Below are 57,671 nucleotides of genomic sequence, written 5' to 3'. Positions count from 1 at the left end.
CTGAGGGTGAACTTCACTATATAGACCCGAGCCGTTTAGCACAGATCTTGTTTAACTTAATAGGCAATGCCATCAAATTTACGGAACATGGGCACGTTCATGTATCCATAAAATACCAACAGAGCTCATTCTACATAGCAGTCGAAGACACCGGCATTGGAATTAGTTCGCAACAGCTATCGTCATTGTTCAGCCCGTTTGTGCAAGCAGATAGTACAATCACACGAAGGTTTGGTGGCACAGGCTTAGGTTTGGCAATCACCAAAAGATTGGTCGAATTGATGCGTGGACGTATATCAGTGGAAAGTGAGCCTGGGAAAGGTTCTAAGTTTGAAGTCCAATTGCCAGTGCTCACCAGAGTGACTAACAATTGCAATCAACTGGAAGATGATGTCTGTTCAAGAGAACTAAGAAGCCGATATTCAGTGCTGGTTGTTGAAGACAACCCAACAAACCAAATGGTGATTAAGCTCATTCTAACAAGACAGGGTCATGAAGTTTTTATCGCAAGTAATGGCGAAGAAGCGATAGGATTTGTCGAAGACAACAACGACTCGATAGACATTATCCTAATGGATGTATCGATGCCGGTTATGGACGGTTTAACCACAACCAAATACATGAGAGAAGCAAACATACAAACACCAATCGTCGCGCTAACGGCACACACATCGGTTGAAGATAAATGCTCATGTTTAGATGTCGGTATGAATGATTTCGTTACCAAACCAGTAAGAACAAAAGAAATAACAGAAGCTATAGATAGATTAATGCTTGAGATCTAATAAACGTATTCTTAATCGAAGATTAGGAAATATGTTTATTAGGTATTTTATGGTAAATAGCCATTATGGTTAAATACACAGTATCAGTTGGATAGAAACGAAGGCAGGGCATCGTATATCGAACTCTGCCTTATGATTACCAAACCATATTTAACATAATATACATAATACGCAGTGATGCACATTAAAATCTAGGAGACTTATTAGCCTTATTCCTAGCAGATTTTACGTACAGAGCCATTTAAATTAACTCTTTTAAGCATTTTATGGATTGGCTACATGTTTAATCGATATAATTCCCACCACCTTGATTGCATCAGATAAACACTCTTACAGGCTCCAATCAAAGCGTCTGTCAAAATTAACTTTTACCTCATTACATTACAGCGCCTGCTGGAAAAATTTCAGGTCGACTTCTTGCAAAAACTAACTCTATCTTGATGTTATCCACTCGCTGTTGAAAACAGTTTATCTCTGAGACCTGAACAAACTGAAAAGCCTGAATAACCTGGCCAGCTCATACTGCTCGTGCATTCCAAGATCTCCCACACATGACTAATGTCTAATCTGAATTGCTGATTACTTAGTTGGGCTCTTTCAAGTTGAGCTCGCTTTAAGCTCTATCAATTTACATCGTTCTCATTACTCAGGCTTAATTAGCTTGTCTCTGATACTCAAAAGAGATTCTTAGAAAGCTGCATAGCATTGAAAATGTATCCGTAGTTAATTGCACTGCAGTAAATTGTGGATAAGTGACAACGCAACGTATTTACTATTCATATTCATCACTTTGTTGGTGCTCTTCATACCTTGTCTTACATGTGAGATGTTGATACTTCTATTATCTACAAGCTTTTAAAATCAGATATTTAGACAGGTTTCGTATTAACTAATACGTCTTTTGTTTGATAGCATGTCCGGGAAATCAATAACTTACTAAATAAAGGTTTTACATGAAAAGCAGTATGGTCGCCCTATCACTATTATCTATCTTCGCAATGATCTCCCAAGCGGTTGCTAGTGATAAAAAAGCTTCGTCTAAGGAGCTTGGTCAGTTTTATGTTGGTGCTGATATCGGCTTTTACAATGAAACCGAATTTGAATTCCCTAACGACGCCATTGAAGATTCATCAGACCTTTCTGACCTCAGTTATAACCTAGTTGGAGGCTACGAATTCAATACTCATGATGTTGTTAAGTTAGGACTAGAAGCCGAATACCGAAAAATTGGTAAGGTAAGCTTTAGCGATTCGATGGATATCGAAGGTCAGGCTTTCTTCGTCAACGTTAAGCCAAAATTCATTGTTAAAGGAGATGCGTTAGACTTATACGTATCACTATTAGCTGGTGTTGGCTCGATGGATATGGACGTAAAAATGTCCGGAACCTCGGAATCTAAATCAGAAGCAGCTTACCAAGTTGGTGCAGAGCTTGGTGCGATAGTCTCAGACAATATCGACATCCACCTTGGCTACCGAAATGCACGTGTTGAAATCTACGATGTCGATGTTTCTTCACAAACCGCTTATATTGGTGCGCGATACAAGTTTTAACCCCTTCGAATAACCGTTAGCCCACTCTAGCAAAGCCTTCCTCTCTAAAGTGGGCGTTACTCGGTCCTTTATCTTGACTGAATTAGCCTAAAAAAGTTACGTTGTATCTTATTTTATGGAGATATAGGCAGTTTAAGTGACCACATTTTGCAAAATAAACCACCTAAACAGACCACTATTTCGTGTTTAAATTTTGATCTATCAAACAGTTATAATTGAAAATAAGGTGATTAAGCAATCAAATGCTGTGCATTCGGAGTTGCATTACCAATTAAAGTGTTAACATCAGGAAATGTTGTAAACTAGGTGTTTGATATGTTGCCTAAACTTTATAAGTTCAGATCGCTCCACGATAGAAACATACAATCTATATCCGAGTGTTCGTTGTGGTTTGATTACGCTAAATCTTTTAACAACCCTTTTGATTCTAACCACATCTTCAACCAGTGCCTTCAAAATGATTTTAAGGTGATGTGTTTCTCGCAATCCAGCGACCACCCTATACTGTGGTCACAGTATGGTGACAACTTCAAAGGTATGTGTATTGAGTACGACCTTAACTATTATGAGGGGGACGCGAACCTAAATTGCTTTGAGGTTCAATATGAAGACCATCCAAACAATATCAGTTTGCCTTTGTTAGAGAAGTTACCGCCATTAAGCTTAGGTACCGAGCTCTTTAAGGTAAAGCACTCTAATTGGCGCTATGAGCGTGAATATCGCTGGGTACTTCCTAAGGAAGAGCTCGAAGGCAATAAACTGTTTCTTAACAAACAATGCCTTACTTCAGTCATTCTCTCAGAGCATGCTCCAGCGGATAGAAAGCTTAAACTGTTAATGACATGCCAACGCCTAGGTATTCCAGTCAAACAAGCAATGGCCAAACAGGACTCATTCACGTTTGAAGCGGTTTGCTAAACAGCCACTGTTGGTAAGTCAGGCTTTGTCAGCAACCCAAATAAAGTGACAGTGCAACTTAAAAGAAAGAGCCACACAAGTGTGGCTCTCTTCATTACATCTTATCGGTTATTTTACCTGGTACCCTATTCTGCATTTGCTCAATCGTCATCGCTGACATTTGAACATTGGAAAACCAATAGGGTCTGTGCTTAACATTGAACAAATCACTATTATCCAGCGCTTCAAAAATAGAGAACTTTCTCCCTTGGGCTAACGCAGCTCCATAAAGGGTTCTTTCTAGCGCTGGTATGTCATTTACTTCCTCTAACAACGCTCGCTTTATAAACTGGTTGGTTGGGCTCCAGTCAATAAATTCGACAAGCTTCTTAAGTAGCTTGAGTTCGAGTTGCTCTATCATCGACTCTAGAAATTTCGTATTTGGGATGACTTCAGCGCAAGCATAATACTCTTCATGCTTATCACTCGCATCACGATAGCCGATCATGGTTTTAACCAAAGCATCTTCGAATGTCGAAGAGAAATGATTACAAATCAGAAATAAAGGTAAGACTCTCAGTACACCTAAAAGAATTCCAACATTTGGATCTTTAACGGACGTTTCTTGTAACCTCATGCGCGTAGTATTCGAGGTCACCACCAAATGTTGCCAAACCTTCGGTACGATATGTTTAATGTTGTTGTCATTCCACTTAATCAGTTGCTGACTCATTAGTAATGGAAACAACAAACGGCAGTTCTCGATACCGATTTGCCTTGCCGCAACTTTGGGGTCGAGAATGATTTTAGATTTCTTACCGTACTTTTCTGTGAACTCTCGGTTAGACACAAACTCAACAAGGCTAGAGCTAAGCGCCCTGCTTTCTGATGATATTTTGTGTAACTTTGAAAAGTTTAAAGATGGAGAATACCCAACACTCGCGAACTGATTGTAATCGGGTAATTGGGTAAATAAGGAGCTTATGAGTGTGCCTTGAAGCTTCTCTAGCATGAGTACAGAGGCGGCGTCACTCACATCGTCAATGACGTAACGCAGTGTCTGTTGTTTGGCCGCTACCTTCTCGCGTTTGGCATTTACTCTATCTTGTTCACAGCGCAACAGAATGCGCTGGTTATGTGAAATTCGATCCGCTTCATCAAAGATTACGCTCTCGCAATATCTATTCTCTAAACTAAGTAGCGTGTCGACCTTTGATTGGTCGAGTTTATATTTTGTGGATATCAACCATTTAGTAAAACGAGCCTCAACGTTAATTGAAACTTTTCTAGAGATCTCTATGACTTCTGGGGTGTAATTTTTATTTGCTAACAACAACCGAGACTTTCCTTTGCCCTAATCTTCTTTTGGCAGCATATGCTGACTTTATAAGTGAGCTAAATATTAATAGAAATTAGAGATTGGTTCACGAAATTGTTTCATTAAAATTATAGATATTTAATTATAGTGCATTAGAGCGGTTATTCTGATATGTGAAGACGAATGTATTTCTCAGGAAAGCTGTACTTGAACTTTTTACGCTTAGGCAGATGCTTTTTAGCTTCTTTACAGATTTTGCTATCCCCAGAGGTTCTGACCTTTTTGATTCTTGCATAACCTTTGGCGTGCTTCATCTCAATCATAAGATCACAATATCCTTCTACCTCAATATGACTCTTACTGAGCCCTTTAAGGACAGAGGTCTTAATCTTCTTTGCTACTGGGTTAATCAAGGCATCGTCGGAAAGTGTTAGTGGTGACAAAAAGCACAATAAAATTACAAGATATCTCATACTGTTCTCTTTTAGTTAAGATTGAAAACAGTATGCAGATAATGGAGAGATGTTTAGGATTAACTTAGTATGATGTTGTATTGGATAACACGTAATTATCGAAAATTAAGCTTTCTTTGAGCCTTTAGACTTGAATCCGTTATGCGGGAACACATTGCGAATGCGTTGCTGTACGCTTTTAGGTACGTCCTTAGTGAACTTCAAGTTATAGCCAGAACGTTTCGCATACACTTTTAATTCGCCCTTAAACGCATTGTTGTGGCCGATCTCTTGAAGGTTGTGCTTAAAACTCGGCGGAAGATGACCTTTAACCTGCTCAATAGCGCCATCATTGAATTTGATTTTCAGGACGGGTCTATCTACAGCGACCAACCAAAATACCAACACTGCACCGATTAAGATTACATACATCATAACGTCACCACTAATATTGATGGTTACTTATCGTCAGAAAGAAGCTTGCTTAAATCTTCTTTAAGGCTCGTTACCGTTTTACTCGCCTGTTCGCTGCGTGATGCTTCACTCACCAAATATTCGATGGCGTCAGACAAGGTACAACCTAGCTCATTCGCTCTTTGGGATAGCTTTTCCCAGACGCGATAATCGAGGTCGATTGATTTCTTTTTGGTATGAACTTGTTCAGCGTTAAAGTGGCGTTTGCGCTTCGCCCTAATCGCTTGTTTGAGCTTATTGTCGAGCTCTGGAGACATGTTGTCTGATATCCACTCAAGCACACCTGTAGGTTGGTGTTCGAGCTTTAATAACGCCTGAATAGCGACGTCAGCTTCACTTGAATCAATGTGGCAGGTGATCGATTCGCCTTCTTTCCATTTTTTGACCAGATAGTTCCATTTCCAACCACATTCTAAGTTTTCAAGTTGCTGATATTTCATGTCTAATCTCGAGTGTTAATCCTAGTGACAGCGTAACCCAAAATGGGCGATTTAACAATTATTGTCTTGAAAGAATAGACCAAGATCATACTTATATTAGTCCAGTGATCAGTAACGTCCATATAGAGCTACAAGCGAGATCGGTTTTTCTATATACTCCCTACCTCATTATCATAATCAGAAACTTAAATGACTCAAGTAGATTGGCGACATGTTACGCCTCAGTACGACGAATATAGCGCTCAATTAGAGCAATTCCATGACATCTCGCCTCTCCCATTTTCAGATATTCAACACAGATTCAGAGACGCGTTGACTCGCTTTGTCCGCTTATCAAACCTTTCACGTGTTTTGTTGGTCAACTCTCCGGACAACTCGATCTATCGCCAAATGATCGTTGAGTCTTTAGTCGCTGAACTGAATGACGATACACAGCCCGTTATCAAAACCGAATCGTTGAATGCAATTTCTCTGTTTGACCAAGTTCAGTCTAGAGATGGAAAAGTCATCGCGACGAAACCTGGTCTACTCACCAGAGCAAACAACGGCTACTTGATCGTATCTGCAAATTTGATTCTTGCTAACCCGGGTAGCTGGTTATTATTAAAATCTGCGCTTCTTAGCGAAGCTGTGGAGCCAATCAGCAGTAACCCTGAGCACTTGAATCAATCACCAACGCTTCCTCTTACATACAACATCAAATTGATTGTCGTTGGAGACAGAGCGCAACTCGGTGACCTTGATTACTTGGATAGCGATATTCAAACTGGTTTTTGTCTTTTTAGTGAAATTGAACAAGACATTAAACTGTCTGAAGAGACTTTGACTCAATATCTAGGGTATCTGAAGTGGCTTCAGAAGCGTTACGAACTGCCGAATATTACTCAACAAGCGTTGACGGCAATTTTGACCGCAGGCGCTCGAGAAACAGAAGATCAAAGTTACATTCCATTGTGTCCGATTTGGCACAACGCGCTACTGAATGAAGCGCTGATTGAAGCCAATAACGGCGAGATTGATATTCAGCATATCCAACAAGCTCAACAGCATAAATACAATCGAGAATCATACCTACCAGAGCGCGCACTTGATGATATTCGAGATGGCCAAGTCATCATCGAAACTGAAGGTGAACAAGTGGGCCAAGTGAACGGCCTAACCGTTATCGATGTTCCAGGCCACCCAATCTCTTATGGTGAGCCAGCACGTATTTCGTGTGTCATTCACTTTGGCGATGGTGATATTGCCGATGTTGAACGTAAAGCTGAGCTTGGTGGTAACCTGCATGCGAAAGGCATGATGATCATGCAAGCGTTCGTTAGCAGTGCGCTAAACCTTGAAGATCCATTGCCATACGCTGCGTCTGTCGTGTTTGAACAATCGTATTGCGAAGTTGATGGCGACAGTGCTTCGCTTGCTGAGCTGTGTTCTCTAGTGAGCGCACTATCTGAATACCCTATCGACCAACAAATCGCTGTAACGGGTGCTGTCGACCAATTTGGTCGTGTGCAAGCGGTTGGTGGCCTCAATGAGAAGATCGAAGGTTTCTACCATGTTTGTAAGCATCAAGGCCTAACAGGCAAACAAGGCGTGATACTTCCAAGGTCTAATCTGAGACATCTTGCACTGAAACCGGACCTTATCGAAAGCATCAAAAACGAAGAATTTCACATCTGGTCTGTGTCAAATGTAGACGAAGCTATTCCTCTCATTATGAGCAAACCATTTAGGGACGATGAAGAAGAAAGCGTTCTTAGTAAAATCGCGGAACGTATTGAAAACTTTGAAAGACATGAGCACCCAATTGGAATTGTTGGACGCATCAAAAACTGGTTTGTCTAGTACTGATCGGACTTGTTTAGCGTACACCTGTTCACTAATATGCACCTATCAAAAATCGGAGTAATTGATAATGCAAAACAAACGTGATTCTTACACTCGCGAAGAGCTTCTAGCTTCAAGCCAAGGCGAACTATGGCCACAAGGTCCTCAACTACCAGCACCAAACATGTTGATGATGGACCGCATCACCAAAATGTCTGAGACTGAAGGTGATTTCGGTAAAGGTTTAGTGCTTGCTGAGCTCGATATTACTCCTGACCTATGGTTCTTCGATTGTCACTTCCCTGGTGACCCAGTAATGCCTGGTTGTCTAGGCCTTGATGCAATGTGGCAACTGGTTGGTTTCTACCTTGGTTGGGTTGGCGGCGAAGGTAAAGGCCGTGCTCTAGGTGTTGGTGAAGTTAAATTCACTGGTCAAATCCTACCTACAGCGAAAAAAGTAACGTACGAGATCCACATGAAGCGTGTTGTTAACCGTCGCCTAGTTATGGGCCTTGCTGATGGTCGCGTACTTGTTGATGGCAAAGAGATTTATGTTGCTAAAGATTTGAAAGTTGGCCTTTTCCAAGACACGTCAGCATTCTAATTAGATAGTTAAATTTAAATAAAGCAGCCAATGGCTGCTTTATTTTTATCTGCAATATATTTAGTTATAGTGCATTAAGGTTCGGATTAATTGAGATATAACATCCACCAGCTATGAATGCTACCTTCAGAACATACCAACTACTCTCTATGTTATTTTGCAAACTTTACCTCCCCCTAAAAACTAACAAGGCTCCATTGTATTTAAACCAATGAAGCCCTGACCTTGAATTCGTTGCGCTCTATCTACTTGTAGAGACCTGCTTGTTTATCATCTCTGGCATCTCGCCAACCACCTAACCAATAAGACCGAGAATCCATTTGACTATATGGGCAAGCTTCTTGTGACCTACCGTTTAAACCAGCTTTATAGCCTTGAGATTGTGCTCGTTCTAGTCGATCACGCTTTTGTCTCTTCATAGTGCAGTCCTCATACGGGTATTTCGATTTACTAACATACAATGATTACAACTTTGCGGAGTTTTTGTGACTCCAAGTTTAAGAATTGACCAATTTCTCAGTTTTCTCAAGGTGAAAAAAAGCCCGAGTTCAGAATTGTGAACTCGGGCTCAAGAGAAAAAATTATTTAAATTTTCTACGGAACCCTAACAGACCAAGTACAGTCAAAGTTAACCAACCTAGGCTACCACCTTGACGATCGACTTTCTCTGAGTCGGCACTACGAGCTTGAATATCAGCTTGAGTTTTGCCAGCAATAGGAACAAGTTTAACCGCTACAACCTCTTCTACCGCATTAGATGACGCGCCACCACAGTATGAGTTGTGAGACGTTGTATCATACGGCTGAGCTGTTCCACCAACAGTACACTTAATCGCAGTCGCCGAGATTACACCAGCATCGTTAATGTCAGTTGCGTCGATGATTCTAAACTTGTTGTTTTCACCAGAAGCATCACCATCATTGGTTAGATCGTCTAGCCACCAAGCTTTGCTCTGAAACAGCGCAATTCTTGATGCGTCAGTGCCATTTGCTTGATACGGGTAAATAAAGCCTCTGTGTCTTCTTTCACTACCGTCTACTTCACGAGTCGTTTCCGCATCAATCTGGCCTACAAATTCATTGTAGTTATTTACTGCTTTAGCTTCGCCACTTGAGCCACTAAAGAAAATGCCACCGGATAAGAATGTTGCTGTTGGGTTTGTCGCATCCGTTACAACAAAGATCTTATTACCTGCACTACCATTCTCTGGAACATAGCCATTACGTTTGGCATAACCAACAGCGAACAAGTTGTTGTTAATATCAGTCGCAACAGAGTTGCTGTATCTCGCATCGTCATTAGACGAGCCAGACTTAACCTCTGCGCCGCTAATCTGTGTAGTTGTCCATGTCGCACTCGTTAGATCTAACGAATTGCTCACAAAGACACTGGCATTCATGTCTTGTAGGTCGCCGTTACCATTTTCGGTATTATAGCCAACACCATAGAAAACAGAGTTTGATTCAACGATTGAGCGCATGCTGCCTTGAGCAAAATAATCACCTTCTTGAGCATTACCGCTGCGAATCCAATCAATTTCTTTGGTCGTAGTGTCATCCCAGATTGCCGCTTTAGAAGCAAAAGCTTTGTCTGGCTCAGATGTATCTGTAGGTGCAAACTCCTCAGACACACTACCTACATTGTAAACAGTGCCGTTACTTGCTGTGATAGCTTTCCAAGCACGTGTTTCAGAAGTACCAGTAGGTCCATTTGTCGTCGTAAATAGTGCGTTGTTGCGGATACCACCTTCAGATTTAACACCTAATGGTTGAGCTGTATCATCTAGAGAGTTAATCACCGTATTACGGCTCTCATATGTGGCACCACCTTCGACAAAGGCTTTAGCGTTTACATGAGTGAGATCATTTCTTTCCTTGCTCCAAGTATCGTTCCAACGATTTTGAGCCCAGCTCTCACATGTAGAATATCTCAGTTCTCGATAGCAATAGTTTTCGAAATCATCAAACTCTTGGATGTACTGGAATGGAGCATCCATAGCGAAAGGCACTTCTTCGCGATAGCTTACCGCTTCAACCGTATTGCGAGTTTCACCAGCCAGTTTGAATGTAGTGTCAGCACAGTTTGTTGCAGCTGAGTTAAAACACCCTAGTGCAAGGTCATTCGTTCCGTCGGTAGCACTACCAGGCTGGATCGCTACACCAAAAATCTCAGATGCACCGGTAATCGAAGGCGTTACTTCAACGACCTTATACAGCGCAGCGTTGGCATTAGTTGCAGCCAAAACTAGAGCTGCAACTGTTGTTAATTTAAATTTAGTACAAGTCATTATTACTTCTTAACTTTCCTGTTGTAGTGCCTCGAGCTCTTCCCAGCGCTCAAATGCAACTTCAAGCTCCTGCTCTGTCGCAGTTAGCTTATCTAAAACTGGCTGTGTCTGCTCTACAGATTTTGAAAAGAAGCTTGGATCATTAACTTCTTCCTGAAGAGCTTCAATTTGTGTTTCCAATTCTTCTAAACGTTGTGGTAACGCTTCTAGCTCTCGCTGTAGCTTATACGATAACTTCTTAGGTTTAGCTTTAACTGGTGCAGTTTTGGGAGTTTCCTCAACTACTTTCGTTGGCTTTGATGGCTTTTCAACCTGTCGGTATTCAAGCGCCTGCTTTCTTTGCTGTTGCGCATCGTGATAGCCACCAACAAATTCTTCAATCACGCCGTTGCCTTCGAAGATCCAACTTGTCATTACTGTATTATCTACAAACTGACGATCGTGGCTTACTAAAAGAAGCGTACCCTGATAGTTGGCAAGCAAATCTTCTAAAAGTTCCAAAGTTTCGATATCTAGATCGTTGGTTGGCTCATCGAGAATCAGCAAGTTGTTCGATTTGAGGAAAATCCGAGCTAATAACAGACGGTTTTTCTCACCACCAGACAGCGCTTTAACAGGAGTACGAGCACGTTTAGGCGAGAATAAGAAATCTTGTAAGTAGCTTAGTGCATGACGCTCACGGCCGCCTACAGTTACTTCTTGCTTACCGTCCGCTAGGTTATCAATTACAGACTTCTCAGGGTCTAGGATTTCACGGTATTGGTCGAAGTAAGCCACTTCAAGTTTAGTACCACAATGCAGACGACCTGAATCAGGTTTTAGCTGGTCAAGAAGCAGTTTAAGTACCGTACTCTTACCACAGCCATTAGGGCCGATAAGAGCGATACGATCACCACGCATGATATTAAAGCTGAAGTCTTTAACAATCTCTTTGCCTTCGAAACCAAAGTTAATGCTCTCAGCTTCAAATACAATCTTACCTGAACGCTGAGCATCATCGATTTGGATAACCGCTTTGCCCTGCACTTCACGACGATTCAAACGCTCTTCACGTAGCTTCTTAAGCGCACGTACACGACCTTCGTTACGAGTACGACGAGCTTTGATACCCTGTCGAATCCATACCTCTTCCTGAGCGAGCTTTTTATCGAATTCAGCGTTCTGCATTTCTTCAACGCGAAGCGCTTCTTCTTTCTCAACTAGGTAATTTTCGTAATCACCAGGGAAAGAACTCAATTTACCGCGATCAAGGTCGACGATACGCGTAGCCATCGACTTAATGAACGCACGGTCGTGCGAGATAAAGATGATTGAACCACGGAAGTCTTTCAGGAAGCCTTCTAACCATTCAATAGTAGCAACATCCAAGTGGTTCGTCGGTTCGTCGAGTAGAAGCACGTCAGGGTCACACACAAGCGCACGAGCAAGAGCCGCTTTACGTTGCCAACCACCAGATAAGTCCGTCAGCTTAGTTTCGGCTGTCAGCTTTAAAGCACCTAGAACATTCGTTACACGGTCTTCAAAACGCCATGCATTAGCGTGATCCAATTGCTCTTGTACACGAGTAAGACGGTTTAGGTTCTTTTCACTTGGGTCGGTCGCGATCAGATCCAGAAGATCATGATAGATCTTTAGCTGCTCGCCGATTTCAGCAAGACCACCAGCTACATAATCATAAACTGTGCCTTCTTCGTTACGCGGCGGATCTTGTTCCAAGCGAGACACAACCACATCTTGTGTAATTTGCATCTTGCCGTCATCCATGATGATGTTGCCAGAGAGGACTTTCATCAACGTAGACTTACCAGCACCGTTGCGCCCTACTAAACAAACACGCTCGTTTTCTTGCAGCGCGAAGTCTGCACGGTCTAATAGTGGGTGGTCGCCAAATGCTAACTGCCCATTATGAATTGTAAGTAATGCCATTCTTCTTTAACCAATCATTAAGTTCTAACAAGCCAAATGGCCAGTTAAGCTCTGAGTGTTGAGAACCGTCAGAGCTTTCAAATTTGAGCACCGGAATAGTGACCCCGTAACGGGAAAAGAGCTCATCATCGAATGCGATGTCGACAACATTGATATGATGGCTAATGTTTAACTGTTCCGTGAGTTGGAATGCCATCTCACATAGATGGCACCCTTCTGTACTGTAGAGAGTCAGCACTATATATCCTTATACAATCTCTTAACTACTTATGAGTAATCAACCAGCAGTTATGAATATGCTTATTGCGAGAGAAATCTAGTGGAAGTGTCTTCGCTGAGATGTTCTGAGCCTTAAGACCTAGTTCGTCTAGAGCTTCCAAGTCCATTTTGAAGTGACGCTTGTTGTTAGAGAACACAATCGTACCTTCCTCACGAAGCAGGCGTTTTAGGTTCTCCATCAATTGGATATGATCACGTTGAACATCGAAAGATTGATCCATACGCTTCGAGTTAGAGAACGTTGGTGGATCAATAAAGATCAGATCATACGAACCCTGCTCTTTAGCCAGCCATTGTAGACAGTCAGCTTGAACAAATTGATGTTGACGACCGACACGTCCGTTAAGCTCCATGTTCTCTTTCGCCCACTCTAGGTAGGTATTCGACATGTCAACGGTGGTTGTAGAGCGTGCGCCGCCCACAGCAGCGTGTACAGATGCACTACCTGTATAAGCAAACAGGTTAAGGAAATCTTTGCCTGCTGCCATTTCACCGATACGACGACGAGTAATCTTATGATCAAGGAATAAACCTGTATCTAGGTAGTCGTGAAGGTTAACAATCAGCTTAACGCCATACTCATTTACTTCTAGGTTCGATGAATCTTGAGAAAGCTTCTGGTATTGAGAGCGCCCTTTTTGCTTCTGACGAACTTTCAGCACAACGTTGTTGGCTTCAACGCCGGTCACTTGAATAGAAGCACGGATGATATCGGTTAGACGACGTTTTGCTTTCTCTTCCGGTACATCTTTAGGTGCAGCGTATTCTTGAATCACAAGGTGACCTGGGTATACGTCAATCGCTACATTGTATTCTGGTAAGTCTGCATCGTAGATACGGTAACAATCTAGTTGCTCTTTCTTAGCCCACTTGCCAATTTTGCCGATGTTCTTCTTGAGACGGTTCGCGAAATCAGGCGCAATCTGCTGTTCTTGTTGCTCTGCAGGACGCTCTGACATCGGACGATCTGAAATTGAGTAGTTCTTTTGGTGACACGGTAACGCACCATTGTTCAGTTTGAACTGTTTATCAGCACGCATACGTAAGCAGCTTAGTAACTCGTCTGAACTAGAGAAGATAGATGCGTGACAACCACCAAACTCAGCTTTAAGCTGTGCGCCAAATGCCGTGTATAGTGCAATCAAGCCAGGCTCTGTGCCTAGACGCTCACCATAAGGTGGGTTTGATACAACCACGCCGTTATCGAAATCAGCAGGACGCTTAACTAGCGCAGCATCACCTACTTCAAATTGAATTAAGTCTTCAACACCGGCACGACGCGCATTGTCACGTGCAGTCTTGATCATTCGCTCATCGTTATCGTAACCGTAGAACTTACACTCGACTTTCTTAACACCACGGCGACCTTGAACATTCGCTTCTGATTTAACTTCAGCCCATAGCTCTGGTTCAAAATCTTCCAGAGCTTCGAAACACCATTTCTGACGCTTAACACCCGGAGCCATGTTCGCAGCCATCATTGCCGCTTCAATAACAAGCGTACCTGAACCACACATAGGATCTAAGAAAGGTTTGGTTGCATCCCAACCACTACGAAGAAGAATCGCTGCAGCCAGTGTTTCGCGTAATGGTGCACGACCTGATTCAGGACGGTAGCCGCGTTGGTGAAGGCCGCTGCCGACCATATCCAAACCAAGAATCGCTTTGTCACGGTGTAGACGAACGTGAATACGAACATCTGGGTTTTCTTTACTAATAGAAGGACGAGGCAATGACTTCTTCTCGAAGCAATCAACGATAGCGTCTTTCACTTTCATCGCGCCGTATTGGCTGTTGCGGATTTCACGGTTAGTACCGTTGAAGTCAACCACAAAACGCTTAGAGCTATGGAATTGATTCACCCAGTTAACCGCAGTGGTCGATAGGTACAAATCCATGTCGTCCTGACAAGTGAATTCAGAAAGGACACGTACAAATCGAGAAGCCAAACGACTCCACAAACAACAACGATAAATTTGCTCATTGGTCGCTTTGAATTTAACACCTGCTTGAACAGGTTTTGCGTTTGTAATCCCTAGTTGGGTTAGTTCTTCAACTAATAAATTCTCAAGGCCGTTTGAGGTAACCGCTAGATATTGATTCATAGTGTTCTTTTATTGATAAAAATGAGCTCGATTATACCTGATTTTGTTACCAGAGCATCACTCTAAACTCGTCTTTTCATTGAATCTTTCGACTAACTGGCTAGCAAACACACAGTACTGAAGCGATCGCTTACCCAGCCCCCCTTACAGCATAAGACCTAACAAACCCAATTTTTTTACATCCAATTCTCGACCGAATCAACATTGTGAATTAATATTCACCCTAAAATTGGTATATACCAAGAGGAAATAATGGGTGAAATTTAGCTACAAAAGAGCGAAAACAGGGAATAAAGAAGACTAAATTACACTTTTGAGGAATTAAATGAGGTGAAATTAACGTAAAAAAAATTGTCTTAACTTCACTATTTTGATGGTTAGCGAGTGATGCATTTATCAGGATGAGGTTTTTTAGGCACAAAAAAATCGGCTATTAAGCCGATTATTTGGAAGGTTTAGTGAGGTTGTTCTGTGCGACGTATGGCGAAATGATGTATTAAACTTGGGTTAGCCTACCATCGCAATATGATGAGATTGATGCAGAATTGCGTTAGCATCAAGCATTCTATCGTGCATCACCTTGATTGAGTCGCCAAAGCGCAATCCTTTTGAAGGAGTCAGTAGGAACTCTTCTAGGTCTACAAACGCGCACAAGCTCGCACACTCGCCCACTTCTAATACAATGAAGTAACCAAGGCTATGCTCGTTATTCATTTGTACAATATCCCCTTCCTGAGGATACTCATGGCCTGCACCTTGAGGTGCAAAGAACCAACTCTTTGGTTGTACAGGCTTGTGGAAACGCTTCGCAGCCACGCAGTAAAGCGCTAGTTCTGCTTGGCGAGGCTCAGATAGCTCTAAGCCAGAAATTTGTTCTTTGAAGGTTTGGTATGAGGATGCGTCATCAACGGTGAATTCATTATCTCGAAACGCGCAGTCCACCAGCTTATTGCGGACCAGATTCGTTTTGAAAATCATATCCTCTCCGAGGTTTAGCATTAATGAACATTGCTGCTCATCGTAATACCAACTCCATGTATCGCTAGGTTTAAGCATCATTTCGTCTCACACTGTTGAACCATTCCATTAGGTAAAACGCAAAATTACCTTCAATTGCAGTAATTTTACTGAGCAATAGGCAAAAAAAAAGAGGAAATGAATTCCTCTTTCTTATCGCTTTTCTCTACAACTCAGGGAGTTACAGTGTCTCTTTTAGTAAGACGATGTCAGTTTATAGGTACTTCTGATATTGATGTTCTATAACGACCTAGTTTACAAACTACAGGTTTTTGACAATGTCAGCTACAAGGCGTGGACCTTTGTAGATAAAGCCAGAGTAAACCTGAACAAGCTTAGCGCCTGCCATCATTTTCTCTTTTGCAGCAACATAAGAGTCAACGCCACCTACCCCGATGATCGGCAGTTGGTCACCTAGCTCTTGGTGAAGTTTACGAACTACTTCAGTACTACGAGACTGAACTGGACGTCCACTTAGGCCACCGGCTTCGTCACAGTGTTTCATGCCTTCGACAATTGAACGATCCAATGTCGTGTTTGTTGCGATCACACCATCGATCTTATTTTTGATCAATGATTCGCAAATTTGGCTGATTTCGTCGTCACTTAGATCCGGTGCAATCTTAAGAGCTAGAGGAACATACTTACCATGCTTCTCTTCTAGTTCAGCTTGTTTTGCTTTCAGCTCAGACAGCAAATCATCAAGTGCTTCGCCGTATTGTAGAGAACGTAGCCCTGGTGTGTTTGGTGAAGAGATATTTACCGCAATGTAACCCGCGTATTGATATACCTTCTCCATACAGATCAAGTAGTCTTCTGCGCCCTTTTCAATTGGCGTGTCTTTGTTTTTACCGATGTTGATACCTAAGATGCCGTCGTAGTTTGACTTCTTAACATTCTCAATCAAGTTATCTACACCTAGGTTATTGAAACCCATTCGGTTGATGATACCTTCAGCTTCAACAAGGCGGAATAAACGAGGTTTATCGTTACCCGCTTGCGGACGTGGCGTCACAGTCCCTACTTCTACAAAGCCAAAACCCATCGCGCCAAATGCATCAATACACTCGCCGTTTTTATCTAGGCCAGCCGCAAGGCCAACTGGGTTTTTAAAAGTAAGACCCATGCATTCTACAGGTCGATGAGGTAATTGTTGGCGATACAAAAGATCAATGGGAGTGCCGGTAAAGCGTTTGAAATTTTGAATTGCAAGATCATGTGCCTTTTCGGCATCAAGTTGGAAAAAGCCAGTTCTGGCTAGACGGTAAAGCATTGTGCCTCCGATAGAAAAAAGCCCCGTGTAAACGGGGCGATATTATTTACTTATTTACCCAACTATTCAATCTATTACTGTCTGTAAGGGTAAGATAATCGAGTTTGCTAACGAATGAGCTTCTTTATTAAGCAAACGTTACCGTTATCTAGGCAGTTAGCACTCTTTAATTCACTATCCAGTGAATCGGTTTGAGACATTACGAATTTACGGCTACTCACTTTCCAGGGTAAGCAATCATAACCCGAAACGAAAAAGGCAGACCAAATGGCCTGCCCTTAAATCGTTTTACTTGAGTCTAATCGTTAGTCTTTCGACATGCAGTTTAGATTCAGTAGCATCAATTCGCGCAACGCAACTGAGAACTTAGCAAACTCGTGAACAGAACCTACTTTGAATTCGTTCAGGATACTTTCCCAACGATGTAGAGAAACAGAATTGCTTTCCATCCAATCGTCGAGCGCTTTGATCACATCAAGATCCGAACCACAACCGCAGTTAAGTACTTGACCTGTTAATTGACGTTGTTGCCAATCCAGATCTTCTCTGAATGCAGCGCGTGCCAATGCTTGCCAGTTGTTGTCGACGGCTTGGCCATTGATCTGCTTCAAGAACCAGTGCAGAGACAAACGGTCGCCCAGATTGAAGTAAAGTTTAGACGCTTGTTGTACTGTTTTACCCGTTTCACGAGCCACTGTAGATATATCCAGTGCTGAATACAAGCTAGACAGACGAGCTACTGAATTTGCCAATTCTGCTGTAACGCCTTGGTCAATCCATACTTGCGCCATTGCTTGATGCTCTTCTACTTCTGAAGCAACCAGATTTTCATCCAGTTTCTCAGTAATAGCTACTACATCGCCTTGGTAAAGTTCAACCAGTGCTTTCACTGATTGTTTGCCAGTACGGTTTCTTAGTAACCAGCGTGTTAAACGGCGTAGTGTTCGACGTACATGGTACAGCAACTCATATTGAGCTTCTGAGCTAGAGATATTGTCCAGTTCACGGATGCTCTTAAGCACTTGACCCAAACCGTAGATTTCACGTGATGCCGCGTAAGCATTCGCAATATCGACAATGTTTGCGCCCGTCTCTTCTTGTAGACGAGTGATGAAGTTACAGCCCATTTCGTTAACCATTTGGTTAGCAAGAGCCGTCGCAATGATCTCTGCACGCAGTGGATGGTTATCCATGTGTTGAGAATAGTTACGGCGTAACTCTGTTGGGAAGTATTGCATCAATTGTTGCGCATGGAACTCATCATTCGCAATATCATCACTCACAAGATCTTCTTTTAGAACCATCTTACCGTAAGCAATCAATACTGATAGCTCAGGTCGCGTCAGGCCTTGACCTTGCTTCTCACGCTCTAGCAGAGTTTCATCATCTGGGATGTATTCCAAACCACGATCCAGATACCCTGCTTTCTCCATAGTATGAATGAAGCGGATTTGCTCTTTAACTAAACTCACGCCTTGATGTTCAGTTACCGAAATAGACTCAGCTTGGCAGTACGCGTCATCAAGAACGATTTCACCAACTTCATCTTCCATTGACTCAAGCACTTGGTTACGTTGCTTAACAGTCAGATCACCATTAGACACCAAACCGTTCAAGAAGATCTTAATGTTCACTTCGTTATCTGAACAGTCAACACCACCCACGTTATCAACGAAGTCTGTGTTCACTCGGCCGCCGGTAAGCGCATATTCAATACGACCCAATTGAGTCATACCCAAGTTACCGCCTTCACCAACAACTTTTGCTTTCAAATCGCCGCCATTGATACGCAACACGTCATTAGCACGGTCGCCAACATCAGTGTGAGTTTCACTAGAAGACTTAACGTAAGTACCGATGCCACCATTCCAAAGTAGATCAACTTCCATAGACAAGATCGCTTTGATCAGATCATTTGGCGCCATTGATGCTTTCTTGGTACCCAGCATTTTCTGAATTTCAGGTGTTAGAGAGATAGACTTCGCTCGACGAGAGAAGATGCCACCACCCTGAGAAATCAGTTCTTTGTTGTAATCTTCCCAGCTTGAGCGAGGTAGATTGAACAAACGATCACGCTCTACCCAGCTTGATGCTGAATCTGGATTCGGATCAATGAAGATGTGCATGTGGTTAAATGCCGCTTGTAGACGGATGTGCTTAGATAGCAGCATACCGTTACCAAATACGTCACCCGCCATATCACCAACACCGATAGCAGTGAAGTCTGTTGTCTGACAGTTAATGCCCATTTCACGGAAGTGACGCTTAACCGATTCCCAACCACCTTTTGCTGTGATACCCATCGCTTTGTGGTCGTAACCGTTAGAGCCACCCGAAGCGAACGCATCACCTAACCAGAAGTTGTACTCTTCAGATACTGAGTTCGCTAAGTCAGAGAATGTTGCTGTACCTTTATCAGCTGCAACAACCAAGTACGGGTCATCTTCATCATGACGAACCACGCTCTTAGGTGGGATAACCTCACCTTCAATGATGTTGTCTGAAACGTCTAGTAGTGCACGGATGAAGCGCTTGTAACAGCGTTGACCTTCAGCAAAGATTTCATCACGGCCAGACATAGTGTGCTGACGTTTACAAACGAAACCACCTTTTGCACCAACAGGTACAATTACCGTGTTCTTAACTTGTTGTGCTTTAACTAGGCCCAGAATCTCAGTACGGAAATCTTCTTGACGATCTGACCAACGAAGACCACCACGAGCCACTTTACCGCCACGTAGGTGAACACCTTCAATGTCCGGTGCGTAGACGAAGATCTCAAACGCAGGCACTGGTGCCGGAATATCTGGAATCTCGCTTGGTCTCATTTTCAGAGCCAACCAAGGCTTAGCTTGCTTGTTCTCATCCACTTGGTAGTAGTTAGTACGAAGCGTTGCAGTGATCATTTCCATGTAGCGACGAATGATACGATCATCATCCAAGCTCTCTACATGATCCAACTGTTCAGTGATCTTCTTAATAAGATCTTGTTGGCCTTTCACGCTGCCCTTCAATTTCGGGTCAAAACGCTTACCGAATAAGCTCACTAGCCCTTTTGCTAACTCTGGGTAATGAGACAATGTGTCTTCGATGTATTGTTGGCTGAATGGGAAACCTACTTGACGCATGTAACGAGCATAAGCACGTAAGATTGAGATTTCACGGCCAGAAAGACCAGCGCCAAGTACTAAGCGGTTGAAACCATCGCTGTCTAACTCACCCGCCCAAATTGCAGCAAAGGCTTGTTGGAAAAGATCGCGCGCTTCACGAAGATCAATAGTCTTATCGCTCTTGTGCAGCATAGAGAAATCAAGGATCCAATATGTCACACCATTGGTCTTACGCACTTCGTATGGCGACTCACCGATTACGCGTAGGCCAAAGTTTTCAAGCATTGGCATCACATCAGAAAGGTGAATTGGCTCTGCACTGTGGTAGAACAGTTTTAAGCGCACTGCTTTCGAGTCTGCAGCTTCTTCTTGTGGACGGTAGAAAAGCATACCAAGTTTGTTGTCTTCACTCAGTGCTTCTAAACGTTCGATGTCTGCAACGGCAGAACCTGGCATCATGTCTTCTTTGTACGAACGTGGGAATGCACGCATGTACTCTTTCGACAATGGAAGCCCTTTACTCTCACCAAAGTTTGCAATGATTGATTCAGATAGACGGTCATCCCACGTAGACGATACTTCCATTAAATTTTGCTCAATTGTTTTCACGTCCACATCCATGTTGTTGTTATCAACACGAACAATATAGTGCGTTCTTGCCAGAGGGCTCTCAGAGAAGTACGTTGTAAATTCTACTTCTTCTTCACACCCAAAGTACTGCTTCAAGATGCGCTGTGTTTGGCGACGAAGTTCAGTGTTGTAACGATCTTTTGTTACGTAAACCATACAGCTAAAGAAACGGCCAAACGGGTCTTTGCGAACGAACAGACGCAGAAGATCACGATCTTGCATCTGTACGACACCCGTACCCACTTCAAGCAGTTCTTCTTCTCGAGCTTGAAGCAGTTCATCACGTGGGTAGTTTTCAAGAATGTTGTGCAGAGCTTTGTAAGAGTATGAACCCTCACGATAACCACTCGCGTTTAAGATACGCTCTACTTTCTCACGAACTAGAGGAATCGTTTCAACGGTTTGGTTATAAACAGCAGAAGTGTAAAGACCAGTGAAACGGTGCTCACCAATTACCTTGCCGTTCTTATCGAATTTCTTAATGCCGATGTAGTCATTGTAAGCTGGGCGGTGAATGCGTGAAGCCGTGTTGCCCTTTGTTACGATAAGTACATACGGTTTTTTTGCTTCTAAACGCGCCGAGTCAGAAAACTCAGACAACTTAACGTTACGTACACGATCTGAATTCGCAAACAAACCAAGACCTTGCTCCTTGGTCGGTTGCAGCTCAGTATCGCCGTTAACTGAAACTAGGTCATATTCCTTATAACCCATAAAGGTAAAGTTGTGTTCACCTAACCAACGAAGAAACGCCAACGTCTCATCAAAACGTTGACCATCTACTGGAATGCTTTCTTTTTGCTGTTCAACTTGGTCAGTGACTTCTTTCAGCTTTTCAACCATCGTTAACCAGTCGTTAACCACTAGGCTAGTGTCAGTGAAAATGTCTAGAAGCTCTGTCTTAAGTGCCGTCATTTCTGCTTTGCTACTTAGACGGTCAACCTCGATGTGGAACAAAGATTGGAAAACACCTTCACCACTGCTCACACCCACTACACTTCCCGAATCAGAGCGAGAGATTTGCGTTGGGTTATGCAGCATAAGGTGAGAAGAAAGGTCTAGGCGAGTCAGTGCCATTTTTACAGAATCAACAAGGAAAGGACTGTCCGGTACCACTATCTCAACGATAGTGTGAGTGGACTGCCAACCTTGACGACTTACCGTCGGGTTGAAAACGCGTACTGAGATTTCGTCAGCTTTCTTTTCGTTGATGTGGTGCCATAAACTAACTACAGCACCATATAAATCGGATTCATTTCTCTGAGTCAGGTCGTCATGAGAAACGTTACTAAACAAGTGTTGAGCAAGTTGAGTTACGAGAGGTCGATGAGCAAGGTCAAGTTTGTCTTGAATCAGCTTGTAAACTTTTTCAAGTAAAACTGGAACCACAGTTTCACGTGCGGTCATAGTCACACTCCACAATTAGAATTATATTTTATTATTAGGGGTATCACTTAATCTGGCGTTTGAATCGCGCTTTTGAACACTTTTCTACTAACGAGTTAAGCAAAGGTAATGCATTCATTTATTGTAAAAGCATTATTGAAAAATGGTTAATTGTTTTGGAGGTGGTAAGAGGTGAAATGTTTGATTATGTGATTAAGATTCCTTTTAACTCACTAGGCATGCCAAGCTTTACAGAGCTTCTAACTTAATAAACTTATTTTTTTGGTCAGTTGTCAGCCTAAATTGCCCTCTAACCCCTATTTGTGTAAGAAAAGGTCTGAACCGAGTTGCAGGTAACTGAATACGCAATCCTGTTGTTGTCATTACTTGTACTTTACTTGCCGCACCAGAATAACTGGCCAAAAACTGCTGATATGAGATGTTAAGTTGGAAAATATAGTGATTCATACGATACCTGTATAAATATACAGTGCCGGTGTTTTTTGGCACTTAACGATGTCTGACAGTGAGACTGAGCTTGAAACTGTTCTAGCTTATCGAAAATTCGATGAGCCAGAAACAAAAAATCAGTGGCAGATATTCTCTACCACTGATGACTTTTCTTTGTAAGTAAACAGTTTATAAGTAAACCGTTAGCCTTGAGAACGCTTAACTTAAGCTTCTAGTGCTTTCGTTACTTTCTCAAATAAGTCTTTTGCTAAGTTATCCATGTTCTTCAATGTCTCAAGTTCTTGCTTGATAAGAGCTTGGCGATCATCATCATACTTACGGAATTTAAGCAGTGGATCAATCAGACGTGAAGCCACTTGCGGGTTACTGCTGTTTAGCTCACGTAAGATCTCGCCAGCAAATGCGTAGCCCTGACCTGATTTGTCATGGAACTGAACTGGGTTCATGTTTAAGAACGAACCGACCAAGTTACGAGTACGGTTTGGGTTCTTTAAGCTGAACGCTTGATGTGACATAGACTCTTTGATCACTTCAAGGGCATTTGAACTTGGGTTTGTACCTTGCAATGCAAACCACTTATCCATAACAAGACCATCGTGTTTCCACTTGTCACTGTAATCCGCCATCAAGGTTTCACGACATGCTAGTTGTGCACTGTTTGCCGCACCCATTGCTGCCATCGTATCTGTCATGTTATTCGCTTGTTGGTACATCGCAACAACCAAGTCATTACCCTGCTCAGTGTGAGCTAAGTAACTTAGGCAAACTTTACGTAGAGTACGCTTACCAATCGAATCGTGATCGATCGTGTATTCTGTTAGAGCGTGGCTGTGATAAACAGCCGCTAACTCGTCTTCAAGTTCTGCAGCTAGTGTTACTTTCATCGAGTTAAGGATCGATGCGATCGCATCAATATCAACACGCTCGTACCAACCCGATACTTCATTGTGGCTTGGCAGTGAAAGCATTTCTGCAATAAACGCAGGCTCTAGTGAATCGCTCAGCAGTACGCCACGGAATGCGTCAACAACAGAATCAGAAAGCTCAAACGCTTGACCCTGTTGAACCTTCTCCACGTTACTGCGGATGTACTTCGCTAATAGCATTTGACCCGCATCCCAACGAGAGAACTCATTGCGAGCATTCACCATCAAGAAGATCAGCTCATCATCTGAATAGTCGTATTCCAATTTCACTGGCGCAGAAAATTCACGAAGTAATGATGGGATCGGTTGTTCCGCAACGTTTTCAAACACGAAAGTTTGTTCCGCTTCTTTCACGTCTAACACGTTATGAACTGGCTCACCGTTACATTGTAACTCAACAACATCACCCGACGCAGTGTACAACTCGATATCTAGAGGGATATGCAAAGCCTGCTTTTCAGCTTGCTCGTGAGTTGGCGCCGTTACTTGACGAGTTGTTAATGTGTACTGTTTCTTCTCTGCGTCGTAATGGCTTTCAACAGATAGCGTCGGCGTACCAGACTGGCTGTACCATAAACGGAACTGAGACAGATCAACACCCGATGCATCTTCCATTGCGGCAACAAAATCTTCACACGTTGCTGCCGTGCCATCGTGACGTTCGAAGTACAGTTTCATGCCTTTTTGGAAACCGTCTTCACCCAACAATGTGTGGATCATACGGATCACTTCACTGCCCTTTTCGTACACGGTCAATGTATAGAAGTTATTCATTTCTATCACTTTTTCAGGACGAATTGGGTGAGACATTGGGCTTGCATCTTCGGCAAATTGTGGACCGCGAATGATACGCACATTGTTGATACGGTTTACTGCGCGAGAGCCAAGATCCGATGAGAACTCTTGGTCGCGGAATACCGTTAGACCTTCTTTCAAACTCAGCTGGAACCAATCACGACAAGTCACTCGGTTACCTGTCCAGTTATGGAAGTATTCATGGCCAATTACCGCTTCAATACCTAAGTAATCGGTATCCGTTGCGGTTTGGTCGTTCGCCAAAACAAACTTAGAGTTAAATACGTTCAAGCCTTTGTTTTCCATCGCACCCATGTTGAAGAAATCTACCGCGACGATCATGTAGATATCTAGGTCGTACTCTAAGTTGAAACGCTCTTCATCCCACTTCATTGAGTTAATCAAAGACACCATTGCATGGTTTGCACGGTCTAGGTTGCCTTTATCAACAAAGATTTCTAGGTCAACTTTACGACCCGATTGCGTGGTGTATGCGTCACGAAGTACATCGAAGTCACCGGCTACGAGTGCAAACAAGTACGCTGGTTTGGGATGCGGGTCTTGCCATTTCACCCAATGACGACCATTTTCTGCCTCGCCTTCATCAACACGGTTACCGTTACTTAATAAGAACGGGTTCTCTGCTTTGTCGGCGATAACTGTTGTTGTGAATTTCGCCAACACATCTGGACGGTCCATGTAGTAAGTAATACGACGGAAACCTTCGGCTTCACACTGAGTACAGAAAGCGCCACCTGACTTGTATAAACCTTCTAGTGCACTGTTACCTTCTGGGTTCACTTCAGTAACGATGGTTAACGTAAATTCCTTCGGAAGATCAGTTAACGTTAGTTGAGTTTCAGACTGCTCGTATTGCGTCCACTCATTGCCTTCAACCAACACAGAAACCAACTTCAAGCCTTCACCATCCAGTACTAATGTTGAGCTGTCTTTTTCTTGCTTAACACTAGACACCGCAGTAATGATGGATGCTGAATCGTATAAATCGAAAGTAAGATCGATTTCAGAAATAGTGTGAGATGGTGATTGATAATCTTTACGATACTTGGCTTGAGGTGTATGTGCCATGACGAGTTCCTTTTGATCGTTATACGTAATAATTTTTTAACTGTATATATCTAAAGGTTGATCGCCAATAAAACAAGGGGAATATTAAAAAAAGGAGGCATTGTAGGAAAATGCCTCCATATTTTGCTATTTTATCAATCAAATCAGACAGGAACGACTAAGAAATGAACTGTGCACAATATTATCAACGAGTACCACTTTACTGCTAAAACTCACGATTATCGGATGCGATTCAGCACCGCAAACATATCTCCCTCTTCACCTTGTAGCGTTAACACATCGCTGTTCAGTGTATATCGAGTGCCGTGTTCACCGTTTTCATAAAGTAACACTAGTTGGTCGCCTTCGGTGTAATACACCCCGCGACGAATAACTTCGCCACCTTCTTCATCAGACACGCGGAACATGAAGATAAAGTCAGGCTGCAAAACCAAATCCATTTTTTGGATGTTACTCGCTCTTAAATCGCTACCCGATAGCTCAGCGCTAGACCAAATACCCGCCAGTGCGTTGGGTAATGCTTTAGTAAACATCACACCATTAAGATTCAGCATGTTGTGATTGCTGCTGTAAGAATAGACTTGAGGCTCAGACGTGTTCAGACCCAGAATAATTGTGTCTTCATTGGCATTATATAAACCTTCCCAATGGTCGACACTATAGTCTTTTTTCTGGATATCGATAGTAAACGAATAATTTGAATCGAGAGTCAGCTTTATTGCTCTAAAGTTTTCAGTGCCTTGCTCCGGATCTGGATTCATTAAATACCAGTCACCAAGCAACAAAGGAAGGTCAAAATGGGATAAGTTACTATCACTTTTTGATTGCTGACCGTTAGGAGTAACTTCACTCCCAAAAGCAGCAAAACTTAAACAAGATAAAAATAGTAGAATCCATTTCATAAGCGCCCCCTCGTTTTTCTTTAAGCTTAGGCACGTAATGAATAGAAAGCGAAAAAATATGATCCAAGTCACTAAATTTTAAATGCGAAGTAACTTAAATGTCATTATTTACCAAACAGAAATCTAGAAAACTCACAGGGCATTCGCTTACTAACTAGCAATAAAAACCAAAAGAAACATATAGATAGAGATACATCAGACCGAACAGATACAAAAAAAGCGAGCCTAAGCTCGCTTTTTAATTTCAACAGGCGGTAAGCCTATTTCTTTATCATATCTAGCATGATTGCAACCGACTCATCAAGATAAGCGTCAGGGGCTTCATAGTCGTTCGGAACATCGTCCAACGTTTTGAAAGGCTCTAACTTAGCGACTTTTTGACGTTGATTAATACGTTCTAAACGAAGTGCTTCCGCATCATCACTCTCTTGCTGGCGAACCTTTTCATTCAGAGAAAGTTCGTTGTCGTCTTTATCCGCCTTATACTTTTCAATATCTTGCGCAATAAAGCCGAATTCCATGTCTGTCGCGATACGAGCTTGGTGTTTAGCCGTTAACGCCGCGATTTCCTCATCGTTACGCTGTAACACAGAGTACTTCGCTTTGTCGATGCTATCCCAAGGTAGTGCATTATCTTCAACACTTTCACCTGTATCTGCTGGATCAATCGGCGTTGGGTATGCAATATCAGGAACTACCCCTTTGTTTTGCGTACTACCACCATTGATACGGTAGAATTTTTGGATTGTGTATTGAACATAGCCTAACTCTTTATCGAACAAATCATAGATATGATTCAAAGAACGATGCTGTTGTACCGTTCCTTTACCGAAAGAGTTCTCACCCAGGATTATCGCACGACCATAGTCTTGCATTGCAGCGGCAAAGATCTCAGATGCTGATGCACTGTAACGATTCACCAATACCGTTAACGGACCTTGGTAGCTGATCTTACCATCGGTGTCACTGTTCACTTTGACACGACCATAGCTATCACGAACTTGGACAACAGGTCCCTCTTTGATAAATAGACCAGAGAGTTCCGTTGCTTCGGTAAGTGCACCACCACCGTTATTACGAAGATCGACAATGATACCCTCGACACCTTGCTCTTTGAGCTCAGCGATCAGTTTGTCGGTATCTTTAGAAAGGCCAACGTAGAAACTTGGCACTTCTAGTACACCAATCTTCTTACCATCTTTCTCGATAACTTCTGATTTAACAGCACGGTCTTCTAGACGAATCTTATCACGAACAATTGTGACAACGTGACTTTTTGCATCTTTACCATCAGGTAAGATCTGCAGCTTCACTTTAGTCCCTTTCGGGCCTTTAATAAGTTGTACTACATCGTCTAAGCGCCAGCCAATAACATCAACAATCTCTTCTCCATCTTGACCAACGCCGACAATACGATCGCCATCGCTCAATTGTTTACTGTTTGACGCAGGGCCACCAGCAACTAAAGAACGGATAACGGTGTAGTCGTCTGTCATTTGAAGCACAGCACCAATCCCTTCTAGAGAAAGATTCATCTCAGATTGGAATTGCTCTGCATTTCTTGGAGAAAGGTAGCTAGTGTGAGGATCGACCTCTCGTGCAAATGCGTTCATGTAGATCTGGAAAGCATCTTCATTATGCGATTGCGTAATACGCTTCATCGCATTGTTGTAACGCTTTTCCAAAACTTCTTGAATCTCTGGCCACTCTTTACCAGTTAGTTTTAGATTCAACGCATCGTATTTAACGCGTTTTCTCCAAAGCTCATTCACTTCAGCGATATCTTTCGGCCACGCTGCTTCACTACGATTAAGTTCGATAGTTTCATCGGTATCAAACTTGATTTCAGTATCGAGCAAAGACAATGCATACTGGAAACGTTCAAAACGCTTCTGCATAGACAAATTGTAAACATCGAAAGCAATCTGGTTATTGCCTGCTTTTAACTGGTCATCGATTTGCTTCGATGCCGCAGAGAAAGAGTCAATATCAGCTTGGGTGAAGATATTACGATTGTAATCCAGCATCTCTAAGTAACGATTAAAGATAGCTTGAGAGAAATCGTCGTTGAGATTGAAGTGTTTATAGTGGGAACGAGTAAATCGAGAAGTAACACGTTTACTAGCAGTTTCGTGTTGGACCTCAGGAGCGAGTAGAGGTAAATCGTCCTGATCTAATTTGGCTTCAAGAGCCTGAGCTGAAGCTGCTAGCAAAAAGCTAGCAGCAATCAGTGTCAATTTTGAACGGCATTTCATGCGTAGGAGTATCTCCTTTAAGCGCGCAAGTGCTCCGCTTTAACAACCATTTGTAGGCCGTTTGCTAACTGAACACGTACATCTTCCTTATTGATTTCAACAATGGTCGCAGCCATGTTTCCTTTACCCATGTTCACATTTACTTCTTTGCCAGCGATGAATTCGTCAGCGTTCAAAGCGCGTGTTTCTACAGGCTTTTCTACTTTTGGTGCTTTAGGCGCTTGGCGACGAGGCTGTGGAGCTTTCTTCGCCTTAGGTTTCGCTTTGCCTTCTTCGCGAGCTTTTTGTGCTTGCTCTTTACGACGAGCCTGAACTTTAGCTTTGCTTTCTGCAAGTGTAGCTTTAGCGTGCTCAACGTGCTCTTCTTCTAGTGTGCCACACGCGTTGCCGTCTAGGTCAACACGCTCTGCACCAGCTTTTACGCCGTGCAGGTAACGCCATGATGATGTGTACTGTCTTAACGCTGCACGAAGCTGAGTCTTACTTACTTTTTCGTCTTCATTTAGACGTTCAGCAAGATCTTGAAAAATACCAATTTTAAGTGGCTTCGCTTCACCTTCTAAAGTAAAGCATTTAGGGAAACATTCAGCAATATATGCGATAACTTCTTTGCTGTTTTTTAACTTTTCAGTGTTTTCCATGTGGGTTCCTGGTTTTTGCGGTTTTCCGCGAGCATTAAGAAAATATTTTTACGTATTATAGAGAGATGCTTGGGAAAAACCACAGTAAGAGAATAATTTATGCCTTGTTCGCGTGCGAATTAAGCAGCTTTTCCACTTCAGCCATGAAAAACGTCAGTCCTTCCTCGTCAATTTCGCTAAATCGACCAACATTTGGACTATCGATATCCAGTACGCCTGCTATTTTTCCATCAATCGTAAACGGAATCACAATTTCTGAGTTACTTGCCGCGTCACAAGCAATGTGACCTTCGAACTCATGCACGTCGTATATACGTTGAACGGTGTTTGTCGAAACCGCAGTTCCGCATACACCACGACCGACAGGAATACGTACACATGCAGGCTTACCCTGAAATGGACCAAGAACCAATTCATCGCCTTTCATTAAGTAAAAGCCTGCCCAGTTCAGATCGTCAAGTTCCATCGACAGTAATGCACTGATATTTGACAAATTTGCGATCATATCGGTTTCTGATTCGATTAATGCAACAGCTTGTTTGGTTAAGCGATGGTAATGTTCTATTTTCATATTAACTTCCAATTAAATTGAGACTTCCATTATTAAGAGAACACAGTAGAATGCGACCACCCACCTAAATAGGACTTATTCTCATTAAAATGACCAATTCAGATGACACTATTAGCCGTTCTTGGCTGATAACTCAAGTAAAAAAACACAAGTCCAAACTGGTGTTTGCCAACATCATCGCCATACTCGCGACATTAATTAGCGTCCCTATCCCACTACTTATGCCACTGATGGTAGATGAGGTACTTCTCGACAAGCCAGCATCTGGGCTTGAGATGATGAACCATCTGTTGCCAACCTCAATGCAAACTCCTACCGGCTATATTGCATTAACCCTATTACTTGTCATTTTGATGCGTACCGTCAGCCAAGGGCTTAACATCCTTCAAGGACGTCAGTTCACTCTAGTCTCTAAAACCATCACTTATAAGATGCGCAGCAAAATGATCGACAAACTCGGTCGCATCAGCATCAAACAATACGAGACAAAAGGCAGTGGCGGCATTAATGCTCACTTAATCACAGACATAGAGACCATCGATAAGTTTATTGGTTCAACACTGTCTAAATTCATTATCAGCTTTTTAACTGTGTTCGGCACCGCTATCGTTTTGTTGTGGCTTGAGTGGCGCTTAGGACTGTTCATTTTACTGGTCAATCCTGTTGTCATTTACTTCTCACGTAAACTAGGCAGTAAAGTTAAGCACCTGAAGAAACACGAGAACCAATCATTTGAACGTTTTCAAAACCGATTAGTAGAAACACTAGATGGCATCTATCAACTGCGTGCAGCTAACAAAGAACGTATCTTCCTGGATGAACTCAAAGTTCAAGCGAATCAAGTAAGAATCGATGCTGACAAATACGCATGGCAATCAGAAGCTGCCGGGCGCGTTTCATTTCTACTTTTCTTATTAGGCTTTGAGCTGTTCCGAGCGGTCGCGATGCTGATGGTTCTGTTCAGTGACTTAACCATTGGTCAAATCTTTGCGGTATTCGGCTACTTATGGTTTATGTTAGGACCTGTTCAAGAGCTACTCGGCATTCAATTCTCGTGGTATAGCGCTAAGGCAGCACTGCAGCGTATTAACGATCTCCTACAACTGGAAGAAGAGAGACGCCCGGTTAGTAAGGTAAATCCATTCCATGATGATAAGGAAGTGACAGTCGACATTGAAAACGTTACATTCTCTTACACATTAGAAAACACTGTTTTAAATAACCTTTCGCTACACATACCTGCTGGTAAAAAGGTGGCTTTGGTGGGCGCAAGCGGGGGTGGTAAATCCACACTAATCCAGTTACTGATTGGGGTTTATCAAGCTGACTCTGGGTGTATACGTTATAACGGTGAAACCACCGACGACATCAGCTTTGATATTATACGCAATCAAATTGCTGTTGTTTTACAACAACCTATACTCTTCAACGATACATTAAGGCATAATCTGACCCTTGGTGCTGACTACGATGAAATGTCGTTGTGGCGCGCGCTTGAAGTCTCTCAAATGCAAGACGTCATCAAGCAGTTAAGTAACGGCTTAGATACACAAATTGGTAGGAACGGGGTTCGCCTCTCAGGTGGCCAGCGACAACGTCTAGCGATTGCTCGTATGGTGCTGAGTAATCCTAAGTTTGTTATTCTTGATGAAGCGACATCAGCACTAGATACGGCAACAGAGTCCGCTTTACACAAAGCATTGAGCGAGTTTTTGAAAGATCGCACAACTTTGATCGTGGCTCATCGATTATCAGCGGTGAAACAAGCCGATTTAATCTATGTTTTAGAAGATGGGCAAGTCACACAGACGGGAACACATGGTGAACTGGTTGAACAACAAGGACTTTATCAAACACTCTATGGCAGTGTGCAGTCGCACGCCTGATGTTTATTGTTCTACTTACGTACACCACACTTCTAAACTGACGCACAATTCTATTTGGGAGGTCGCATGACCTCCCCATCCGTACCCCAAGACTTATCAACCGAACATCAATGTGACAGCAGCTCTGTGCGATTATGCCAAGGCTGCGAACTGCCCGTTGATAAAATGGATATCCCGTTAGGTAAGTCGGCCTATTGCCCAAGGTGCGGCACTCAACTTTACCGCGGCGGCACCCCTAGCCTATCTGGAAACCTAGCAATTGCAATTACCTGCTTATTGCTGTTTATCCCGTCGCACTTTTTTGAATTCATCAGTATTCGCCTGATTGGCGTCATGATACCCGCGACGTTACCATCCGGCGTCTTTACCTTAATGGGTGAAGGTTTTCCACTACTTGGATTGCTTATCCTGTTCTGCAGTTCCATTGCCCCTTTATTGGTATGTGGCTCTGTGCTCATTAGCCATTTTTCACTTCGTTTCGCACTTTTTACGCCGTTCCGCTACTCGCTGGCAATCATTCAAACCTTAAAACACTGGATGATGCTGGATGTATTCTTAGTCAGCGTTGCTATCTCGTGCTTTAAGCTACAAGACTATTCAGACATCTTTGTTGGCCCCGGCTTAATTGGCCTTATCTTGTTGCAGCTGTTTAGCGTTTTACTGGTGAGCCGAATTAGTGTTCGACGTTACTGGGAAGCATGGGCAAAAGAGTCGGAATACAGCTTTACCGAAAGCAAGAACGTGCACTGCCATAACTGCCATCTTTCTCAGCCCGAAGGTCACGCTTGCGTTCGTTGTCATCATGCTCTGTATCACCGCAAGCCTTACTCGATACAAAAAACATGGGCACTACTGTTTGCCGCCGCCGTTGCGATTGTGCCAGCCAACGTGATTCCTATATCTATTCTTATTACAAACGGGCAAAGGCTGGAAGATACGATCATCTCCGGTGTTGCCTCTCTTATCAATAGTGACATGTACGGCATCGCTGCCATCATTTTTATTGCGAGTATTGTCGTTCCCGTTGCCAAAATCCTTGGGCTTGCTTACATACTGATTTGCATTCAAATGAAGCGAGCGCTTTACCACAGACAACGAATGACCATCTATTTTATCGTGAAGTGGGTGGGGAAATGGTCCGTTATGGATCTGTTCGTTATTTCGATCATGATGACACTGGTCGACCGTGGACAAATTTTAAACTTCACACCAGGTTATGGTGCAGTCGCTTTCGGCGTTGTTGTGGTTCTCACAATGCTGGCAGCGGAAAGCTTAGATCCTAGGCTAATTTGGGATAACTATACCTCTAAAGATGAGTCAGTGAATGAACGACAATAACCAATCACAAACATCATATTCACCGGAAGTCAGAAAAAACAAAGGCATTTCCCCTTTGTGGATTCTCCCGATCCTCACCGTCGCGCTTGCGGGCTGGCTAGTAATGAAGTCAGTCCATGATGCAGGCCAACGTGTACAGATCTACTTCTCAGATGCGGCAGGCTTAGTCGCAGGACGCACCACAATTCGCTACCAAGGCTTAGAAGTGGGTATGGTTCGCGATATTACCCTCTCGAAAGACTTATCTAATATCTATGTTGATGCTGATATTTATCCGGAAGCGAAAAAGCTGCTGTCTAAAGGCACTCGATTTTGGTTAGTGAAGCCGACCGCAAGCTTATCTGGTATTTCTGGGCTAGATGCGCTTGTATCTGGTAACTACATTGCAATTCACCCAAGTGAGACCAAACAAGAGCCAGAAACTGTTTTCCAAGCTTTAGAGTCTGCACCTTCTGACTTGTTAGCTGCCGATGGCTTGAACATATCACTGACAACAAAAGATTTGGGTGGCGTCTCTGTTGGCTCTCAGATTGTTTATCGTAAAATCCCAATCGGTGAGGTCTACAACTACCAGCTTAACGAAAGCGGCAAGTCAGTCACGATTCAAGCGGCTATTAAAGATGAATACAGCCATATCATTACCGACCAAAGCCGTTTCTGGAACGTCAGTGGCTTAGGTGCAAGCATTGGGTTTTCAGGCGTTGATGTTCGTTTAGAGAGCCTAAGCGCTCTATTAGGTGGTTCTATCGCCGTAGACTCACCTGGAGATGGTCAGCCAGTTGAGATGAACACCAAATTCAAACTCTACCCAGATCTAAAAACTGCTGGTCGTGGTATTTCTATTAAGATTGCTGTTCCTGATGACAATAAGATCAGTGCAACTGGCGCTCCAATCATGTACCGCGGCATCGAAATCGGTCAAATTACCGACTTATCACTCAGCGAAGGCCGAGAAAACGTTGTTGCTTCAGCAGCTATCCAGCCTGCTTTCAGCGACTTCCTAAACAGTGGTAGTAAGTTCATTCTTGAGGAAGCCGAACTATCACTGACGGGTATGAAGAATATCGCGAACTTAGTAACAGGCAACTTCTTAACGCTAGTCCCTGGTGAGGGTGAAAAAGCGCGCCGCTTTACCGCGATTCGCAAAACGGAATACAGCCAAGAACAGGAAAAATCAGTAGCGATTCGCTTAACCTCCAATAACTCTTTCGGTTTAGATGTTGGTACGCAGCTACTTTACAAAGGCATTGCAGTCGGCTCTATCATCAAAGTCGGTTTAGTTGATGGCGTTGGCACAGGAAGCGATAAGCATGAAGTGTTCATGGATGCGTTGATCGATAATGAATACGCACATCTCATAAAAAGCAACAACCGCTTTTTCGTAACAGGTAGCGCGAGTGCAGAATTAACTGAGTCTGGGTTAAGCGTTACCGTTCCACCTGCAAAACAACTACTGACAGGCTCAATTAGCTTTGTGAGTGAAGGTAAGGCTCAAGCAAGACCAAGCTACCAACTGTTCCAAAGCAAATCACTGGCAGAAATCGCCAAGTTCAACCAATCAGGTTCGAAGACATTGTCACTGTTTGCCAGCGAATTACCGTCAATTTCAAAAGGCAGCCCACTACTCTACCGCAATCTTCAGGTTGGTAGCATCAGTGACTTCCAGCTTGCCGACGGTGGTGTGAGAATCCAGGTCACCATTGAAAACCGTTACACACACCTCATCAACAAACACACGGTTTTCTGGAACCGTTCAGGTGTTGAGGTTGACGCGTCTTTGTCCGGTATCAGCATCAAAGCGGCTCCGGTTAAAACTCTGATTCAAGGCGGTATCGCGTTTGATTCACTGCCAGGTATCGACAACAAACTGGGTGATGTTTGGAAACTCTATACTGATTCTAAATCTGCTCGTAAATTTGGTCGTGCCATCACGATTACTTCTTCGGGCGATCAAGAGATTAGCAAAGGTACACCAATTAAATATCAAGGCGTCAATGTCGGTGAAGTGACTTTAGTCGTTCCGAATTTCACTAAAGGTGGCATTGAGATTACGGCTCGTATCCTGCCTGAGTATGTCGATAAGATAGCTGTTGCTGGTAGCCATTTTTGGCTAGCTGAGCCGGAGATTGGTTTGAATGGGATTAAGAATGTCTCTTCTCTGATTTCTAAGCACATTAAAGTTGAACCGGGTAAAGGAAGCAAAACCACAGCATTCAAGCTAAGTAATGGTCCAGTTCAACCTGAAGGCAAGATTTTCACGCTGCAAAGTGAGAGTCGCGGTTCAGTATCAGAAGGTACGCCGATTCTATTCCGCGAACTAGAAATCGGCACAGTCATTGACGTTCAACTTGGTGAGTTTGCAGATCGTATTATCTCTACCATTCAAATCAAACCAGAGTTCGCTTACTTAATTCGTGCCAACAGTGTGTTCTGGAATGTATCGGGTGTGGATGTGTCTATCGGCTTGTCTGGTGCAAACATCAAGGCAGGTACTGTCGATAGCTTAATCAGAGGTGGTATTACTTTCTCAACACCACCGACTAATGAACTGCAGCCTTTGGCACAAGAAGACCAGTCTTTCTACTTGTACCCTAAAGCGGAAGACGAATGGAAATCGTGGAGAACGGCTATCCCTCGCCCATAAACGCGCGTTATAGCATCGGTTCTCCGAGCGAATAGCCGACAATTAACATCCAAATGCAGCCTTTGAGCTGCATTTTTATTGTTTAAAGCAAATTTAGTTTAGGACAATCTCATTTTGCTTTAAACTGCCCGCATTAACGCTATAAATCGAGATACCCTTTTGCACGCTAACGTATATATCCCAGAAGAATTCCTTACTCATATTGAAAGCATCATGCCTAGCCATTTAGATATGGCTTCGTTTGTCGCTTCTTGTCAAAAGCCACTTCGTAAAAGTATTCGCGTAAACACACTCAAAATCAGTGTTGAAGACTTTCTGGTACGCGCGAAAGATAAAGGTTGGGAACTGGAACCAGTACCTTGGTGTGAAACGGGTTTTTGGATCACGGCCGATGAAACTGAAGCTCCACTAGGTAATACTGCCGAGCACATGTCTGGTTTGTTCTACATCCAAGAAGCCAGCTCGATGATGCCACCGTCAGCTCTTTTCCAAGGCGAAGAGAACTATCAAGCAGTTCTCGACACCGCTGCGGCTCCAGGTTCTAAAACCACTCAAATCGCAGCGTTGATGGACAACCGTGGTGTGTTGGTTGCCAATGAATATGCAGCAAGCCGAGTTAAAGTGCTTCACGCTAACATTGAACGCTGCGGCGTAAGAAATGCAGCGCTAAGTAATTTTGATGGTCGTGTGTTTGGTGGTTGGTTACCTGAACAATTCGACGCTGTATTGTTGGATGCGCCCTGCTCTGGTGAAGGCACGATTCGTAAAGATGCCGACGCAATGAAGAACTGGACGTATCAGTCGGTTGTTGAAATTGCTGACACGCAAAAAGACCTCATTGAAAGTGCATTCCACGCTCTCAAACCTAATGGTGTATTGGTCTACTCGACGTGCACGTTAAGCACAGAAGAAAACCAACAAGTGTGTCATCACTTAAAAGAGACCTTTGGCGATGCGGTTGAGTTTGAATCTCTAGAATCTCTATTCGATAACGCGAAAGCAACCACAACAGAAGAAGGCTTCCTACACATATTCCCTCAGGTTTATGACTCTGAAGGCTTCTTCGTTGCTCGCATCCGAAAATTAGCATCTGTGGCACCACCAGAAGTGAAGAAGCGTTTAGGCAAGTTTCCATTTGAGAAGGCTTCGAAGAAAGCACAACAAGAAGTTGCAGAACAGCTTTCAAGTGCGTTAGATATTGAGTTACCAAACGATACTCAAGTATGGACACGTGACAAAGATGTATGGCTATTCCCTGAAGCGTTAGAGCCGATGATTGGTGAGTTTCGTTTCTCTCGCATGGGCATCAAGATCGCAGAAACCCATAAAAAGGGCTACCGCTGGCAACACCAAGTGGCGACAACCCTCGCGACAGGCAACGAAGCTAACATTGTTGAGCTGACTATCGACGATGCTCGCGAATGGTTCATGGGTAGAGATGTTCGCCCAGAAGGCTTATCCGGCAAAGGAGAAGTGCTGGTCAAATACAATGGCGCAATCATTGGCCTTGGTAAGTGGGTTGGCAATCGAGTCAAAAACGGCCTGCCACGAGAATTAGTGCGTGATAAGAACCTGTTCTAACCAACATTCCGCTTCTATCGCAAATTAGACAAACGAATAAACAAAAAGCCCAAACAACGCACGTTGCTTGGGCTTTTTCTATTGAACTTGAGTCATGCTATCTATATAGAAAGGTCTTTCGAACCAATACTTAATAACAAAACAATCAATTCAAGTCGCTATTTTAACGGTCAAAAATCGCATATTAGGAAAATTAAACTAAACTTCATCTAGTAAACAAAGAATTGAAACGATTAGCGTAGGCTCTTCGGAGCCCTTTCCCCTAAGCCCAAACAGGAAAGTTTGGGCTTTTTTTTAACCGAGAGCTTGGCTTATTTAGCTAAGCTAATGCCTTCTTTATCGATAGAGATCTTGCCAGCTTTGTACAAACCACCGATGGTCTTTTTGAATGTACCTTTACTGGTTCTGAAAGCAGAGAAAATAGCTTCAGGTGAAGACTTATCATTCAAAGGCAAAAAGCCGCCTTTCTTCTCAAGTAAGTCTAAGATCTTAATGCTTAGGTCATCCATCTTAGCTACGCCAACTTTCTGAAGAGAAAGGTCAATCTTACCATCTTCTTCACGAATGTTTTTAATGTAGCCTTTCAGCGTCTTACCGATAAATAATTTACCGATGATGTCTGATGGGAAAATCATGCCCCAGTGTTCGCCATTCACGATCGCTTTGTAGCCTAACTGGCTACGTTCAGCGATGATTAAGTCAACTTGCTGGTTGCGTTTGTAATTCGCAGGAGTGTTGTCTAACCACTTGTTAAACTTAGTTGTACCTACAATGCGGCTAGATGCTTTATCAATGTACACATATACTAAGATTGACTGGCCTTCGTTTAATCGACCACGTTGTTCGCTGAAAGGAACCAATAGGTCTTTGCCTTTCACGCCCCAGTTCATGAATGCACCGGTGCTGTTTACACCTTCAACAGTCATCAAGCCAAACTGGCCAACTTGTGCGATAGGTTTTTCAGTCGTTGCAGCGATCTGGTTGTCAGAATCAATGTATAAGAACACATCTAACTTTTGACCAATTTCAACACCTTCAGGAGTAAATCGTTTCGGCAGCAACACCGTTCCATAGTCGCTAGCGTCAAGGAATACACCGAAATCTGCTTGTTTTACTACTTCTAAGTTGTTTATTTGACCAATATTAATCATCAAGATTGTCTCTACTTTAAATTTGGCGGAGATTATACGTGATCTCTGATATGCTTTCGCTAGTTTCATTCATATTTTTACATTCTAGGAGCCATCGTTGATCACCGTTGATAAACAAGATGCGATAACACTCAAAATTAACCATGCAATGGCTAAAACCAAAAAGCTCGACATGGATGTTTATCTATTCATTCCCGGTGAACTTGGACTCACTCCAGAAGTACTTTCTGAGAGCGCATTTTTCTATAGCTCAATCACTCAAAAACGCGCGTACTACAGTGATAAAACACTACTCCCCCTAGTACACAGCCGTTTAGCAAAACGTGGACGACTGTCTACCACTCAATACCGTGTAAGCTTGAGCTTGTTCGCCTACCAATATGTTATCGCTTTAGATAAAGCGGTCAGCAGCTTAAATAAAAATGATAGTGACGACGTAACGGCTGACGAAGTGGATGAGGTTATCGAACTGGCTTTAGACATATTAAAGAAGCTGCGTCGAAGTATCCCTTATGAAGAAAACCTGAAACGCTACTATGCCAATATAGACAACTACCTATCTTGGTATACCGAGCAAAAATTCCTATCGCTAGTGTCACACATGCCTCGTGGTAGCGAGTATTCAACCATCAAAGAGCGTCTTTTAACCCTTTGCGATAAAGAGACCGCTCACCGCAAACTGAACCGCTACAACTCAGCCAAAGTTCGAGAAGATGTAACCCGCTTGAGTAACAAGATGCGTTTGCTGCGTCGTTTGATTGAGCACCCTATCGTACTCAAAGAGAAAACCACCTCAATGGGTAAAAACGTTAAACGAGCAGTAAAAGGTGTTGCGACAGGTTTAGTGATGGTGGTTGTGACCACAACGGTTATCTTAGCCCGAGATTTCCTAGGAGAGATTACCGCTTCTTTCATCGTCGCGATGTCTTTCATCTATGCACTACGCGAGATATTCAAAGACGATTTAAGAGACATTCTTTGGCGCTGGCTTCGTAAAGGCAAGCCAAAGTGGAAACGCCGTTATTACGATCCAACTACCAATAAGTCAGTTGGTCATAAACTCGAGTGGTTGGACTACGCAAACTTTTCTAAGCTCGCGGACCGCATTCAGTCAATACGTAAGAAACGTGTGGTGCAGCGTGAAGAGCAAATCTTGCATTACCGGTCGCACACAGAGATGTCGACATCAACCTTTATGAGTGGCTACGAGGAAACGCGTGAAACCTTGTCGATCAGTCTAAGAGCGCTGACACGCTTAATGGATAAGGGCTCGAACAAGATTTATCGATTGAATGAAGGTCAAGTGAGTCGAGAGTCCGTTGAGAAGCGTCACCTGCTCAATCTGATCATTAAAGAGAACAACCACGATAATGAACCAACTTACTATCGTTGGAAAATAGTCATGAACCGTTCAAAGATTGTCGATATCGAGCAAATCACACAAGAGTCATAGAACTACTGCGATTCGTGCTATTACGGTATGTGGATATACATTCACATACCGTTTTTGTTAGTTCGAGCCCCACCAAATACCATTCTAAGCAGATACTTGTGGTTACTTTCTAGATGGGATTTTTTTGATAGAGAGCGTGAGTGTAAATTCTGCCATGGGCTCTTCGCCATGCAGTGATGGGCAGGTTGCGATAATGGTTACTGGCTGATTTACTCGCTCTCCGGTCGACATGGTTTCTGCCAGCATAGTGTTGATCAGCTCACCGTCAGTACAGGTGAAATGCACATCGCCTTCAGGTCGCTTCAGAAAGTTACCTGTCACCTCTTTAAACGCCAAAGAGATCTTCTCACCTTGCTGTTGAGATTTACTCATAGCAAGAAAGCCACCTGCTACATCCGCACCTACAGCTAAAACTCCGAAATACATGCTATTAAGATGGTTTTTGGTGCGCCTTCTAAGCGGAATTTTCACCTCTACACGCTCGTTATCGAGTACCAGAAGCTTTGGTCGACACAGCCAGATGAGTGGGACTTTGAAAAAACCAAACATGCTTAAATAGAAATTTGCTTTTTGTAGAGAGGTTAACATTGGAATTACCTAGCCTAATCAGTCATCAGACCAGTTAATCGACTAACGATTAAGATGTCAAAAAAATGTTACAAAAAAGAGATATCATCACACAATGATATCTCTTTTATTCTCAAAGCATTAGCGCTTCGAACCAACTCATACGCCAAGTTGATAAATTACAGCAACAGACTGATTTATGCCGTCACGACGGTTTCAACCCCTTCAAGGTCAGCGATGTAACCTTGTAAGCGCGGATAATCAACCAAACCTTGAGTAACAAGTAAAACGGGTTTCTTAGCGTTCTGTGTCGCCTTAACAATCATATCTAGCAGTGTAATTACCGCTTCGTTTTGTGGATCAAAAGCGTGTTGCTGCGCTTCATTCTGCTTATCAACACCAAGTGTGAAAGACGCTAGACTGTCGACATTCACCACAACACCATCAAAGTAATGCAGTAGACGTTCACTCAGTAGAACGGCAGATGGCACATCGCATGAGAACAATACCTTCAAGCCATTCAAACCGCGAGGCAAGCCTTGCTCTGCAAGTAAATCGATGATCTTAGCCGCGTCGCTTAATGCGCGTACATAAGGAACCACGACTTCGACATTGATGCCTTGTTCGCGCAGTGTTTTAACTACCTGACACTCCAAAGCAAACGCTTTGCTGTACTCTGGCGTCGCATAACGAGCAACACCACGAATACCCAGTGCCGGGTTCACCTCTTCTACTTCGCAATTACCACCTAACAGCGAACGAAAGCCGTAGCTGTCAGCATTGCTTAAAGCGATACGCACAGAACTATGGTTTGGTTGAACAGCCGCTTGAATCGCCGTTACCAAGGTCGAAACGAAATGTTCATCAACGCTTTTGCCACCAAGAATCGCGTCTAGAGAGGTTTTCTCTATATCAGAAAGTGTGTCTAAATGGCTTTCAATACTTGGATGATAGAAGACACGATCCATGACCAATTCAGAGAGAGATACGTATAAGTGGTTGGAATTAATATTATCGTTATAAGAAGGCAGCACATCGCCTAAGACCAGTTCTGGGTGCAAAGTGCTTTGATTTTCTTGAGTCATTGCTGCTCCAGCATTTTTATGTTGTGTTCAAACGAAAATACCGATAGCTGCCTGTTAATACAAGTGAAAATCCCGTATTTAGCGTCGGGCTGCTGATAAAAATAAGAATATTAGTAATAACAGAGATAACTTTGACTTAAGAGAGTTTATTCCTCGGTTCAATTCCGTTATCTTAACCACTTCGCAATAGAATAAAAAAGCTATCACATGCCATTAAAAACTGATGAGTTGAGAACCCAAGCTCTGGGTCCTATGCCAACTCCTGCCGAATTAGGCAACGCACACCCTATTACTGACGACGTTGCTGAGCGTATTGCAAATTCTCGCCGCCAAATCGAAGATATCCTAACTGGTCGTGATAACCGCCTATTAGTTATCGTAGGCCCTTGCTCTGTTCACGATACAGAAGCGGCACTTGATTACGCTGAGCGTCTAAGCCAGATTCAAGAACAATACAAAGACGAATTGTTTGTTGTCATGAGAACCTACTTCGAGAAACCTCGTACGGTTGTAGGTTGGAAAGGCTTAATTACCGATCCAAACCTTGATGGTTCTTACGCACTTGAAACAGGCTTAAACAAAGCACGTCAGCTTTTGCTTGATATCAACAAGCTTGGTCTAGCAACCGCAACTGAATTCCTTGATATGATCACAGGTCAATACATTGCAGACCTGATCACTTGGGGCGCAATCGGGGCACGTACTACCGAATCTCAGATTCACCGTGAAATGGCTTCAGCATTGTCTTGCCCAGTTGGCTTCAAAAACGCGACAAACGGCAACATCAAGATCGCTATTGATGCAATTCGCGCGTCACAAGCTTCTCACTACTTCTACTCACCAGATAAAAATGGTCGTATGACAGTTTACCGCACTTCGGGCAACCCATACGGTCACGTAATTCTGCGTGGTGGTGATAAAGGTCCAAACTTTGACGCACAATCTGTGGATAGCGCATGTAAGCAACTAGCTGAGTTCGACCTACCTCAACGTTTGGTTGTGGACTTCAGCCACGCTAACTGTGAAAAGCAACACCGCAAACAGTTGGACGTTGCAAAAGACATCTGTGAACAGATCAAATCGAACAAAAATCAAATTGCAGGCATCATGGCAGAAAGCTTCATTAAAGAAGGTAACCAGCCAATGACGGATATCAACAACCTAGAATACGGCAAGTCGATTACTGACCCGTGTCTAAGCTGGGAAGATACCGCGACAATGTTAGACATGCTTGCAACAGCAATCAAAGATAGAAACTTAGCTTAAGGAAATAAAACAATGCCATCATTTGACATTATCTCTGAAGTAGAAGCAGTAGAACTACGTAACGCTGTAGACAATGCTAACCGTGAACTATCGACTCGTTTCGATTTCCGCGGTGTTGACGCTAGCTTTGACTACAAAGATGAGTCGGTAAAACTGACTGCTCAAGACGATTTCCAGCTTAAGCAAATGCGCGATATTCTTCGTAGTAACCTAACGAAGCGCAATGTTGATCCTAACGCAATGGAAGCGAAAGCAGCAGATCAAACAGGTCGCACTTGGCACCAAACGGTTATCTTTAAGCAAGGTATCGAAACTGATGTTGCAAAGAAAATCGTTAAGCTAATTAAAGACAACAAGATTAAGGTTCAAGCGTCTATTCAAGGTGAAAAAGTACGCGTAACAGGTAAGAAGCGTGACGATCTGCAAGCTGTAATGGCACTAGTTCGTAACGGTGAACTTGGTCAACCTTTCCAATTCGATAACTTCCGCGACTAATTTTGATTTAAGTAACTACGTTTATTTGTTGCTCATTGATCGTCACGATATTGTGTTCGAAATAGCAAAAAGCCACTTCCTGCGAAGTGGCTTTTTATTTATCTAGTGATTTTAGCGTATTAGACACCAGTTTTACGACAGCTAGCTGGTCTGCCTTTTAGCTCAAAACCTTGGCAGAAGACAGCTTGAGGTCTTTCCCTACCAACAAATTGAATTCAACGCTCGCTGGTGGGATGAACACACATACTCTTAAGTTTTCAGCTTTTGCTTGCTCAAGCTTCGTTGAGAGCTCTCCACTGTTTGCGTAACTTTCTCTTTCCGCATCACGACGACATAGATCTACGTATTCGAATGGGCACTCTTTCGGAGACAATACCAGCTCAGCTTCCTGCATCAAGCGTAACGCCTTCATAGACAGCAACTCGACATCTTGTTCAAATTCGATCCAGGTTACCTGCCCTTCACTATCAACGCCTTCTGTCAGCGCTTGTTGATAATACGTCTCTAATTGCTCTCTATCCGTTACCTGCTCGATAAAACTGGACGATAAAAAGCGTTCCCAAAACTTGCGACGTTCATCGACGGTAGGATACGACTCTTTGATCGAGTTGCGTTTTGATGCACCAAAGTCTGCGAGAAGACCGATATTCTGTGGCAATACGGTTTCGAGTTTTTCTCTAATATTTCTCACTAAAACAGGTGATGCACCACCACTAGATATGGCAATTTGGATTCTTCCACGATTTATCATTGAAGGTGTAATGAAGTCACAGTATGGCAAATCATCAACCACATTGACTAAAATACCCAGTTTTTTTGCATCATTATACACCTGATGATTCAAGCTAGGGTTATCTGTGGTCGCCCATACTTGAAGGTATTCTTTCGAGATAATTTGTGACGAGTAAAAGTTTTGAACCCAGTGAAGTTTGTTCTCATCAACAAGCTGCTGTAAGTACGGCGCAACCTTAGGAGAAACTAACGTAACGTTAGCGCCTGCTCTTAACAAGCTATCCACTTTACGGCAAGCAACCTCACCCCCACCGACCACGAGAATCGGCTTATTCTCTACATCCAAAAACATTGGGAAATAACGCATGTTCTTCCTTGAGACGACTTCAATAACTATTCAGCCATGCTACCAAATTTGGAGCATATTAATAACTATCGAAGTGTAATAAAAATATTTATTGACCAAATTTCAATCTTTTTTAAGTTTAATGTTTCACCAACGTGAGATTCATTCAGGATTTTTATCTAGTCGATTATCAATATAAAAATCTAAATCTTGTTGCACCAACAGTGTGAACCCTTGCACTATTTACATTCAGTTAACATTTGGTCATTCTAAATGTGTTCGGATTTGTGATTTCATTCAAAATTCTTTTTAAATTATACATTTGTGAAACTACGGATCCTTTCCTAACCTTATAAACAGTTGATTAAATCGCACACAGTTTCATTTGCATAATGCAACTCGTTTGATTTAGACAACAAGGTCATAGAAAACGCAACACATATAGAAAACTCAAATGAGCACGAGTATCAGGTGTCACCTGGTTAACAAGGAAGGATACAAATGACAAATAAACTAACACTTCTTGCTTCAGTAGTAGCTGCATCAACTGCGATGATGGCAACATCAGCATCAGCGGCAGAAAGCACTCTGGACAAAGTCACATCTCAAGGCTTCTTAACTTGTGGTGTAAGTACAGGTCTTCCAGGGTTCTCTAACCCAAACTCAAAAGGTGAATGGGAAGGAATCGATGTTGAGTATTGTCAAGCTCTTGCAGCGGCTGTACTCGGTGACAAGACTAAAGTTAAGTATGTACCTCTAACAGCAAAAGAGCGTTTTACTGCGCTTCAATCTGGCGAAATCGACGTACTGTCTCGCAACACAACATGGACACTGCATCGTGATACCGCTCTAGGTCTTAACTTCGTAGGCGTTAACTACTACGATGGTCAAGGCTTCATGGTTAAGAAAGATCTTGGCCTAACCAGCGCTCTAGAACTTGATGGCGCGTCTGTATGTGTTCAATCAGGCACAACGACTGAGCTTAACCTAGCCGATTACTTCCGTAACAACGGCATGTCTTACAAGCCAGTGGTATTTGATACAGCAGCACAAACATCTAAAGGTTTCGACGCAGGTCGTTGTGATGTGCTAACCACTGACCAATCTGGTCTATACGCGCTTCGCCTTAACCTAGCTGATCCTAAATCTGCACAAGTACTTCCTGAAATTATCTCTAAAGAGCCTCTAGGCCCAGTTGTTCGTCAAGATGATGACAAATGGTTCAACGTAGCTAAGTGGACACTTTCAGCAATGGTCAATGCGGAAGAATACGGCATCACTTCTAAAAATGCTGATGAAATGCTCAAGTCAAAAGATCCAAACATCAAACGTATTCTTGGCGTAGACGGTCCTAAAGGTAAAGGCCTTGGCATTCGTGACGACTGGGGTTACCAAGTAATCAAACAAGTTGGTAACTACGGTGAAAGTTTTGAGCGTACTGTTGGTACAGGTTCTCCACTTCAAATCGATCGTGGTGTAAATGCGTTATGGAATGCGGGCGGCTTTATGTACGCTCCACCAATCCGTTAATAGCACAGGACGTGATTACTTGTTCGTAATCGTTGCTATCGCTCTTGTTGAGGGTGATAGCAACAACCCAAAAATGAATGTTTGAGTAACACGATTTAGGGCGGTTTTTCCGCCCTAAATGTTAAATGGATTTGAGGTTATTGCAGTATGAAACCTAACAACACTCTTACTCCTTCCCAGGAAAAGCCCGAAGCTAAAAGTGCTAACCTTTTATACAACCCGACTTTTCGATCTGTCGTTTTCCAGATCATCGCCATCGGAGCACTTGGCGCTTTCTTCTATACCATCGTAAACAACGCCCTTACCAACCTTGAAGCCCGAGGCATTGCCACTGGTTTTGACTTTTTAAGTCAAGAGGCGGGTTTTGGTATCGGCCTTACCCTCGTCGAATATGACGAAACCTTCTCATATGGTCGAACATTCGTTGTCGGCTTATTAAACACCGCTTTAGTATCTGTATTAGGTATTATCTTAGCAACGGTTCTTGGCTTCTCTATGGGTGTCGCTCGTCTGTCATCTAACTGGCTAGTGAGCCGATTTGCCGCGGTATACATTGAAATCTTCCGAAATATCCCACTACTACTTCAAATCTTCTTTTGGTATTTCGCGGTTCTTCAAGCTCTCCCATCTGCAAGACAAAGTCTCAGTTTGGGCGAAGCGATTTTCCTAAACGTGCGTGGTCTTTATTTCCCTGCCCCTGTTCTTGAGCAAGGAAGCAGCATCGTTATCGCGTCACTGATTGCTGGTAGCGTAGCTACCATCATCATCAACATATGGGCTAACAACAAACAGAAGCTGACTGGGCAACAAACCCCTATGTTTCGAATTGCTCTTAGCTTGATCGTGGGTTTGCCTCTGGTTGTCTATTTTGTGCTTGGTATGCCGATTTCAGCTGAATACCCGGAACTAAAAGGCTTTAACTTCAGAGGTGGTATCAGCATTATTCCTGAATTAGCCGCTCTTGTATTAGCACTAAGTATCTATACGGCGTCTTTCATCGCAGAGATCGTTCGTTCTGGTATTAATGCAGTTAGCCACGGGCAAACAGAAGCTGCGATGTCTCTAGGTCTTCCTCGAGCTCGCACATTAAAGCTGGTTATTATTCCACAAGCGTTGCGAATCATTATTCCACCGTTAACTAGCCAATACTTAAACCTCACTAAGAACTCTTCGTTAGCAATGGCTATTGGCTACCCTGACTTAGTTTCTGTGTTCGCAGGTACAACTCTCAACCAAACAGGTCAAGCTATCGAAATCATTGCCATGACCATGGGTGTATACCTAACGCTAAGCTTATTGACCTCTGCGTTAATGAATATCTATAACCGTAAAGTCGCATTGGTGGAGAGATAATATGAGCACACATCAATTTCAACCGGATCTTCCACCTCCCGCTAATACCGTTGGCGTAGTCGGCTGGTTAAGAAAGAATCTCTTTAATGGGCCGATAAACAGCATCGTCACCGTTGTTTTGGGTTACATCGCCTTTTCACTGCTCTGGACAACCTTCGATTGGGCTTTCCTAAATGCAGACTGGGTTGGCACAACACGTGATGCTTGTACTAGTGACGGTGCTTGCTGGGTGTTCATCAGCGTTCGCTGGGATCAGTTCATGTACGGGTTCTACCCTGAGGCAGAACTGTGGCGCCCTCGCCTTTTCTACGCAACGTTGGCTATCTTTGTAGCACTATTGGCTTACGAGAAAACACCTAAACGCACGTGGATTTGGTTATTTTTCGTAAACATCTACCCATTCATCATTGCTGGTTTGCTATACGGCGGTGTATTTGGATTGGAAGTTGTTGATACGCACAAATGGGGTGGCCTACTTGTTACGCTTATCATTGCATTGGTGGGTATCGTTGTGTCACTACCGATTGGTGTCGCACTGGCACTTGGCCGTCGCTCTGAAATGCCAATCATCCGTAGTATTTGTACTGTGTACATCGAAATTTGGCGTGGTGTTCCACTGATTACGGTGCTGTTCATGGCATCTGTAATGCTGCCACTATTCCTTACTGCAGGCTCTGAGACCGATAAGTTATTCCGTGCGCTAGTAGGTGTGGTTCTATTTAGTGCCGCTTATATGGCCGAAGTAATTCGTGGTGGTCTACAAGCTATTCCTAAAGGTCAATACGAAGCTGCAGATGCACTTGGCTTAACCTATTGGAAAAAGATGGGGCTGATTATTCTTCCTCAAGCGCTGAAAATCACAATCCCATCAATCGTGAACACATTCATTGGCTTGTTCAAAGATACCAGTCTTGTACTTATCATCGGTATGTTCGATGTACTGGGTATTGGTCAAGCGGCGAACACCGACCCTGAATGGTTAGGCTTCGCAACAGAAAGTTATGTATTTGTCGCGTTAGTGTTCTGGGTGTTCTGTTTTGGCATGTCGAGATACTCGATATGGCTAGAAAACAGACTTCACACCGGTCACAAACGATAGTTAATAAGATCAAGGACGTATTATGACGCAACAACTAAACCCAGAATCGCAAGAGTTGATGATTGAACTTAAAGACATGAACAAGTGGTACGGTGAGTTCCACGTTCTTAAGAACATCAATTTAGAAGTTAAAAAAGGCGAGAAAATCGTTATCTGTGGCCCTTCTGGCTCAGGTAAATCAACGATGATTCGCTGTATCAATAGACTGGAAGAGCATCAGAAGGGACACATCTTTGTGTCTGGCAATGAGCTGACTGAAGATCTAAAAAACATCGAAGCCGTTCGTCGTGACGTTGGCATGTGTTTCCAGCACTTCAATCTATTTCCGCATCTTACGGTACTAGAAAACTGTACCTTAGCCCCTATCTGGGTGAAAAAGATGCCGAAAGAAGAAGCTGAAGCGATTGCGATGAAATATCTAGAGCGTGTAAAGATCCCTGAGCAAGCAGACAAGTTCCCAGGTCAGCTTTCTGGTGGTCAGCAACAACGTGTAGCGATTGCACGTTCTCTGTGTATGAACCCACAAGTCATGCTGTTTGATGAACCAACATCAGCGCTCGATCCAGAAATGGTTCGTGAAGTTCTAGACGTTATGGTTGAACTGGCAGAAGAAGGCATGACCATGCTTTGTGTAACGCACGAGATGGGCTTTGCTAAGGAGGTAGCCGATAGGGTTATCTTCATGGATGCCGGGGAAATCATTGAAGAGAACAACCCGGTCGACTTCTTTGAAAATCCGCAGTCAGACAGAACGCAAAACTTCTTGAGTCAAATCTTACACCATTAATGTGTTATGATGCATAATTAAGGGAGGCGGCTTAGGTCGCCTTTTTATTTTTCAAATTGATAGTTGGTTGATAGAAGGATATAAATAGGTAACGCAAGTATCAAGGTTAAACATCGGGTGTTAATGGCACTTTGACATCAGCATAAGACATACTTTGTTACACCTTCAGAAATACTTAACCAGCTATTTTGATTATTATTTTAAGTATACAAGTGGACTGTAAGACTTGATTTTTCGAACTTTCAGCCCCATAAATGTACTAATAACTATTGAAGTCACCTTACGAGGAAGATTATGAACAGCCCTATGTTTTCACGCACAGCATCTCAAGAAAGTGCTCTGCAAACCAATAAAGTGTTGCGTAATACCTACGCACTACTGTCTATGACACTACTTTGGTCTGCTGTTGTAGCAGGCGTATCTATGGCGATGAACCTTCCTCGTCCTGGTCTTATCATGATGCTAGTTGGTTTCTACGGCCTACTTTTCCTAACAGAGAAGAACCGTAACAACAGCATGGGTCTAGTCTTTACGTTCCTGTTCACAGGTTTCCTAGGCTACACCATCGGTCCAATCTTAAACATGTACGTTGGCGCAGGCATGGGTGATGTTATCCTAACTGCTCTAGGCGGCACCGCATTAGCATTCATGGGTGCATCGGCTTACGCTCTTACTACCAAGCGTGACCTGTCTTTCCTTAACGGTATGCTACTAGCAGGTTTCGTCGTGCTACTTGTAGGCATGGTTGCAAATATCTTCCTACAAATGCCGATTCTGTCATTAGCAATGAGTGGTATGTTCATCCTGTTTTCGACTGGTGTTATTTTGCTGACAACGCAAAACATCATCCGTGGCGGTGAAACTAACTACATCTCAGCGACAGTTAGCCTATACGTATCAATCTACAACATCTTCATCAGCCTACTAAGCATCCTAGGCATCATGGGCAGCGACGACTAATCACTCGCCTAATTGAAGAATATCTAGCCCAAGAGCCTATCTCTTGGGCTTTTTTGTATCTATAGGATCAATATTTTTCAAGATCGCAACGATATCTATTGAGAAAGGTAAACTTGGTCATGTACCCTACCTAAATAGTTAATTGGATTCTGGACTAAACATGTTTGAATATAACGGCAAGCAAATCGAAACCGACGCTCAAGGCTACCTGTTGGATTACACACAATGGGAAGAAGGTATGATTGAAATTCTTGCACAAGATGAAGCCATTGAGCTTACCGAAGCGCACTTAGAAGTGGTGCATTTTGTAAGGAGCTTTTACGAAGAGTTCAACACTTCCCCTGCGGTTCGCATGCTGGTTAAAGCGATGGAAAAAGCCCATGGCCCAGAAAAAGGTAACAGTAAATACCTGTTCAAATTATTCAAAAAAGGCCCAGCGAAACAAGCGACCAAACTCGCAGGCTTACCTAAACCAGCAAAGTGTCTGTAACAACAGGTTACTAATTATCTCAATCAAATACTGTGGCCTGTTAGCTACAGTATTTGGAACTCCCCAACACGCACATTGCGCTTTTCACCTTCTCCCAACCTTTGCTTAACCACATTGTCTACCGTTGCGCTCGCAGGACCTACTTGCAACCATTGGTATAGCTTATCTACCTGGCCACTTTCGCCAACAGCCAACACTTCAACTCGACCATCATTTAAGTTCTTGGCATACCCTGAAATGGCAAGCTTTTGCGCTTCTCTGCTGGTGTGATAACGGAATCCAACACACTGAACTACGCCTGATACGACAAATATAGATTGTGAATTTTTCATAACGTTGCCTCATAAATTGTATGAATGATATAGTTGAGACTCTATTCATTCACCGCTTATTGGTGGACTTACTTCGAGTATAACGATTATGAAAGAAATCCCATTTCGTTGGATTGATAAATATCTCATTCACCTAAAAATCCAAGAAAAGTTTTATCTCCTCTTTTTATTACCTCTTCTCGCTCTTGTTATATTTACTCTCGTTTTAGATAGTGCAGCAGATTCACTACTGGCCCACCTCTATCAAGAAGAATTGCTCTTAATGAAGGGGCTTATCGAAGCTGGTCAACTCACCAAAGAACAAGTTGCTCAACTGGTTAATAGCTCCGAAACTATCTCCCTTGGTTATGGCGCAGGCTCTGTTTCAGTTATGAATGGTGCATTTAGTTTGGTTGCTAACCACGACCAAAACCTGTGGTCTGCGCTTTCAGCAACACAGGTATCGATCGTTGCGGTCACCCTAACTTTGATTGCACTCGGTGTTTACTACATCATGACTTTCATTGGCGGAGCAATGTTCTCAATGAACAAAGCACTGAGCACACTCGCGAATGGTGACCTAACTTGTCGTATGAACTACTTCCCTGTTCGTGATGAGTTTAGTGAAATCGCAATTACTATCGACAAGGTAGCAGAACGCGAGCAAAACATGGTGCTTTCGATTCAAGAGTCTGTTGCGCTCATGCAGCAAATTAGCTCTGACTTGAATCAGTCAACGCAGCAAAGCTCTGATATCTCAGGAAACCAACAAGAGCATCTGAACAGTCTAGCAAGTGCGACTGAACAAATGGCCGCAACCATTCGTGAGGTAGCAACCCTTGCTCATGCATCAAGCTCTCAAACGATGGACGCTCGCGGTGTAGCTCAGAGTGGGCAAGTCAAAGTGTCAAATACGTTGGCGTCTATCTCTAGCTTATCTCAAGAGATCCAATCCGCATCTCAAGCCGTTGAAGAGCTGGATGCAAACGCAGCGCAAATTGATGAAGTCGTGACAACCATCAATGGTATTTCAGAGCAGACCAATCTACTTGCATTGAACGCCGCCATCGAGGCCGCTCGTGCGGGTGAACAAGGTCGAGGTTTTGCGGTTGTTGCTGATGAAGTTCGTGCACTTGCCGGTCGAACTCAACAAGCAACGGTTGAGATCCAAAGTATGATTGAATCGTTACAGCGTAACAGTCAATCACTAACAAAGCTGATGGAAGTGACGGTGAACAACGCCAATGAAGGACAAACATTGATGTCTGAAGTGAATGTTGAGATCGGCTCGCTAGCTGAAAAGAATCAATCCATTTCTGATAGCAGTACCCAAATTGCGACCGCAGCCGAAGAGCAAGGTGTCGTTGCTGATAACATTGCACAAAGCGTTGAAGAGATTCGTCATCAATCAGATAGCATCTGTGAAATGATCAGTAAGAGCAATTCTAATGTTGACCAGCTTCGTAAGCAAAGTGACACCATGGAAGGCTTATTGACAGGTCTTAAAGCATAATCTTGGTCTTTCAAAGGCAGTATTTAGAATATTGCTATCTAACTGATTAAAATCATGACAAGGGCTGCTCACGTGGCCCTTTCTTATTTGCTTTTCACCTGCACTTCCCCGACAATACCCCTCCTTCAAATTCAACAAACAGAGTAAATTATGACTCCTTCTATTCATCTAGCGAAAGGCCGTGACAAATCATTACGCCGCAAACACCCATGGGTATTTTCACGCGGTATCGATAAAGTCGAGGGTGAGCCAAAACAGGGTGAAACGGTAGACGTATATGCTCAAAATGGTCAGTGGTTAGCGAAGGCTGCTTACTCACCATCTTCTCAAATTCGAGCACGTGTTTGGACATTTGAAAAAGAAGACATCAACAAAGCGTTCTTCGTAAAACGAATTCAAGACGCACAGTCATTACGCGAAGACATCATCGAACGTGATGGCCTAACAGGTTACCGCCTGACCGCAGCAGAATCAGACGGCTTACCAGGTATCACCATCGATAAGTATCAAGACTACTTAGTTTGCCAACTCCTTAGTGCTGGTGCTGAATTTAACAAAAGCGTATTGGTTGAAGCGCTAATTGAGTGCTTCCCAGACTGCAATATTTACGAGCGCTCTGACGTAGCGGTTCGTAAGAAAGAAGGCTTAGAACAAGTGGTTGGCGTTCTTCACGGTGAAGAGCCACCAAAGTCTATCGTAATTGAAGAAAACGGCGTTAAGATCAGCGTAAACATCATGGAAGGTCACAAAACAGGCTTCTACATGGACCAACGTGATAGCCGTAAAGAGTCAATGAAATACGTAAAAGGCAAAGATGTCCTTAACTGTTTCTCGTACACTGGTGGTTTTGGCCTGTACGCGCTTAAAGGCGATGCAAAGCGAGTCATCAACGCAGACGTATCTCAACTTGCTCTTGATACAGCCAAATTCAACGCTGAGCTTAACGAGTTTGATATCTCGAAAAAGCGCGCTGTATTCCTAAATGCTGACGTCTTCAAGCTGCTTCGCGAATACCGTGACCAAGGCACTAAATTTGACGTGGTGATCATGGACCCACCGAAGTTTGTTTCAAGTAAGAACAACCTGACATCAGGTGCAAACGGCTATAAAGATGTAAACATGCTTGCAATGCAAATCCTAAAGCCAGGCGGTACGCTACTTACCTACTCTTGCTCTGGCCTAATGGGTACAGACCTATTCCAAAAGATCATCGCTGATGCAGCCATTGACGCTGGCAGAACCGTTAAGTTCGTCGAGCGCTTCGAGCAAGCAGCCGATCACCTAACAGACACGGCCTACCCAGAAGGCTTCTACCTGAAAGGCTTCGCTTGTAAAGTTCTGTAGACAGTTAAGCTTTCAATAACGAGTTAATAAAAAAGGGCCTTTCGGCCCTTTTTTTAGTATTGGTCAGGTAAGTTCACAAACAACTGACTCACCAAGTTGGTCAAATCACCATTAACAACAGAGCCATCAACTTGTGAATTCACCGAGTCGAATTGGTCACCGACATTATCTAGGACAATCGTTTGGGTCTGTCCTGTATTATCTGTGTTTTCAGAGATGGTAATGACAAGGTCTTTGTCACCGCTACCATTATCGACTTTTTCAATAGTGATGTGATCAAGAAGATCAAACATTGAACTTTCATTTGGTAACAACTCTGATATATCGAGGTGGTCTTCACCCAAAGCAAAATCAGTTATTGTATCGACGTCATCTTGGAACGGTTCATCAACCCATTTGAACAAGTCGTCGCCTTCGTCACCAGTTAGAATATCGTCTCCAATACCACCAATGAGTAAATCATTACCAGAACCACCGATTAGCGTGTCTTCACCAGTGCCACCACGAAGTCCATCGTTTCCTTCTCCTCCGTCAAGGCTATCATTACCTTCACCACCAAAAATCAAATCTACACCACCTTGACCATAAATAGCATCGTCTCCGCCCCCGCCATGACCGAGGTCGACATAAGCATTCGAAGATGCAGCTAACGTTGTAAAACCGCCAGATTCAAGGCCGCCTTGTAAGTGAGAGCTATCAGAGCCATTACTAAAAGTGTCATCCAGCAACTGTTGTGCATTATCAAGTTTTTGTTGGTGTGAGGCATCATTATCCAAACCAGAAGCATGACTATCCCCGAGGTAAATTGTGTCGTCACCGGAGCCTAGATATACATCATCACCGGCTGCACCGACATCAACGACTAAGCCAGATTGAGTTTGGTCTAAGTTAAACGTAGTAGGAACTTGACCTGAAGGAGCCCATTGTGTGAACGCATATTGAGTTTCAGCATGTACTACCTGCACGGAATCTACTATGTCGCCTTCAGATTTAACATCCGCAATAGAGCTTAGTGATGTCGCCGCGATATTAATTTGAATAGTGCTAGAGCTTGTATCTCCATCGTTATCAGCGATCGTGTAGGCAAAATCGAACGAGGTATCCGCCGCAACGCTAGCACCATAAAATTCATAGTCGCCGGTTTCCAAGTTGATAACAAATGAGTGTTCGTTGTTTATAAACAAAGATAGGGTATTGTTAGAATCATCAAATGAATGATTCGATGAAGACTGGCTTTGTGGATTAATTAAGGTGTTACCATCAAATTGATAAGTCACTCCATCAAATACAATACTTTGGATATAACCTCCATCTGCACCAAAACCATTACCCGCAGAACCAGATCCCCCAATATTACCTGAAACAGGGGTAATAATAGATTGCAAAAGAACGGGGGGTAGCTGACTGATATCTGAAACAATCACAGGGCTAATATCGATACCTTTATCACCATCGAAAGCGACAGGTTCCATATGTTCGCTCGAAATGTTCGCGCCCATCCCGTATGCAAGTGATGTGACGCCATACTTGGTTAACTGAGATTCCCAAGCGGCCTGCTCTGAAGCATTGATCCTATGATTAGCTGAGCTAGGATCTCCATCGGACAAGAAGTAACTGATATTACTTCCTCCTGAAACCATATCACTGTTACCCCAAATGCTATCACTACCCGCTAACCGAACAGCGTCATCGTAATCCGTACCACCACCTGCTGTTAAAGAATTTATGACTCCGATTGCGGTATCAACATCCATCCAAATCGTTGAAAGGTTAGAAGGCAATGAGTTATCAGAAGACCAACTGCCATTTTCATTAACAACATTCGCGTCAGATTCAAATACAGTTACTTGAACTTTGGTTTCTCCAAGCAATTGATACCCTTGAAGCAAAGCTATCGCAGATTGCTTCATAACTGTCATTGCATTTCCTGACATCGATCCTGAGACGTCTAGAATTAATTGCACGTTTGCACCATCTTTAACTACTGATGCCAAATCATGAACTTTAGCCTGAGCAACAGGAACATCATCATCGATAGTCAATGAAATCGTGCCGGATTGAGTCCCGGTATCGTTAGTTGCTACAACACCGATATCAATCGACATATTGTTGACAGGTGTACTTCCGTTTAAATGATCAACCGGTCCGCTTAAACTTACTGAGTAATTTCCGGAATCGTCAATCATCGCGGTCACAATCTCAACCCCATTAGCGCTACCGACAAGGCTTTGACCACCATTTGAAGATACCCAAGTGATGCTTTGACCACCTGACGTATAGCTTTCTGAAGGCTCCTGCAAGGTAACGCTTTCTGCATAGAGAACATCTACATTGCCAGAAACAGTTTGTGTCGTAGTAGCATCCTCAGATACATCACGTGAAACGCTAGTCACTTCTGGAGACGGTTTAACGATAGAATCCGTCTCAATCGTGACTTGCGCTGTTGAGCTCTCTAAGTCACTAGAATCTTCTGCTTTATAATCAATGGTCTCTGTAACTTTGGCGTCCACAACATCAACGCCTTTAAAAGTAATGTTTGAATTTCTATTTGGATTTGATGAACCGTCTTGGGTAGTGAACACTCTAAGCTCTGTAAACGGAATAAAACCACCATTACCATCAGGAATAGAGACATTAACAGTCGCATTACCACTAGAATCAATGGATAGCGTATATTCGTTGCCAGAATTGGAGCTATTTTCGGTGTTGAAGTTGAAAGTACCAACAACGTTACCGGCAAAATCCAGTGCAACAACGTTGATCTCGCCATCAGCGCTACTATTAGGATTGTAATTCCCGTAAACGCTACCGAAATCTAGATTAGCGGACAAAATTTCCGCACCACTATTACCAAAGTCGACAGAAATAAACTCTTTAGACGTTACATCTAGCTCACTATCACCGCTCTTATTGGTAGAAACACCAAAACCATCCTCAACACCACTGCCGTCATAGTTCAGATAAACACCAGGGTTACTAACAACATCGTTGCCAACAGGTGAACTTCCCGTGTATGTACCAGCAGAAATCGAAATAAGATCGTTAAAATAAGAAATCGATGTGCTTCCGTTTGATGTATCAATATCAGAAGCAAGATCAGATGCACTAAAGCTAAGCTGGTCAGCAATATCTGAATCTAAGACATATTCAAAATTGTCAGCATCACCATACTCTTGTCCAACCACAACCTCAGTTTTAGTACCATCATCTGAAACTTCATATAATGTACCAAAGATAGGGTCACTATCGACGATAACCGAAGTTTCAATACCAGCGGCGTCATCCTCTTCGTCGCTAGTATGTGGCGCGAAATCGACTGTGGTTGAACTGTTGGTTGTAGTTTCAGTGAAATCGTTGGCTTCCGGGGCATCATTCATATTAACTAGCGCAATACTTGTGATATCTAGAGCTTCAAAATCCCCTCCACTAACTGAGTCAATAGTCAGGGTTTGGTCATCTAAAACAGAAAAGAGCGTTGAGGAGACCAAGTCTCCCGGGATGTAAGCTGTTCCAAAAGTAATGGATGCGCCGTTGCTTAGCGTAACGGTAAACTCTGACGCTGGTGTATGATCTAGTGAAGCAGTGATAGCTGCGCTAGTCCCTACTTGGTCTATAGAAATACCAAACAAGCTCACTGTGGTCACGTCTGAGTCATCATTGATGGTCGTCGTTGCTGCTGTTGGGTCTTTCACCAAGCTCTCGAAGTTGCCGCCCGTTGCATCAGTGATA

The 57,671-nt window shown here is 43.2% G+C and carries 44 protein-coding genes (1 of these 44 running past the window's edge); 20 read left to right on the top strand and 24 right to left on the bottom strand.

Going from position 1 to position 57,671, the window contains the following annotated elements; genetic code table 11:
- From F0232_RS14415 to F0232_RS14405, 3 genes are all read left to right on the top strand, one after another.
- On the top strand, positions 1-785 hold the end of the coding sequence (locus tag F0232_RS14415) for an ATP-binding protein (RefSeq protein ID WP_105057171.1). Its footprint begins 940 nt before the window's first position; the window shows 785 of its 1,725 coding nt (coding positions 941-1,725); the start codon falls outside the window, past its left edge; it ends in the stop codon at positions 783-785.
- A gap of 953 nt (positions 786-1,738) precedes the next feature.
- A complete protein-coding gene (locus tag F0232_RS14410) occupies positions 1,739-2,338 on the top strand; it encodes a porin family protein (protein ID WP_105057172.1) in 600 nt (199 codons plus the stop codon).
- 315 nt (positions 2,339-2,653) lie between these two features.
- Positions 2,654-3,256: a DUF2971 domain-containing protein gene (locus F0232_RS14405; RefSeq protein ID WP_105057173.1), complete on the top strand. Its 603-nt coding sequence runs from the start codon at positions 2,654-2,656 to the stop codon at positions 3,254-3,256.
- A 94-nt stretch (positions 3,257-3,350) separates the two neighbouring features.
- On the opposite strand, the gene F0232_RS14400 is transcribed toward F0232_RS14405, so the two are convergent.
- The 4 genes from F0232_RS14400 to matP form a co-directional block, all read right to left on the bottom strand.
- The gene (locus F0232_RS14400; protein WP_105057174.1) at positions 3,351-4,571 is read right to left on the bottom strand and encodes a hypothetical protein; all 1,221 of its coding nucleotides are present in this window, start codon (positions 4,569-4,571) and stop codon (positions 3,351-3,353) included.
- A gap of 143 nt (positions 4,572-4,714) precedes the next feature.
- The gene (locus tag F0232_RS14395; RefSeq protein ID WP_105057175.1) at positions 4,715-5,026 is read right to left on the bottom strand and encodes a hypothetical protein; all 312 of its coding nucleotides are present in this window, start codon (positions 5,024-5,026) and stop codon (positions 4,715-4,717) included.
- A 105-nt stretch (positions 5,027-5,131) separates the two neighbouring features.
- Complete coding sequence (locus F0232_RS14390; protein WP_171731730.1) at positions 5,132-5,440, bottom strand: DUF3634 family protein; 309 nt, start codon at positions 5,438-5,440, stop codon at positions 5,132-5,134.
- A gap of 23 nt (positions 5,441-5,463) precedes the next feature.
- Positions 5,464-5,919 (bottom strand): macrodomain Ter protein MatP, encoded by a 456-nt coding sequence (matP, locus tag F0232_RS14385; RefSeq protein ID WP_008221970.1) that lies wholly within the window; start codon positions 5,917-5,919, stop codon positions 5,464-5,466.
- Between the two features lie 189 nt (positions 5,920-6,108).
- Here matP and F0232_RS14380 point away from each other — a divergent pair, with 189 nt between their 5' ends.
- Positions 6,109-7,761 (top strand): Lon protease family protein, encoded by a 1,653-nt coding sequence (locus F0232_RS14380; RefSeq protein ID WP_105057177.1) that lies wholly within the window; start codon positions 6,109-6,111, stop codon positions 7,759-7,761.
- A gap of 70 nt (positions 7,762-7,831) precedes the next feature.
- Positions 7,832-8,347, top strand: coding sequence for a bifunctional 3-hydroxydecanoyl-ACP dehydratase/trans-2-decenoyl-ACP isomerase (gene fabA / locus F0232_RS14375; protein ID WP_004742305.1), 516 nt, complete (start codon positions 7,832-7,834; stop codon positions 8,345-8,347).
- Between the two features lie 245 nt (positions 8,348-8,592).
- On the opposite strand, the gene rmf is transcribed toward fabA, so the two are convergent.
- The 14 genes from rmf to F0232_RS14305 form a co-directional block, all read right to left on the bottom strand.
- On the bottom strand, positions 8,593-8,766 hold the full coding sequence (gene rmf / locus F0232_RS14370; protein WP_004742306.1) for a ribosome modulation factor: 174 nt from the start codon (positions 8,764-8,766) through the stop codon (positions 8,593-8,595).
- A gap of 162 nt (positions 8,767-8,928) precedes the next feature.
- Entirely contained in the window at positions 8,929-10,635 is a 1,707-nt protein-coding gene (locus F0232_RS14365; protein WP_061033441.1) for a DUF3466 family protein, read from the bottom strand.
- Positions 10,636-10,644: 9 nt separating this feature from the next.
- Positions 10,645-12,561, bottom strand: coding sequence for an ABC transporter ATP-binding protein (locus F0232_RS14360; protein ID WP_105057178.1), 1,917 nt, complete (start codon positions 12,559-12,561; stop codon positions 10,645-10,647).
- Positions 12,539-12,799 (bottom strand): glutaredoxin family protein, encoded by a 261-nt coding sequence (locus F0232_RS14355; RefSeq protein ID WP_081090360.1) that lies wholly within the window; start codon positions 12,797-12,799, stop codon positions 12,539-12,541. The genes F0232_RS14360 and F0232_RS14355 overlap by 23 nt, the downstream gene beginning before the upstream one ends.
- A gap of 25 nt (positions 12,800-12,824) precedes the next feature.
- Complete coding sequence (gene rlmKL, locus F0232_RS14350; RefSeq protein ID WP_061033443.1) at positions 12,825-14,945, bottom strand: bifunctional 23S rRNA (guanine(2069)-N(7))-methyltransferase RlmK/23S rRNA (guanine(2445)-N(2))-methyltransferase RlmL; 2,121 nt, start codon at positions 14,943-14,945, stop codon at positions 12,825-12,827.
- A gap of 507 nt (positions 14,946-15,452) precedes the next feature.
- Positions 15,453-16,004, bottom strand: coding sequence for a cell division protein ZapC (locus F0232_RS14345; protein WP_008221983.1), 552 nt, complete (start codon positions 16,002-16,004; stop codon positions 15,453-15,455).
- Between the two features lie 220 nt (positions 16,005-16,224).
- On the bottom strand, positions 16,225-17,235 hold the full coding sequence (gene pyrD / locus F0232_RS14340) for a quinone-dependent dihydroorotate dehydrogenase (protein WP_105057180.1): 1,011 nt from the start codon (positions 17,233-17,235) through the stop codon (positions 16,225-16,227).
- 305 nt (positions 17,236-17,540) lie between these two features.
- Complete coding sequence (locus F0232_RS14335; protein WP_105057181.1) at positions 17,541-22,382, bottom strand: NAD-glutamate dehydrogenase; 4,842 nt, start codon at positions 22,380-22,382, stop codon at positions 17,541-17,543.
- 228 nt (positions 22,383-22,610) lie between these two features.
- The gene (locus F0232_RS14330; RefSeq protein ID WP_081090361.1) at positions 22,611-22,829 is read right to left on the bottom strand and encodes a DUF2835 domain-containing protein; all 219 of its coding nucleotides are present in this window, start codon (positions 22,827-22,829) and stop codon (positions 22,611-22,613) included.
- A 206-nt stretch (positions 22,830-23,035) separates the two neighbouring features.
- Positions 23,036-25,642: an aminopeptidase N gene (gene pepN / locus F0232_RS14325; protein WP_105057182.1), complete on the bottom strand. Its 2,607-nt coding sequence runs from the start codon at positions 25,640-25,642 to the stop codon at positions 23,036-23,038.
- A 218-nt stretch (positions 25,643-25,860) separates the two neighbouring features.
- Positions 25,861-26,544, bottom strand: coding sequence for a hypothetical protein (locus tag F0232_RS14320; RefSeq protein ID WP_061033448.1), 684 nt, complete (start codon positions 26,542-26,544; stop codon positions 25,861-25,863).
- A gap of 260 nt (positions 26,545-26,804) precedes the next feature.
- Positions 26,805-28,799: a carboxy terminal-processing peptidase gene (gene prc / locus F0232_RS14315; RefSeq protein ID WP_105057183.1), complete on the bottom strand. Its 1,995-nt coding sequence runs from the start codon at positions 28,797-28,799 to the stop codon at positions 26,805-26,807.
- 17 nt (positions 28,800-28,816) lie between these two features.
- Complete coding sequence (gene proQ / locus F0232_RS14310; RefSeq protein ID WP_004742319.1) at positions 28,817-29,440, bottom strand: RNA chaperone ProQ; 624 nt, start codon at positions 29,438-29,440, stop codon at positions 28,817-28,819.
- A 97-nt stretch (positions 29,441-29,537) separates the two neighbouring features.
- Complete coding sequence (locus F0232_RS14305; protein WP_008224656.1) at positions 29,538-30,011, bottom strand: GAF domain-containing protein; 474 nt, start codon at positions 30,009-30,011, stop codon at positions 29,538-29,540.
- Positions 30,012-30,100: 89 nt separating this feature from the next.
- On the opposite strand from F0232_RS14305, the gene F0232_RS14300 reads away from it, so the two are divergent.
- The 4 genes from F0232_RS14300 (at position 30,101) to rsmF (ending at position 37,460) form a co-directional block, all read left to right on the top strand.
- Positions 30,101-31,897, top strand: a complete 1,797-nt coding sequence (locus F0232_RS14300) for an ABC transporter ATP-binding protein (RefSeq protein ID WP_105057184.1) — start codon at positions 30,101-30,103, stop codon at positions 31,895-31,897.
- Between the two features lie 66 nt (positions 31,898-31,963).
- Positions 31,964-33,235 carry a paraquat-inducible protein A gene (locus tag F0232_RS14295; protein ID WP_239939777.1) on the top strand — a complete coding sequence of 424 codons (1,272 nt, stop codon included), beginning with the start codon at positions 31,964-31,966 and terminating at the stop codon, positions 33,233-33,235.
- Positions 33,222-35,879, top strand: coding sequence for an MlaD family protein (locus F0232_RS14290; RefSeq protein ID WP_105057186.1), 2,658 nt, complete (start codon positions 33,222-33,224; stop codon positions 35,877-35,879). Before F0232_RS14295 ends, F0232_RS14290 begins: the two co-directional genes overlap by 14 nt.
- A 159-nt stretch (positions 35,880-36,038) precedes the next feature.
- On the top strand, positions 36,039-37,460 hold the full coding sequence (rsmF, locus tag F0232_RS14285) for a 16S rRNA (cytosine(1407)-C(5))-methyltransferase RsmF (protein WP_171750850.1): 1,422 nt from the start codon (positions 36,039-36,041) through the stop codon (positions 37,458-37,460).
- Between the two features lie 311 nt (positions 37,461-37,771).
- Here the strand turns inward: rsmF and F0232_RS14280 are convergent, their stop codons facing one another.
- Positions 37,772-38,680: a S1 RNA-binding domain-containing protein gene (locus F0232_RS14280; RefSeq protein WP_008223483.1), complete on the bottom strand. Its 909-nt coding sequence runs from the start codon at positions 38,678-38,680 to the stop codon at positions 37,772-37,774.
- Positions 38,681-38,708: 28 nt separating this feature from the next.
- Here F0232_RS14280 and F0232_RS14275 point away from each other — a divergent pair, with 28 nt between their 5' ends.
- Positions 38,709-40,064 carry a hypothetical protein gene (locus F0232_RS14275; RefSeq protein WP_061033454.1) on the top strand — a complete coding sequence of 452 codons (1,356 nt, stop codon included), beginning with the start codon at positions 38,709-38,711 and terminating at the stop codon, positions 40,062-40,064.
- A 102-nt stretch (positions 40,065-40,166) separates the two neighbouring features.
- On the opposite strand, the gene F0232_RS14270 is transcribed toward F0232_RS14275, so the two are convergent.
- Both F0232_RS14270 and F0232_RS14265 read right to left on the bottom strand, forming a co-directional pair.
- A complete protein-coding gene (locus F0232_RS14270; RefSeq protein WP_061033455.1) occupies positions 40,167-40,652 on the bottom strand; it encodes a PaaI family thioesterase in 486 nt (161 codons plus the stop codon).
- Between the two features lie 176 nt (positions 40,653-40,828).
- On the bottom strand, positions 40,829-41,716 hold the full coding sequence (locus F0232_RS14265) for a putative PEP-binding protein (RefSeq protein ID WP_061033456.1): 888 nt from the start codon (positions 41,714-41,716) through the stop codon (positions 40,829-40,831).
- Between the two features lie 207 nt (positions 41,717-41,923).
- Here F0232_RS14265 and F0232_RS14260 point away from each other — a divergent pair, with 207 nt between their 5' ends.
- Positions 41,924-42,982 carry a 3-deoxy-7-phosphoheptulonate synthase gene (locus tag F0232_RS14260; protein ID WP_061033457.1) on the top strand — a complete coding sequence of 353 codons (1,059 nt, stop codon included), beginning with the start codon at positions 41,924-41,926 and terminating at the stop codon, positions 42,980-42,982.
- Positions 42,983-42,994: 12 nt separating this feature from the next.
- Entirely contained in the window at positions 42,995-43,477 is a 483-nt protein-coding gene (locus F0232_RS14255) for a YajQ family cyclic di-GMP-binding protein (protein WP_004742331.1), read from the top strand.
- Positions 43,478-43,634: 157 nt separating this feature from the next.
- Here the strand turns inward: F0232_RS14255 and F0232_RS14250 are convergent, their stop codons facing one another.
- Positions 43,635-44,576 carry a bifunctional precorrin-2 dehydrogenase/sirohydrochlorin ferrochelatase gene (locus F0232_RS14250; protein ID WP_061033458.1) on the bottom strand — a complete coding sequence of 314 codons (942 nt, stop codon included), beginning with the start codon at positions 44,574-44,576 and terminating at the stop codon, positions 43,635-43,637.
- A gap of 480 nt (positions 44,577-45,056) precedes the next feature.
- On the opposite strand from F0232_RS14250, the gene F0232_RS14245 reads away from it, so the two are divergent.
- The 6 genes from F0232_RS14245 to F0232_RS14220 all read left to right on the top strand — a co-directional run bounded on the left by F0232_RS14245 (position 45,057) and on the right by F0232_RS14220 (position 50,774).
- The gene (locus F0232_RS14245) at positions 45,057-46,085 is read left to right on the top strand and encodes an amino acid ABC transporter substrate-binding protein (RefSeq protein ID WP_061033459.1); all 1,029 of its coding nucleotides are present in this window, start codon (positions 45,057-45,059) and stop codon (positions 46,083-46,085) included.
- 147 nt (positions 46,086-46,232) lie between these two features.
- Positions 46,233-47,438 carry an amino acid ABC transporter permease gene (locus F0232_RS14240; RefSeq protein WP_061033460.1) on the top strand — a complete coding sequence of 402 codons (1,206 nt, stop codon included), beginning with the start codon at positions 46,233-46,235 and terminating at the stop codon, positions 47,436-47,438.
- Position 47,439: 1 nt separating this feature from the next.
- Entirely contained in the window at positions 47,440-48,537 is a 1,098-nt protein-coding gene (locus tag F0232_RS14235; protein ID WP_061033461.1) for an amino acid ABC transporter permease, read from the top strand.
- Between the two features lie 22 nt (positions 48,538-48,559).
- Positions 48,560-49,324 (top strand): amino acid ABC transporter ATP-binding protein, encoded by a 765-nt coding sequence (locus F0232_RS14230; protein WP_004742336.1) that lies wholly within the window; start codon positions 48,560-48,562, stop codon positions 49,322-49,324.
- Positions 49,325-49,618: 294 nt separating this feature from the next.
- Positions 49,619-50,284: a Bax inhibitor-1/YccA family protein gene (locus F0232_RS14225; protein ID WP_105057192.1), complete on the top strand. Its 666-nt coding sequence runs from the start codon at positions 49,619-49,621 to the stop codon at positions 50,282-50,284.
- 160 nt (positions 50,285-50,444) lie between these two features.
- Positions 50,445-50,774, top strand: a complete 330-nt coding sequence (locus F0232_RS14220; RefSeq protein WP_008223499.1) for a TusE/DsrC/DsvC family sulfur relay protein — start codon at positions 50,445-50,447, stop codon at positions 50,772-50,774.
- A gap of 44 nt (positions 50,775-50,818) precedes the next feature.
- On the opposite strand, the gene yccX is transcribed toward F0232_RS14220, so the two are convergent.
- Entirely contained in the window at positions 50,819-51,106 is a 288-nt protein-coding gene (yccX, locus tag F0232_RS14215; protein WP_008223500.1) for an acylphosphatase, read from the bottom strand.
- Positions 51,107-51,194: 88 nt separating this feature from the next.
- Between yccX and F0232_RS14210 the strand changes: the two genes are divergently transcribed.
- Together F0232_RS14210 and F0232_RS14205 are read left to right on the top strand one after the other, a co-directional pair.
- On the top strand, positions 51,195-52,598 hold the full coding sequence (locus F0232_RS14210) for a methyl-accepting chemotaxis protein (RefSeq protein ID WP_061033464.1): 1,404 nt from the start codon (positions 51,195-51,197) through the stop codon (positions 52,596-52,598).
- A 150-nt stretch (positions 52,599-52,748) separates the two neighbouring features.
- Complete coding sequence (locus tag F0232_RS14205; RefSeq protein ID WP_008223506.1) at positions 52,749-53,942, top strand: class I SAM-dependent methyltransferase; 1,194 nt, start codon at positions 52,749-52,751, stop codon at positions 53,940-53,942.
- Between the two features lie 53 nt (positions 53,943-53,995).
- Here F0232_RS14205 and F0232_RS14200 read toward each other — a convergent pair.
- A partial coding sequence (locus tag F0232_RS14200; RefSeq protein WP_253821958.1) for an immunoglobulin-like domain-containing protein occupies positions 53,996-57,671 on the bottom strand: 3,676 nt, incomplete at its 5' end.

This window comes from Vibrio sp. T3Y01 (assembly GCF_013114525.1).
Taxonomy (GTDB): Bacteria; Pseudomonadota; Gammaproteobacteria; order Enterobacterales; family Vibrionaceae; genus Vibrio; species Vibrio chagasii_B.
The sequence above is the reverse complement of the archived record's forward strand: the minus strand, read 5'-3'. Positions and strand labels throughout refer to the sequence as shown.

Coding starts and splice junctions, on each gene's coding strand:
- F0232_RS14295 (WP_239939777.1), top strand. CDS start 31,964: ATGACCTCCCCATCCGTACCCCAAGACTTATCAACCGAACATCAATGT.
- yccX (WP_008223500.1), bottom strand. CDS start 51,106: ATGAAAAATTCACAATCTATATTTGTCGTATCAGGCGTAGTTCAGTGT.
- F0232_RS14255 (WP_004742331.1), top strand. CDS start 42,995: ATGCCATCATTTGACATTATCTCTGAAGTAGAAGCAGTAGAACTACGT.
- F0232_RS14390 (WP_171731730.1), bottom strand. CDS start 5,440: ATGATGTATGTAATCTTAATCGGTGCAGTGTTGGTATTTTGGTTGGTC.
- F0232_RS14320 (WP_061033448.1), bottom strand. CDS start 26,544: ATGAAATGGATTCTACTATTTTTATCTTGTTTAAGTTTTGCTGCTTTT.
- F0232_RS14365 (WP_061033441.1), bottom strand. CDS start 10,635: ATGACTTGTACTAAATTTAAATTAACAACAGTTGCAGCTCTAGTTTTG.
- F0232_RS14225 (WP_105057192.1), top strand. CDS start 49,619: ATGAACAGCCCTATGTTTTCACGCACAGCATCTCAAGAAAGTGCTCTG.
- rmf (WP_004742306.1), bottom strand. CDS start 8,766: ATGAAGAGACAAAAGCGTGATCGACTAGAACGAGCACAATCTCAAGGC.
- F0232_RS14395 (WP_105057175.1), bottom strand. CDS start 5,026: ATGAGATATCTTGTAATTTTATTGTGCTTTTTGTCACCACTAACACTT.
- F0232_RS14305 (WP_008224656.1), bottom strand. CDS start 30,011: ATGAAAATAGAACATTACCATCGCTTAACCAAACAAGCTGTTGCATTA.
- fabA (WP_004742305.1), top strand. CDS start 7,832: ATGCAAAACAAACGTGATTCTTACACTCGCGAAGAGCTTCTAGCTTCA.
- F0232_RS14265 (WP_061033456.1), bottom strand. CDS start 41,716: ATGACTCAAGAAAATCAAAGCACTTTGCACCCAGAACTGGTCTTAGGC.
- pyrD (WP_105057180.1), bottom strand. CDS start 17,235: ATGCTTTACCGTCTAGCCAGAACTGGCTTTTTCCAACTTGATGCCGAA.
- F0232_RS14235 (WP_061033461.1), top strand. CDS start 47,440: ATGAGCACACATCAATTTCAACCGGATCTTCCACCTCCCGCTAATACC.
- prc (WP_105057183.1), bottom strand. CDS start 28,799: ATGAAATGCCGTTCAAAATTGACACTGATTGCTGCTAGCTTTTTGCTA.
- F0232_RS14260 (WP_061033457.1), top strand. CDS start 41,924: ATGCCATTAAAAACTGATGAGTTGAGAACCCAAGCTCTGGGTCCTATG.
- F0232_RS14345 (WP_008221983.1), bottom strand. CDS start 16,004: ATGATGCTTAAACCTAGCGATACATGGAGTTGGTATTACGATGAGCAG.
- F0232_RS14280 (WP_008223483.1), bottom strand. CDS start 38,680: ATGAAACTAGCGAAAGCATATCAGAGATCACGTATAATCTCCGCCAAA.
- F0232_RS14250 (WP_061033458.1), bottom strand. CDS start 44,576: ATGCGTTATTTCCCAATGTTTTTGGATGTAGAGAATAAGCCGATTCTC.
- pepN (WP_105057182.1), bottom strand. CDS start 25,642: ATGGCACATACACCTCAAGCCAAGTATCGTAAAGATTATCAATCACCA.
- F0232_RS14245 (WP_061033459.1), top strand. CDS start 45,057: ATGACAAATAAACTAACACTTCTTGCTTCAGTAGTAGCTGCATCAACT.
- matP (WP_008221970.1), bottom strand. CDS start 5,919: ATGAAATATCAGCAACTTGAAAACTTAGAATGTGGTTGGAAATGGAAC.
- F0232_RS14335 (WP_105057181.1), bottom strand. CDS start 22,382: ATGACCGCACGTGAAACTGTGGTTCCAGTTTTACTTGAAAAAGTTTAC.
- F0232_RS14270 (WP_061033455.1), bottom strand. CDS start 40,652: ATGTTAACCTCTCTACAAAAAGCAAATTTCTATTTAAGCATGTTTGGT.
- F0232_RS14210 (WP_061033464.1), top strand. CDS start 51,195: ATGAAAGAAATCCCATTTCGTTGGATTGATAAATATCTCATTCACCTA.
- proQ (WP_004742319.1), bottom strand. CDS start 29,440: ATGGAAAACACTGAAAAGTTAAAAAACAGCAAAGAAGTTATCGCATAT.
- F0232_RS14380 (WP_105057177.1), top strand. CDS start 6,109: ATGACTCAAGTAGATTGGCGACATGTTACGCCTCAGTACGACGAATAT.
- F0232_RS14300 (WP_105057184.1), top strand. CDS start 30,101: ATGACCAATTCAGATGACACTATTAGCCGTTCTTGGCTGATAACTCAA.
- F0232_RS14290 (WP_105057186.1), top strand. CDS start 33,222: ATGAACGACAATAACCAATCACAAACATCATATTCACCGGAAGTCAGA.
- F0232_RS14230 (WP_004742336.1), top strand. CDS start 48,560: ATGACGCAACAACTAAACCCAGAATCGCAAGAGTTGATGATTGAACTT.
- rlmKL (WP_061033443.1), bottom strand. CDS start 14,945: ATGAATCAATATCTAGCGGTTACCTCAAACGGCCTTGAGAATTTATTA.
- F0232_RS14360 (WP_105057178.1), bottom strand. CDS start 12,561: ATGGCATTACTTACAATTCATAATGGGCAGTTAGCATTTGGCGACCAC.
- F0232_RS14240 (WP_061033460.1), top strand. CDS start 46,233: ATGAAACCTAACAACACTCTTACTCCTTCCCAGGAAAAGCCCGAAGCT.
- F0232_RS14220 (WP_008223499.1), top strand. CDS start 50,445: ATGTTTGAATATAACGGCAAGCAAATCGAAACCGACGCTCAAGGCTAC.
- F0232_RS14410 (WP_105057172.1), top strand. CDS start 1,739: ATGAAAAGCAGTATGGTCGCCCTATCACTATTATCTATCTTCGCAATG.
- F0232_RS14205 (WP_008223506.1), top strand. CDS start 52,749: ATGACTCCTTCTATTCATCTAGCGAAAGGCCGTGACAAATCATTACGC.
- F0232_RS14405 (WP_105057173.1), top strand. CDS start 2,654: ATGTTGCCTAAACTTTATAAGTTCAGATCGCTCCACGATAGAAACATA.
- F0232_RS14330 (WP_081090361.1), bottom strand. CDS start 22,829: ATGAATCACTATATTTTCCAACTTAACATCTCATATCAGCAGTTTTTG.